The organism is Phenylobacterium sp. (assembly GCF_030693405.1).
In the GTDB taxonomy this organism is placed as follows: Bacteria; Pseudomonadota; Alphaproteobacteria; order Caulobacterales; family Caulobacteraceae; genus Phenylobacterium.
Genome location: NZ_JAUYAW010000064.1, coordinates 56103 through 109394 on the forward strand (window position 1 = coordinate 56103; position 53292 = coordinate 109394).

63 protein-coding genes and 1 pseudogene are annotated in these 53292 nt (G+C 68.5%); 37 read left to right on the forward strand and 27 right to left on the reverse strand.

All coding sequences use genetic code 11. The annotated features are described in order from the left end of the window. The first annotated feature begins 2 nt into the window (after positions 1-2). Genes phnE through Q8N19_RS13555 form a run of 3 tightly spaced genes read left to right on the forward strand, consistent with a single transcriptional unit; the run spans position 3 to position 1586 of the window. Positions 3-839 (forward strand): phosphonate ABC transporter, permease protein PhnE, encoded by an 837-nt coding sequence (gene phnE / locus Q8N19_RS13545; RefSeq protein ID WP_371133856.1) that lies wholly within the window; start codon positions 3-5, stop codon positions 837-839. 51 nt (positions 840-890) lie between these two features. Continuing rightward, the gene (locus Q8N19_RS13550) at positions 891-1190 is read left to right on the forward strand and encodes a hypothetical protein (RefSeq protein WP_305591502.1); all 300 of its coding nucleotides are present in this window, start codon (positions 891-893) and stop codon (positions 1188-1190) included. Positions 1191-1247: 57 nt separating this feature from the next. Beyond that, the gene (locus tag Q8N19_RS13555) at positions 1248-1586 is read left to right on the forward strand and encodes a hypothetical protein (RefSeq protein ID WP_305591504.1); all 339 of its coding nucleotides are present in this window, start codon (positions 1248-1250) and stop codon (positions 1584-1586) included. A gap of 245 nt (positions 1587-1831) precedes the next feature. Here the strand turns inward: Q8N19_RS13555 and Q8N19_RS13560 are convergent, their stop codons facing one another. From Q8N19_RS13560 to Q8N19_RS13575, 4 genes and pseudogenes are all read right to left on the reverse strand, one after another. Beyond that, positions 1832-3616, reverse strand: a complete 1785-nt coding sequence (locus Q8N19_RS13560) for a DUF885 domain-containing protein (protein ID WP_305591506.1) — start codon at positions 3614-3616, stop codon at positions 1832-1834. Between the two features lie 197 nt (positions 3617-3813). Next, complete coding sequence (locus Q8N19_RS13565; protein ID WP_305591682.1) at positions 3814-4908, reverse strand: glycosyltransferase family 1 protein; 1095 nt, start codon at positions 4906-4908, stop codon at positions 3814-3816. Positions 4909-5082: 174 nt separating this feature from the next. Further along, positions 5083-5274, reverse strand: a pseudogene (locus Q8N19_RS13570) (TetR/AcrR family transcriptional regulator); the annotation flags it as partial. Between the two features lie 50 nt (positions 5275-5324). After that, positions 5325-6173 carry a UDP-2,3-diacylglucosamine diphosphatase gene (locus Q8N19_RS13575; protein ID WP_305591507.1) on the reverse strand — a complete coding sequence of 283 codons (849 nt, stop codon included), beginning with the start codon at positions 6171-6173 and terminating at the stop codon, positions 5325-5327. Positions 6174-6313: 140 nt separating this feature from the next. Between Q8N19_RS13575 and Q8N19_RS13580 the strand changes: the two genes are divergently transcribed. Continuing rightward, on the forward strand, positions 6314-6949 hold the full coding sequence (locus Q8N19_RS13580; RefSeq protein WP_305591509.1) for a TetR/AcrR family transcriptional regulator: 636 nt from the start codon (positions 6314-6316) through the stop codon (positions 6947-6949). A gap of 9 nt (positions 6950-6958) precedes the next feature. Here the strand turns inward: Q8N19_RS13580 and rfbA are convergent, their stop codons facing one another. The 3 genes from rfbA to rfbB are packed head-to-tail and all read right to left on the reverse strand — an operon-like array spanning position 6959 to position 9794. Beyond that, positions 6959-7855 (reverse strand): glucose-1-phosphate thymidylyltransferase RfbA, encoded by an 897-nt coding sequence (gene rfbA, locus Q8N19_RS13585; protein ID WP_305591511.1) that lies wholly within the window; start codon positions 7853-7855, stop codon positions 6959-6961. After that, positions 7852-8748, reverse strand: a complete 897-nt coding sequence (gene rfbD / locus Q8N19_RS13590) for a dTDP-4-dehydrorhamnose reductase (protein WP_305591513.1) — start codon at positions 8746-8748, stop codon at positions 7852-7854. Before rfbD ends, rfbA begins: the two co-directional genes overlap by 4 nt. After that, positions 8745-9794 (reverse strand): dTDP-glucose 4,6-dehydratase, encoded by a 1050-nt coding sequence (rfbB, locus tag Q8N19_RS13595; RefSeq protein WP_305591515.1) that lies wholly within the window; start codon positions 9792-9794, stop codon positions 8745-8747. The genes rfbD and rfbB overlap by 4 nt, the downstream gene beginning before the upstream one ends. A 177-nt stretch (positions 9795-9971) precedes the next feature. Between rfbB and Q8N19_RS13600 the strand changes: the two genes are divergently transcribed. The 4 genes from Q8N19_RS13600 (at position 9972) to ribB (ending at position 16441) form a co-directional block, all read left to right on the forward strand. Further along, positions 9972-11462 carry an MATE family efflux transporter gene (locus Q8N19_RS13600; RefSeq protein ID WP_305591517.1) on the forward strand — a complete coding sequence of 497 codons (1491 nt, stop codon included), beginning with the start codon at positions 9972-9974 and terminating at the stop codon, positions 11460-11462. A 416-nt stretch (positions 11463-11878) separates the two neighbouring features. Next, entirely contained in the window at positions 11879-13213 is a 1335-nt protein-coding gene (locus Q8N19_RS13605; protein ID WP_305591519.1) for an acyl-CoA dehydrogenase family protein, read from the forward strand. A gap of 272 nt (positions 13214-13485) precedes the next feature. After that, complete coding sequence (locus tag Q8N19_RS13610) at positions 13486-15237, forward strand: class I adenylate-forming enzyme family protein (RefSeq protein ID WP_305591521.1); 1752 nt, start codon at positions 13486-13488, stop codon at positions 15235-15237. Between the two features lie 76 nt (positions 15238-15313). After that, positions 15314-16441 (forward strand): 3,4-dihydroxy-2-butanone-4-phosphate synthase, encoded by a 1128-nt coding sequence (gene ribB / locus Q8N19_RS13615; protein WP_305591523.1) that lies wholly within the window; start codon positions 15314-15316, stop codon positions 16439-16441. On the opposite strand, the gene Q8N19_RS13620 is transcribed toward ribB, so the two are convergent. Further along, entirely contained in the window at positions 16438-16974 is a 537-nt protein-coding gene (locus Q8N19_RS13620) for a hemerythrin domain-containing protein (RefSeq protein ID WP_305591525.1), read from the reverse strand. The two genes, ribB and Q8N19_RS13620, sit on opposite strands and share 4 nt — an antisense overlap. A gap of 220 nt (positions 16975-17194) precedes the next feature. On the opposite strand from Q8N19_RS13620, the gene Q8N19_RS13625 reads away from it, so the two are divergent. Together Q8N19_RS13625 and Q8N19_RS13630 are read left to right on the forward strand one after the other, a co-directional pair. Continuing rightward, a complete protein-coding gene (locus Q8N19_RS13625; RefSeq protein WP_305591527.1) occupies positions 17195-17956 on the forward strand; it encodes a hypothetical protein in 762 nt (253 codons plus the stop codon). A gap of 152 nt (positions 17957-18108) precedes the next feature. Next, on the forward strand, positions 18109-18744 hold the full coding sequence (locus Q8N19_RS13630; RefSeq protein ID WP_305591529.1) for a DUF1013 domain-containing protein: 636 nt from the start codon (positions 18109-18111) through the stop codon (positions 18742-18744). Between the two features lie 72 nt (positions 18745-18816). Here Q8N19_RS13630 and Q8N19_RS13635 read toward each other — a convergent pair whose 3' ends face one another. Beyond that, positions 18817-18990, reverse strand: a complete 174-nt coding sequence (locus Q8N19_RS13635; protein WP_305591531.1) for a YdcH family protein — start codon at positions 18988-18990, stop codon at positions 18817-18819. A gap of 129 nt (positions 18991-19119) precedes the next feature. On the opposite strand from Q8N19_RS13635, the gene Q8N19_RS13640 reads away from it, so the two are divergent. The 3 genes from Q8N19_RS13640 to Q8N19_RS13650 are packed head-to-tail and all read left to right on the forward strand — an operon-like array spanning position 19120 to position 20471. Beyond that, positions 19120-19743: a UbiX family flavin prenyltransferase gene (locus Q8N19_RS13640; RefSeq protein ID WP_305591533.1), complete on the forward strand. Its 624-nt coding sequence runs from the start codon at positions 19120-19122 to the stop codon at positions 19741-19743. A 4-nt stretch (positions 19744-19747) separates the two neighbouring features. After that, positions 19748-20218: a TIGR02444 family protein gene (locus tag Q8N19_RS13645; protein ID WP_305591535.1), complete on the forward strand. Its 471-nt coding sequence runs from the start codon at positions 19748-19750 to the stop codon at positions 20216-20218. A 37-nt stretch (positions 20219-20255) separates the two neighbouring features. Continuing rightward, positions 20256-20471 carry a YdcH family protein gene (locus tag Q8N19_RS13650; protein WP_305591537.1) on the forward strand — a complete coding sequence of 72 codons (216 nt, stop codon included), beginning with the start codon at positions 20256-20258 and terminating at the stop codon, positions 20469-20471. Positions 20472-20500: 29 nt separating this feature from the next. Here the strand turns inward: Q8N19_RS13650 and Q8N19_RS13655 are convergent, their stop codons facing one another. The 3 genes from Q8N19_RS13655 to acnA all read right to left on the reverse strand — a co-directional run bounded on the left by Q8N19_RS13655 (position 20501) and on the right by acnA (position 24744). Continuing rightward, positions 20501-20851 (reverse strand): DUF2794 domain-containing protein, encoded by a 351-nt coding sequence (locus Q8N19_RS13655; RefSeq protein ID WP_305591539.1) that lies wholly within the window; start codon positions 20849-20851, stop codon positions 20501-20503. Between the two features lie 302 nt (positions 20852-21153). After that, entirely contained in the window at positions 21154-21891 is a 738-nt protein-coding gene (locus Q8N19_RS13660; protein ID WP_305591541.1) for a DUF1223 domain-containing protein, read from the reverse strand. A gap of 162 nt (positions 21892-22053) precedes the next feature. Then, positions 22054-24744, reverse strand: coding sequence for an aconitate hydratase AcnA (acnA, locus tag Q8N19_RS13665; protein ID WP_305591542.1), 2691 nt, complete (start codon positions 24742-24744; stop codon positions 22054-22056). Positions 24745-24955: 211 nt separating this feature from the next. On the opposite strand from acnA, the gene ccmA reads away from it, so the two are divergent. From ccmA to Q8N19_RS13715, 10 genes are all read left to right on the forward strand, one after another. Continuing rightward, positions 24956-25555, forward strand: a complete 600-nt coding sequence (gene ccmA / locus Q8N19_RS13670; RefSeq protein ID WP_305591543.1) for a heme ABC exporter ATP-binding protein CcmA — start codon at positions 24956-24958, stop codon at positions 25553-25555. Beyond that, entirely contained in the window at positions 25552-26217 is a 666-nt protein-coding gene (gene ccmB, locus Q8N19_RS13675; protein ID WP_305591544.1) for a heme exporter protein CcmB, read from the forward strand. Before ccmA ends, ccmB begins: the two co-directional genes overlap by 4 nt. Before the next feature lie 90 nt (positions 26218-26307). Then, the gene (locus tag Q8N19_RS13680; RefSeq protein WP_305591546.1) at positions 26308-26811 is read left to right on the forward strand and encodes a Spy/CpxP family protein refolding chaperone; all 504 of its coding nucleotides are present in this window, start codon (positions 26308-26310) and stop codon (positions 26809-26811) included. 217 nt (positions 26812-27028) lie between these two features. Then, complete coding sequence (gene ccmC, locus Q8N19_RS13685) at positions 27029-27757, forward strand: heme ABC transporter permease CcmC (protein WP_305591548.1); 729 nt, start codon at positions 27029-27031, stop codon at positions 27755-27757. An 11-nt stretch (positions 27758-27768) separates the two neighbouring features. Continuing rightward, a complete protein-coding gene (ccmD, locus tag Q8N19_RS13690) occupies positions 27769-27969 on the forward strand; it encodes a heme exporter protein CcmD (protein ID WP_305591550.1) in 201 nt (66 codons plus the stop codon). After that, entirely contained in the window at positions 27966-28481 is a 516-nt protein-coding gene (locus tag Q8N19_RS13695; protein WP_305591552.1) for a DsbE family thiol:disulfide interchange protein, read from the forward strand. The genes ccmD and Q8N19_RS13695 overlap by 4 nt, the downstream gene beginning before the upstream one ends. Before the next feature lie 235 nt (positions 28482-28716). Continuing rightward, complete coding sequence (locus Q8N19_RS13700) at positions 28717-29106, forward strand: hypothetical protein (protein ID WP_305591554.1); 390 nt, start codon at positions 28717-28719, stop codon at positions 29104-29106. Beyond that, entirely contained in the window at positions 29103-29303 is a 201-nt protein-coding gene (locus tag Q8N19_RS13705) for a helix-turn-helix transcriptional regulator (protein ID WP_305591556.1), read from the forward strand. The genes Q8N19_RS13700 and Q8N19_RS13705 overlap by 4 nt, the downstream gene beginning before the upstream one ends. Positions 29304-29390: 87 nt before the next feature. Next, positions 29391-30134 carry a hypothetical protein gene (locus Q8N19_RS13710; RefSeq protein WP_305591557.1) on the forward strand — a complete coding sequence of 248 codons (744 nt, stop codon included), beginning with the start codon at positions 29391-29393 and terminating at the stop codon, positions 30132-30134. A 129-nt stretch (positions 30135-30263) separates the two neighbouring features. Next, positions 30264-30557 carry a hypothetical protein gene (locus Q8N19_RS13715; protein ID WP_305591559.1) on the forward strand — a complete coding sequence of 98 codons (294 nt, stop codon included), beginning with the start codon at positions 30264-30266 and terminating at the stop codon, positions 30555-30557. A 13-nt stretch (positions 30558-30570) separates the two neighbouring features. Here Q8N19_RS13715 and Q8N19_RS13720 read toward each other — a convergent pair whose 3' ends face one another. After that, on the reverse strand, positions 30571-31044 hold the full coding sequence (locus Q8N19_RS13720; RefSeq protein WP_305591561.1) for a DUF2244 domain-containing protein: 474 nt from the start codon (positions 31042-31044) through the stop codon (positions 30571-30573). Positions 31045-31109: 65 nt separating this feature from the next. Here Q8N19_RS13720 and nth point away from each other — a divergent pair, with 65 nt between their 5' ends. Beyond that, on the forward strand, positions 31110-31814 hold the full coding sequence (gene nth / locus Q8N19_RS13725; RefSeq protein ID WP_305591563.1) for an endonuclease III: 705 nt from the start codon (positions 31110-31112) through the stop codon (positions 31812-31814). 104 nt (positions 31815-31918) lie between these two features. Here the strand turns inward: nth and Q8N19_RS13730 are convergent, their stop codons facing one another. Beyond that, positions 31919-32755, reverse strand: a complete 837-nt coding sequence (locus Q8N19_RS13730; RefSeq protein ID WP_305591565.1) for a peptidylprolyl isomerase — start codon at positions 32753-32755, stop codon at positions 31919-31921. Then, positions 32752-33285: a DUF6886 family protein gene (locus Q8N19_RS13735; RefSeq protein WP_305591567.1), complete on the reverse strand. Its 534-nt coding sequence runs from the start codon at positions 33283-33285 to the stop codon at positions 32752-32754. The genes Q8N19_RS13730 and Q8N19_RS13735 overlap by 4 nt, the downstream gene beginning before the upstream one ends. Positions 33286-33458: 173 nt before the next feature. Between Q8N19_RS13735 and Q8N19_RS13740 the strand changes: the two genes are divergently transcribed. From Q8N19_RS13740 to Q8N19_RS13765, 6 genes are read left to right on the forward strand one after another with little or no spacing between them, the layout of a single operon-like run. Beyond that, positions 33459-34448, forward strand: coding sequence for an adenosine kinase (locus tag Q8N19_RS13740; RefSeq protein ID WP_305591569.1), 990 nt, complete (start codon positions 33459-33461; stop codon positions 34446-34448). A gap of 5 nt (positions 34449-34453) precedes the next feature. Then, positions 34454-35044, forward strand: coding sequence for an imidazoleglycerol-phosphate dehydratase HisB (gene hisB, locus Q8N19_RS13745; protein ID WP_305591571.1), 591 nt, complete (start codon positions 34454-34456; stop codon positions 35042-35044). Positions 35045-35071: 27 nt separating this feature from the next. Then, complete coding sequence (gene hisH, locus Q8N19_RS13750; protein ID WP_305591573.1) at positions 35072-35716, forward strand: imidazole glycerol phosphate synthase subunit HisH; 645 nt, start codon at positions 35072-35074, stop codon at positions 35714-35716. Then, complete coding sequence (gene hisA / locus Q8N19_RS13755) at positions 35713-36435, forward strand: 1-(5-phosphoribosyl)-5-[(5-phosphoribosylamino)methylideneamino]imidazole-4-carboxamide isomerase (RefSeq protein WP_305591575.1); 723 nt, start codon at positions 35713-35715, stop codon at positions 36433-36435. The genes hisH and hisA overlap by 4 nt, the downstream gene beginning before the upstream one ends. Then, positions 36435-37235, forward strand: a complete 801-nt coding sequence (gene hisF / locus Q8N19_RS13760; protein WP_305591577.1) for an imidazole glycerol phosphate synthase subunit HisF — start codon at positions 36435-36437, stop codon at positions 37233-37235. Before hisA ends, hisF begins: the two co-directional genes overlap by 1 nt. Continuing rightward, positions 37232-37555 carry a phosphoribosyl-ATP diphosphatase gene (locus Q8N19_RS13765; RefSeq protein ID WP_305591579.1) on the forward strand — a complete coding sequence of 108 codons (324 nt, stop codon included), beginning with the start codon at positions 37232-37234 and terminating at the stop codon, positions 37553-37555. Before hisF ends, Q8N19_RS13765 begins: the two co-directional genes overlap by 4 nt. A gap of 4 nt (positions 37556-37559) precedes the next feature. On the opposite strand, the gene Q8N19_RS13770 is transcribed toward Q8N19_RS13765, so the two are convergent. The 4 genes from Q8N19_RS13770 to timA are packed head-to-tail and all read right to left on the reverse strand — an operon-like array spanning position 37560 to position 40220. Next, on the reverse strand, positions 37560-37883 hold the full coding sequence (locus Q8N19_RS13770) for a polyhydroxyalkanoic acid system family protein (protein ID WP_305591581.1): 324 nt from the start codon (positions 37881-37883) through the stop codon (positions 37560-37562). A gap of 51 nt (positions 37884-37934) precedes the next feature. Beyond that, positions 37935-38501 (reverse strand): Smr/MutS family protein, encoded by a 567-nt coding sequence (locus Q8N19_RS13775; RefSeq protein WP_305591583.1) that lies wholly within the window; start codon positions 38499-38501, stop codon positions 37935-37937. After that, positions 38498-39595, reverse strand: a complete 1098-nt coding sequence (locus Q8N19_RS13780) for an MltA domain-containing protein (protein WP_305591585.1) — start codon at positions 39593-39595, stop codon at positions 38498-38500. Before Q8N19_RS13780 ends, Q8N19_RS13775 begins: the two co-directional genes overlap by 4 nt. A 4-nt stretch (positions 39596-39599) precedes the next feature. Further along, positions 39600-40220 carry a TIM44-related membrane protein TimA gene (timA, locus tag Q8N19_RS13785; RefSeq protein ID WP_305591587.1) on the reverse strand — a complete coding sequence of 207 codons (621 nt, stop codon included), beginning with the start codon at positions 40218-40220 and terminating at the stop codon, positions 39600-39602. A 207-nt stretch (positions 40221-40427) separates the two neighbouring features. Here timA and secB point away from each other — a divergent pair, with 207 nt between their 5' ends. Further along, positions 40428-40934, forward strand: coding sequence for a protein-export chaperone SecB (gene secB, locus Q8N19_RS13790; RefSeq protein ID WP_305591589.1), 507 nt, complete (start codon positions 40428-40430; stop codon positions 40932-40934). A 61-nt stretch (positions 40935-40995) separates the two neighbouring features. On the opposite strand, the gene dnaQ is transcribed toward secB, so the two are convergent. Genes dnaQ through Q8N19_RS13815 form a run of 5 tightly spaced genes read right to left on the reverse strand, consistent with a single transcriptional unit; the run spans position 40996 to position 44652 of the window. Continuing rightward, positions 40996-41700 carry a DNA polymerase III subunit epsilon gene (dnaQ, locus tag Q8N19_RS13795; RefSeq protein ID WP_293318111.1) on the reverse strand — a complete coding sequence of 235 codons (705 nt, stop codon included), beginning with the start codon at positions 41698-41700 and terminating at the stop codon, positions 40996-40998. A gap of 6 nt (positions 41701-41706) precedes the next feature. Then, on the reverse strand, positions 41707-42351 hold the full coding sequence (gene coaE / locus Q8N19_RS13800; RefSeq protein WP_305591592.1) for a dephospho-CoA kinase: 645 nt from the start codon (positions 42349-42351) through the stop codon (positions 41707-41709). 5 nt (positions 42352-42356) lie between these two features. Beyond that, positions 42357-43223 carry a shikimate dehydrogenase gene (aroE, locus tag Q8N19_RS13805; RefSeq protein WP_305591594.1) on the reverse strand — a complete coding sequence of 289 codons (867 nt, stop codon included), beginning with the start codon at positions 43221-43223 and terminating at the stop codon, positions 42357-42359. Continuing rightward, positions 43220-43813 carry a nucleoside triphosphate pyrophosphatase gene (locus Q8N19_RS13810; protein WP_305591596.1) on the reverse strand — a complete coding sequence of 198 codons (594 nt, stop codon included), beginning with the start codon at positions 43811-43813 and terminating at the stop codon, positions 43220-43222. The genes aroE and Q8N19_RS13810 overlap by 4 nt, the downstream gene beginning before the upstream one ends. Further along, a complete protein-coding gene (locus tag Q8N19_RS13815; RefSeq protein WP_305591598.1) occupies positions 43810-44652 on the reverse strand; it encodes a pyruvate, water dikinase regulatory protein in 843 nt (280 codons plus the stop codon). Before Q8N19_RS13815 ends, Q8N19_RS13810 begins: the two co-directional genes overlap by 4 nt. Before the next feature lie 531 nt (positions 44653-45183). Here Q8N19_RS13815 and hemE point away from each other — a divergent pair. The 4 genes from hemE (at position 45184) to rho (ending at position 49339) form a co-directional block, all read left to right on the forward strand. Further along, on the forward strand, positions 45184-46215 hold the full coding sequence (gene hemE, locus Q8N19_RS13820; protein WP_305591600.1) for a uroporphyrinogen decarboxylase: 1032 nt from the start codon (positions 45184-45186) through the stop codon (positions 46213-46215). Next, complete coding sequence (gene hemH, locus Q8N19_RS13825; protein ID WP_305591601.1) at positions 46216-47256, forward strand: ferrochelatase; 1041 nt, start codon at positions 46216-46218, stop codon at positions 47254-47256. After that, positions 47253-47714, forward strand: a complete 462-nt coding sequence (locus Q8N19_RS13830) for a CopD family protein (RefSeq protein ID WP_305591603.1) — start codon at positions 47253-47255, stop codon at positions 47712-47714. The genes hemH and Q8N19_RS13830 overlap by 4 nt, the downstream gene beginning before the upstream one ends. 245 nt (positions 47715-47959) lie before the next feature. After that, complete coding sequence (rho, locus tag Q8N19_RS13835) at positions 47960-49339, forward strand: transcription termination factor Rho (protein ID WP_371133857.1); 1380 nt, start codon at positions 47960-47962, stop codon at positions 49337-49339. Positions 49340-49562: 223 nt separating this feature from the next. On the opposite strand, the gene Q8N19_RS13840 is transcribed toward rho, so the two are convergent. From Q8N19_RS13840 to Q8N19_RS13850, 3 genes are read right to left on the reverse strand one after another with little or no spacing between them, the layout of a single operon-like run. After that, the gene (locus Q8N19_RS13840) at positions 49563-49766 is read right to left on the reverse strand and encodes a hypothetical protein (protein WP_305591605.1); all 204 of its coding nucleotides are present in this window, start codon (positions 49764-49766) and stop codon (positions 49563-49565) included. A gap of 24 nt (positions 49767-49790) precedes the next feature. Next, the gene (locus tag Q8N19_RS13845) at positions 49791-50762 is read right to left on the reverse strand and encodes a quinone oxidoreductase (RefSeq protein ID WP_305591607.1); all 972 of its coding nucleotides are present in this window, start codon (positions 50760-50762) and stop codon (positions 49791-49793) included. Next, positions 50762-51460: a dienelactone hydrolase family protein gene (locus Q8N19_RS13850; protein ID WP_305591609.1), complete on the reverse strand. Its 699-nt coding sequence runs from the start codon at positions 51458-51460 to the stop codon at positions 50762-50764. Before Q8N19_RS13850 ends, Q8N19_RS13845 begins: the two co-directional genes overlap by 1 nt. A gap of 127 nt (positions 51461-51587) precedes the next feature. Here Q8N19_RS13850 and Q8N19_RS13855 point away from each other — a divergent pair, with 127 nt between their 5' ends. Together Q8N19_RS13855 and mnmE are read left to right on the forward strand one after the other, a co-directional pair. Continuing rightward, positions 51588-51839, forward strand: coding sequence for a DUF6489 family protein (locus Q8N19_RS13855; RefSeq protein ID WP_305591610.1), 252 nt, complete (start codon positions 51588-51590; stop codon positions 51837-51839). Then, complete coding sequence (gene mnmE, locus Q8N19_RS13860; RefSeq protein WP_305591612.1) at positions 51836-53140, forward strand: tRNA uridine-5-carboxymethylaminomethyl(34) synthesis GTPase MnmE; 1305 nt, start codon at positions 51836-51838, stop codon at positions 53138-53140. Before Q8N19_RS13855 ends, mnmE begins: the two co-directional genes overlap by 4 nt. Positions 53141-53292: the final 152 nt, after the last annotated feature.

Genomic DNA, 53292 nt, shown 5'->3' on the forward strand with positions numbered 1-53292 from the left:
CTGTGAACGCCACCGCGCCCCGCGCCGCCCACACGCCGGCCGCCCCGCCTTCGGCCGCCCTGACGCCGCCGGCGCGGCCGCTCGGCCAATGGATCTTCGACGTCCTACTGTGGGGCGGCATCGCCATCGTCCTGGCGCTGAGCTTCGGCCCCGCCGAGATCGAGAAGTTCCCGCTGCTCTTCTCCGGCTCGGACAATATGCGCGAGTTCGGCCGGGCCTTCGTGAACCCGGACTTCGAGCTCCTGCCCTTCTTCATCAGCCAGATGTGGCTGACCATCCAGATGGCCATGTGGGGCACGGCCCTGGCGGTCTTCCTGGCCGTACCGCTCGGCCTCTTGGGCGCCCGCAACATCGCCCCGCCCGCCATCCAGTGGCCGGTGCGCCGGGTGATGGACATCCTGCGCTCGGTGCCTGACCTGGTCATCGGCATGGTGTTTGTGGTCGCCGTGGGCCTCGGCCCCTTCGCCGGCGTCATGGCGCTGGCGCTCAACACCGGCGGGGTGCTGGGCAAGCTGTTCTCCGAAGCCGTGGAATCGATCGACAAGGGCCCGGTCGAGGGGGTGCGCGCCACCGGCGCCCACAAGCTGCAGGAGATCGCCTGGGGCGTGGTCCCGCAGGTCGCCCCGCTCTGGACCTCGTATGCCCTCTACCGCTTCGAATCCAACAGCCGGGCGGCCACCATCCTCGGCCTCATCGGCGCCGGCGGCATCGGCCAGATCCTGTTCGATAGCCTGAACAGCTTCAACTATTCCCGCGTCGCCGCCATCGCCATCGTGATCGTCGTCGCCGTGACCCTCATCGACCTCCTGTCCCAGGCCATCCGCTCGCGGCTGATCTAGGATGGCCGCCAAGCAGCTCGACCTAGCGTATTGGCCGGGGGCGCTGCTGGGATGCCTTCTCCTGCCGTTTGCCTGCCGGTCGCCTTTGTCGTTCAGCTGCTACCCATCAAGAAGACACGCGATCGCACGCCTGAGGGGGTGGCTGCTCAACTGAGCGCATTCCTCAATGGGACCGAAGGACCCTACGACTGGGACGACTTCGAGTGTGGCGGCCCCTTTACTGATCCGGCGCTTGAATCCATTCGAGAAAGGGCGATGGTCGCTGCACCGCCCAACGGTGATCTTGCGGCGCTCCGCCACCTGATCGCGGAATGCGACGCCCTGGCGGCGGCCCGGGCCTCGGCGGCATAGGTGAACCTCGACGCGCAGGTTTGAGTCGGGGTCCAAACCTGCCAAGCTGGCGGGATGTTGAGCGCGCCTTTTGTTTCGAGCATCACGGTCCTGGCCCTGGCCGCCATGTCGCTGGCCCTGGCGCGACGCGTGCCGGCGGGAACGCGGCTGCCCATGCAGTGGGGGATCAAGGGGCTGCCGACCTGGTCGGCGCCGCGGGACATCGCCCTGTCGATCACCCCGCTGCTGGCGGCCTTCACCCTCACCCCCTTCACCCTGGCGAGCCTCTGGGTGGAGCCGGACGAGCGGCTGACCTTCCGGATCGTTCTGGCCCTGGTCTGCCTGGTCTATGTCGCCGTCCACGGCCTGCACCTGTATCTGCTGAGCCGGTGGCTGAGGTCGCAGGACGGGGGCTAGGCCGGACCCTCACCTCACCGTCGTCACCCTCGGGCTTGTCCCGAGGGTCCCCGGGAGATCGAGGTGTTGATGGATGGTCGGGTCAAGCCCGACCATGACGGGTGACAAGGGACTTGCGGCCGCCCTCGTCCTTCGAGGCCCTGCTCGCGCAGGGCGCCTCAGGATGAGGACGGAGTGAGACACCGCACCCACGGCCCTCATCCTGAGATGCGGGCGACTGCGAGCCTCGAAGGACGCAAGGCCCCTCACCCCACCGGAAGGTCGAACATCAGCTGGCGCGACACCCGCACCGGCGGGGAGCCATGGCTGAGCAGCTCGTCGTGATAGGCCTTCATGTCGAAGGCAGCGCCAGCCTTGGCCTGCGCTTCCCGCCGCAGGGACCAGTGTTCCCGCCAGCCGACGAAATAGGTGGGCAGCTGGGCGGACGAGACTCTGGCCCGCGTCCACTTGCCGGCCGCTTCGCGCTCCTGCTGGAAGGCGTCGTGGGTCATCAGGTGCATGGCCCGGGCCTCGTCCCAGCCCTCGACGTGGACGCCGATGTCGAGGATGGCGTTGGTGATCACCCGCAGCAGGAACTTCAGATTGGCCAGGCGGTAAAGGGGATGGCCGTCCCGGTGACCGGCCTCGACCATCACGTCCTGGGCGTAGCAGGCCCAGCCCTCCACAAAGCTCCCTGACCACAACACCGAGCGCAGCACCGACGGGTGACGGTTGGAGATGGCCAGCTGCAGGTAGTGGCCCGGCGTGCCCTCGTGAACGGTCAGGCCCTCAAGCGTCCAGTTGTTGTATTCCCGCAGGAAGGAGTCGGCCTGTTCCGGCGTCCAGTCCTCAGGGATCGGCGAGAGCTTGTAGAAGGTGGGCAGCTCCCGATCCAGCGGGCCGGGCGGATCGCAATAGGCCACGGCCACGCCCCGCTGGAACTCCGGCGTCAGGACCAGCTCCACCGGCTCGGTGGGTGGCGTGACGATGGGGTTGGCCGCGACAAAGGCGATGGCGGCGTCCAGCTTGGCCTGGGCGGTCGCGATCAACGTGTCCGGGGTCGCCCGGTCGGCATAGACCAGCTCCATGGCCGCGGCGATGGCCGCCTGCTCCTGGTCCGGAGTCGGCCTGGCCGGGGTCGGCGGGGCGTCCCTGGCCACCAGCACCTGACGGGCGATGTCGTACATCTCGGCGCGCACCTGGGCGAGCGCCTGTTCGGCCGCGGCCTTGATCTCGGCGCGGCTCAGGGGGCTGTCGAGGGCGAACGCCAGCTTGGCGTCATAGAGGTCGGCGCCGAGACGCCATTCGCCGGCCGCCTGCGGGACCAGGGTCTGATCGATCCAGGCCTGCTGCTCGGCGATGGCCGCCTTGGCGAGGTCGGCCGCGGCGCGGAGCTTGGCCTGCCCCTCGGTGTCGAGGGCGCCGGCCTCGGCCAGCAGCAGGTCGACGAGGCTCACCAGGCCCGCATTCTGACCCGATACGGTCTGCGCATGGATTTTCGGCGTCCGGGCGGGATCCAGGCTTTCCCGCACCTGGGCCATCAGCCCCGGGAAACCGGTCATCCGGGCGGTGGCCGAGGCCAGGCGCTGGGGTAGGGGGGCGAAGTCCCGGGCGATGAGGCCATAGAGGGCCGAGCCCACCGAGGACTGGTAGATCAGCGGGTCCCAGCGGTGGGCCTGCAGGGTGTCGTGGGTCCAGACCTCGCCGGCCAGGCTGTTGCGCAGGATGGCGGCGTCCACCTGTCGCTCGCGGCTGAGTTCAGCGGGCGCGATGGCGGACAACTGAGCGAGGAAGGCCGCGGAACTGTCGCGCCGGGCGGTCCATCCCGCAAGGCTCAGATCATCCAGCCGGTCGTCATAGCGATGATCCCCCCACAGGGTCGCGGTGATCGGGCTGAGCCGCAGACAGGCCTCCAGCCAGGCCGCCGCCAGGGCGTCGAAGGCCTGATCGGCTGGGCTCTGCGCCGGGGTCTGGGCGCGGGCGGCCGAGAGCGGCAGGGCCGCGGCGGCCCCGAATACCATCAACATGCGGCGGTCGAGCAGGAGAGGCATGGCGGTGATCCCAAGACGCGCCGAACCGGGCGCGGGCGCACTGTCGGTCAGGGGGGCCTTACGGGCAAGCTCGCGCCCCGAAGAGGGGGACACGAAGGGCGCAAAGGGGCGTGAAGGACACCAAGACGAAGGCCGCCGACAACTTCGTGTCCTTGGCTATCTTCGTGGTCTTTGTGTCCCCTCTTTTCTAAGACCCCTCAGGCCGTTTTCGGCCGCCGTCGCACCCTCGCCAGCCGGCGGAGCCTGCGCCAGAAGCGGGTCTTTTCCGGCTCCGGATAGGGCTGCAGGTTGCGCACAAAGTCCTCGGCGCAGGCGGTCCAGGAGAAGGTCTCGGCGAAGGCTCGCACGGCCTTCCGGTCCAGGGCCAGGGCCTCCATGCAGGCCTCTTTCAGCCCCTCAGTAGCCGAGGCGGCCAGGGCGCCGGCCCCGGAGTCCGGGATGATGTCGATGGGGCCTGGCGCCGGATAGGCCGCCACAGGCGTGCCCGAGGCCATGGCCTCCAGGATCACCAGGCCGAAGGTGTCGGTGAGCGAGGGGAAGACGAAGACGTCGGCGCAGGCGAAGTGGGCCGACAACTCCTCACCGAACTTCGAGCCGGTGAAGACGGCCGTACGGTAGCGCTCGGTCAGCTCGTCCTTCTGCGGGCCATCGCCCACCACCACCTTGGTTCCAGGCAGGTCGAGCCCCAGGAAGGCCTCGATATTCTTCTCCACCGCCACCCGGCCCACATAGAGGAAGATCGGCTTGGGCAGGTGGGCGAAGATGTCCGGCTCGCCCTCGGCGCGGGGGCGGAACATCTCGGTGTCCACGCCACGGGACCAGGAGGAGATGTTGCGGAAGCCGTGCCGGGTCAGCTCGTCGCGCATGGTCGGCGTGGCCACCATCAGCCGACCCGAGGGCCGGTGGAACCAGCGCATATAGGTGTAGCCCACCGACAGGGGCAGCGGCAGACGGGCCGAGACATATTCCGGGAAGCGCGTGTGGTAGCTGGTGGTGAAGGGCAGCTTCCATTCCACGCAGATGCGCCGCGCGGCCAGGCCGATGGGGCCTTCGGTGGCGATGTGGATGGCCTCGGGCTCGAAGGCCTTGAACCGCTCCTGCACCGGCTCATAGGCGCCGATGGCCACCTTGATCTCGGGATAGGTGGGCAGGGGCAGGGTCTTGAACTGGTCGGGGCTGATCACCTCGACCTCGTGGCCCAGGTCGCGCAGCTCGCGCACCACCCGGGTCAGGGTCCGCACCACCCCATTGACCTGCGGCTCCCAGGCGTCGGTGGCCAGCAGGATACGCATGGGCCGCTGCACATCCTCGCTCGGCGCCGCCGGCTGCCACATGCGCTGGGCGGGCGAACGGGCGGGCGGCGGGGCGGCGGCGGGTTGCGGGGGCGCCGGGCTTTGCGCCTGGGGCTGCTGGACCAGAGGCAGGGTGGCCTGGGCCTGGGCCCAGGCGAAATAGGCGCCCAGCAAGGCCTCGCGGGTGGGGAAGTGGCGATAGACGGTGCGCTCGCCGACCCCGGCGTCCTTGGCGATGTCGGCGAAGGACAGCTCGTCCAGGGGACCGCTCTCCAGGCGTGCGCCCACCACACGCAGGATCTGGTCGCGGGTGGCGGCCTTCTGGCGGTCGCGGGCGTCGCCGGCGGTCTGGGAATCGTCACTCATGACAGTCTCACTGTCATGAGGCTCGGCGGGTGTCAACGCAAGGTGGCAGGTCAGGCCGCCACGGGCGCAGGCCGGGGCTCAACGGCCGGCGCGGCCGCGTGTTCCGGCCGCTCCGGCAGGGCGCGGGTCTCGCGCACCGCCGACCAGCTGCGCAGCTTGGCCCATTCGAGGATCTCCATCCGGCCGTCCATGTGTTCGACCAGCGCCGTGCAGCTCTCCACCCAGTCCCCGTCATTGATGTAGAGGATGTCCTCGATCTGGCGCATCTCGGCCTTGTGGATGTGGCCGCAGATCACCCCGTCGACCCCGCGCCGCCGGGCCTCCTCGGCCACCGCGCCCTCGAAGTCCTCAATGAAGTGCAGGGCGTTCTTCACCTTGGTTTTCAGATAGGCCGACAGGCTCCAATAGCCGAAGCCCATACGGCGCCGCACGCGGTTGAACAGGGTGTTGGCCGACAACAGCGCCCGGTAGGAATAGTCCCCCAGGAAGGCCAGCCACTTGGCGTGCTGCACCACCCCGTCGAATTCGTCCCCGTGGGTGACCAGGAAACGGCGGCCGTCGGCGCCTTCGTGGATGGCGTCACGGGCGACCACGACCCCACCGAAGTGAATGCCGCAGAAGTCGCGGATGCGGTCGTCATGGTTACCGGGAATATAGACGACGTTCACGCCCCTTCGGGCCAGGCGCAGGATCTTCTGCACCACGTCATTGTGCGCCTGGGGCCAGTACCAGCCGCTTTTCATCTTCCAGCCGTCGACGATGTCCCCGACCAGATACAGGGTGTCGCACTCGATATGCCGGATGAAGTCCAGCAGCATCTCGGCCTGGCAGCCGCGGGTGCCCAGATGAACGTCGGAAACGAAGACAGTCCGATAACGTCGGATTCCCAGATCGGTCACGAACGCCTCCGAAGCGCCTCTATTTGACCGTCCGGTAGGCTGATTGCGTGTCGCTTTGATGAAACCGCACTGCAACACTGGCGCCGCAGCATAGCTCGCCATATGTCGGCCGCACTTTCATTGAAGCCTTGCCTGTGCAGATGGACGCCCGAACCTATCCCGCCAAGGAGACCCCGAAGTCTCGCCGGACCCGCGCCAGGATTCTGGACGCGGCCATGCGCCTGTTCGCCGAGGTCGGCTATCACGCGGCCACCAACGCCCTGATCGCCGAGGCGGCCAATCTGACCCGCGGGGCGATGCTCTATCACTTCTCCAGCCGCGAAGAGCTGGTGGAGGCCGCCGTCAGCCATATCGAGGTCGAGCGCGCCCGCCTGTTCGAACAGGCCGCCTCCGCGCCCGCCGGCCCTGGGGTGGACGCCGCCGAACACGCCATCGACGCCTACTGGTCCCTGCTGCACGAGACGCCCTTCGTGGCCTTCGCCGAGCTGGAGGCCGCCGCCCGCACCGACCCCATGCTGCGCGCCCGCCTGGCCAACGCCCAGAGCGCCTTTGACCGCAATCAGGTGGGCGAACGTTTCCTGGCGCTCACTCAGGCCGGCAGCGACCCGCGCTTCCAGACCAGCCGCGACCTCGGCCGCTTCCTGCTAGAGGGCCTGGCGAGGGGCTCGCTCACCTATGACGAGATGGCCCGGCGCGAACGGCTCATCGCCGTGGTCAAACGCGCCGTCCGCGCCCTCAACCGCAAGGGCGAGGCCCAGGACCTCTGGGTGGACTAAGCGTCCCGCCTATTCCGCCGGTTCGGCGCCAGGCGCCATACGTTCGGCGAGGCGGATCAGGTACTGGCCATATTCGCCCTTGGCCTGGGCGCGACCCAGATCGGCCAGCTGCGCCCGGTCGATGAAGCCCTTGGAATAGGCCACCTCTTCGATACAGCCGATGCGCAGGCCCTGCCGCAGCTCGAGCGTGCGGATCAGCTCGCCGGCCTGGATAAGGCTGTCATGGGTGCCGGTGTCCAGCCAGGCGAACCCCCGGCCCAGCAGCTCCACATTCAGTTCGCCGGCGTCCAGATAGACCTGGTTCAGCGCGGTGATCTCCAGCTCGCCCCGGTGGGAGGGCTTCAACGTCTTGGCGTACTCGCTGGCCTTGCCGTCGTAGAAATAGAGGCCGGTCACCGCATAGTTGGACTTGGGCTGGGCGGGCTTTTCCTCGATGCCCAGCACCTTGCCGCCTTCGCCCAGCTCGACGACGCCATAGCGTTCGGGGTCGTTGACCGGATAGCCGAAGACGGTGGCGCCCTCGGTCCGCTCATCGGCGGCCCGCAGCATCTGGCCGAAGTTCTGGCCAAAGAAGATGTTGTCGCCGAGCACCATGATGCTGGGCTCGCCGCCGACGAACTCTTCCCCCAGCAGATAGGCCTGGGCCAGGCCCTCGGGCTTGGGCTGGACGATGAATTCAAAGCGCACGCCCAGCTGCGAGCCGTCGCCCAGCAGGCGCTTGAAGCCGGCCTGGTCCTCAGGCGTGGTGATGATCAGGATCTCCCGGACCCCGGCCAGCAGCAACACCGACAGGGGGTAGTAGATCATCGGCTTGTCGTAGATCGGCAAGAGCTGCTTGGAGACCGCCAGGGTCAGCGGGTGCAGCCGGGTGCCCGAGCCCCCCGCCAGGATGATTCCGCGTCTCACGCCGTCTCCTTCTGGGCCATCAACTCCGCCACCACATCCTCCAGCGCCTCCTGCCAGGGACGCAGTTGCAGGGAGAAGACCTCCTGCATGCGGCTCGTGTCCAGCACGGCGTTCAGGGCCCGGCGGGCGGGCGTCGGAAAGGCGCTGGTGGGCACGGGCTCCATGGCGGGCGGACCATCGGGCTGGGTCTGGGCGAAGATCGCCTGGGCCATCTCATAGCGACTGGCGACGCCCGAATTGACCACATGCAGCAGGCCCCATTCCCGGGCGCCGGCCGGCGACTTGGCCAGGCGGTCCCCCTGGCTGAGGATGAAGGCCGCCAGGTCGCCGCTGGCCGTGGGACAGGCCCGCTGGTCAGCCACCACCTTCAGCACCGGCTGGGTCTTGGCCAGCCGCAGCATCATCTGCAGGAAGTTCTGGCCATAGGCCGAAAACAGCCAGGAGACCCGCATCACCAGGGCCCGGTCGCAGGCGCCCAGCACCGCCTGCTCACCCACGAGCTTGGACGCGCCATAGACGTGCAAGGGCGCAGGCGCGTCGGTCTCCAGATAGGGGCCGGCCTTGTCGCCGGAAAACACCATGTCGGTGGAGATGTGCAGCAGGGGCAGGCCCCGCGCCTGACATGCCCTGGCCATGGCGGCTGGGGCCCAGGCGTTGACGGCATAGGCCAGGTCCGGCTCAGCCTCGGCCTTGTCGACGGCGGTATAGGCTGCCGCATTCAGCACCAGATCGGTCTCGCCGGCCTCGCCGATGGCGCGTGCAATGGCGTCGGGGTTGGTCAGGTCGACCTCGACCCGGGACAGGGCGGTGATCGCCACGCCGGGACCGGCGCGGCCCAGCATCTCCCGGGCGAGCTGGCCGGTGGCGCCGAACTGCAGAATCTTCAGGCTCATCCCTTGGCCAGGCCCAGGCGCTCGGAGTGGAAGCCCTTGTCGCGGATGGCCTGCCACCAGTCGCGGTTCTCCACATACCAGGCCACGGTCTGGGCCAGGCCCTCGCCGAGCGGCGTGGCCGGCTCCCAGCCGAGCTCCGCCTTCAGCTTGGCCGCGTCGATGGAATAGCGGAAATCATGACCCGGCCGGTCGGCGACGAAGGTGATCTTGTCGGCGTGCGGCGTATTGGCCGGCGCCAGGCGGTCAAGCTCGGCGCAGAGCATCTGGATGACCTCCAGATTGCGGTGGGTGGAGTCCCCGCCGATGCAATAGGTCTCCCCCAGCCGCCCCTTCTGCAGCACCAGCAACAGGGCCTGGGCGTGATCGTCCACATGCAGCCAGTCGCGGACCTGGCGGCCATCCCCATAGACGGGGATGGTCTTGCCCTCCATGGCCCGGACCACGACGGTGGGGATCAGCTTTTCGGGAAACTGGAAGGGGCCGTAATTGTTGGCGCAGTTGGTGATGACCACCGGCAGGCCATAGGTCCGCCCCCAGGCCCGCACCAGATGGTCGGCGCCGGCCTTGCTGGCCGAATAGGGAGAGTTGGGATCGTAGGGCGTCTCTTCGGTGAAGGCGCCGTCTTCGCCCAGCGCCCCGAAAACCTCGTCGGTGGAGACATGGTGGAAGCGGAAATCCGCCTTGGCGGGCGCCTCCAGGGTGTTCCAATAGGCCCGGGCGGCTTCCAGCAACACGGCGGTCCCGGTGACATTGGTCCGGACGAAGTCCAGCGGGCCGTCGATGGCCCGGTCATTGTGGCTTTCGGCCGCCAGGTGCATGACCGCGTCAGGACGGTGGCGGGCGAAGATCTCCGCCATCCTGCCGGCGTCGCAGATGTCGGCCGCCTCGAAGGCGTAGCCGGGGGAGTCGGCGACCGAGGCCACATTGGCCAGGTTGGCCGAATAGGCCAGCACGTCCAGATTGACGACCTCGTGGCCCTGGGCGATCGCCCTGCGGACCACGGCCGAACCGATGAAGCCGGCGCCGCCGGTGATCAGAATTTTCATGCCGAACTTTGTCTGCGGGCGCCCCAGGCGCGCGTCCGTTCAAATGGTTAGCCCTGCTCATACAGCGAAATGCGGCGGGCTCAAGACGGAGGGGTCTGCGCGGCCGGGTTGTGAGCGCTCGCACCGCCGCCTAGACTTGGAACTCAGTTTGCGCATGGACGCGGGCGGGAGCGTCGTTTGGAACCCTCTGAGACTGCGCCGCACGCCGCCGCCCCCAGTCCCGGCAAGGCCCAAAGGCGACCGGCGGACCTGACCACCGGCCCTGTCGCCAAAGGCCTGCTGGTCTTCACCCTGCCCATGCTGGGGGCCAATCTCCTCCAGTCCCTGAACGGCACCGCCAACGCCGCCTGGGTCAGCCACATCCTGGGGCCGGCGGCGCTTACGGCCACAGCCAACGCCAACAACATTCTCTTCCTGCTGCTCGGCGCGGTATTCGGCCTGGCCATGGCCGCCAACCTGCTGATCGCCCAGGCCGTCGGCGCCGGCGCGCCGCAGGAGATCAAGCGCGTGGCCGGGACCAGCACGCTGTTCTTCGCCCTCCTGTCGCTGGCTGTGGGCCTGGCGGGTCTGGCCCTGGCGCCGGCCATCCTGGCGGCCATGGGGACGCCCCCCGACGCCCGGGCCGATGCGATCATCTATCTGCGGGTGATCTTCGCGGCCCTGCCCTTCATGTACTTCTTCTCGTTCGTGATGATGGCCATGCGCGGGACCGGCGACTCCCGCACCCCCTTCTACTTCTCCCTCACCGCGGTGGCTCTCGACATCATCCTCAACCCGGTGCTGATCCTGGGCCTGGGCCCGGTTCCGACCCTGGGCATCGCGGGCTCGGCCGCCGCCACCCTGCTCAGCCAGACGATCGCGCTCACCGGCATGATCGTCTTCCTCTACCGCACCGGCAGCCCGCTGGTTCTGCGCAAGGGGGAGTGGGGGATGCTCAGGCCCGACCCCGCCATCCTCAAGACCCTGGTGTTCAAGGGCCTGCCCATGGCCATGCACATGCTGGTGGTGTCGGGCGCCGCCGTGGTGATGCTGGCCTTCGTCAACGCCTATGGCTCCCAGACCGCAGCCGCCTACGCCGCGACCATGCAGGTCTGGACCTATGTGCAGATGCCGGCCATGGCGCTCGGCGCCGCGGTCTCCTCCATGGCCGCCCAGAATGTCGGGGCCGGGCGCATGGACCGGGTGGAGGCCGTGGCCCGCACCGGCGTCATCTTCGCCATTGTCATGACCGCCCTGCCCATTGGCCTGATCTATCTGGCCGAGCCGCTGATCCTGCGCATCTTCCTGACTGAAGACAGCGGGACCATCCCCATAGCCCGGCACATCAACGCCATCGCGCTCTGGGGCTTCATCCCCTTCGGCGTGGCCTTCATCTTCGCCGGCGTCGTGCGGGCCACAGGCGCGGTCATCGCCCCCCTGCTGGCCATGGTGATCTCGCTCTGGGTGGTGCGCATCCCATTCGCCCAGCTGCTGACGCCGGCGCTTGGCGCCGACGCCATCTGGTGGAGCTTCCCGCTCGGCAGTGTCACCACCGTGATCCTGGCCGGCGGCTACTATGTCTGGGGCGGCTGGCGCACCGCCAAGCTCACGCCGGCCCCGCCCCGGGGCGGCGGCGGCGACGCCAGCCCGGCGACCCCGGCCATGGCGCCGGCGGGCAGCGCCGACTGACGGGCTTGCGCCATTCCGTCGCGCGCAGCGCAATAAAACCGGGGACACAAAGGACACAAAGGCGCCGCAGCCCTCTGTGTTCTTCGCGCCCTTATGGTTCGTCCCGCTCCAACCGCGTCATGGTCGGGCTTGACCCGACCATCCATGAACACCCCGCTCTCCAGTGTGCATGGGCCCTCGGGTCAAGCGCGAGGGCGACGGAGGGATGGTGGCGAGTCGGACTGGGTAATCTTAGCTTTTTCAATGGGTTATTCAATCGCCGCGCCCCCGGTTGCGTCTTGGGTCGCGCCGCCTGATAATGACGGAAGGGGGCCGGACGTCGGTCCCACAATTTGAATATTCGGTATGGTCGGCGCCCCGAAACATACCGCTTCTGCGAAAAATGCCCGGCCTGCCCGGGCGCCAAGGAGGACGACATGGCCTGGGACTTTGAAACCGACCCCGAATTCCAGAAGAAGCTCGACTGGATCGAAGACTTCATGCGCGAGGAGGTCGAACCCCTCAGCCATCTGGGCATGGCCGCGCACGGCCCCCTGGGCCGCGAGAAGTTCATCAAGCCCCTGCAGCAGAAGGTAAAGGACCAGGGCCTGTGGGCCTGTCACCTGGGCCCCGAGCTCGGCGGCCAGGGCTATGGCCAGCTGAAGCTTGGCCTGATGAACGAGAAGCTGGGCCGCAACTCCATCGCCCCGACCATCTTCGGCTGTCAGGCGCCCGACACCGGCAACGCCGAGATCATCGCCCACTACGGCACCGAGGCCCAGAAGGAGCGCTGGCTCTGGCCGCTGCTCAACGGCGAGATCCGCTCGGCCTTCTCCATGTCCGAGCCCACCGGCGGGTCCGACCCGCTGACCTTCACCACCCGGGCGGTGCAGGACGGCCAGGATTGGATCATCAATGGCGAGAAGTGGTACTCCACCAACGCCCGCTATTCGAAGCTGCTGGTGGTCTATGCGATCACCGATCCGGACGCCAAGGACCCCTATCGGCGCACCTCGATCTTCCTGGTGCCCACCGACACCCCCGGCGTGGAGATCATCCGCAACGTGGCCGTCGGCGCCGGCGGCGAGATCGGCAGCGGGACCGAGGGCTATATGCGCTACACCAATGTCCGGGTGGGGCCTGAGGCCCTGCTGGGCGACCGGGGCGCGGCCTTCGTCATCGCCCAGGTCCGCCTGGGCGGCGGCCGGGTCCACCACGCCATGCGCACGGTCGGCGCCTGCCGCCATGCGCTGGACCTGATGTGCCAGCGGGCCGTCTCGCGCACCACCCGCGACGGGCGCCTGTCGGACCTGCAGATGGTGCAGGAGCAGATCGCCGACTCCTGGATCGCGGTCGAGCAGTTCCGCCTGCTGGTTCTGCGCACCGCCTGGCTGATCGACAAGCACAAGGACTACAACAAGGTCCGCAAGGACATCGCCGCCATCAAGGTGGCCATGCCCAAGGTCTATAACGACGTGGCCACCAAGGCCGCCCACCTGCACGGGGCGCTGGGCGTCTCCAACGAAATGCCCTTCATGCGGATGGTGACGAGCTCGCTGGTCATGGGCATCGCCGATGGCCCCACCGAGGTGCACAAGGTCACGCTCGCCAAGCAGATCCTGAAGGACTACCGGCCCGAGAACGACCTTTTCCCCAGCTACCACATCCCGCGCCTGCAGGAGGAGGCCAAGGAGAAGTACGCCAAGGAGCTGGCCGAGCTGAAGGAAGGCTACGCCAAGCTGAAGGCCGAACGGGAAAACGCCCCGGCCTGATGGTCGTCGCCTGACCCTCGGGCGCGTCCCGAGGGTCCTTGCGCGCCGCAGGCGCTTTTGAGGCGGGACACGAAGGACACAAAGGGGCGCGAAGGACACGAAGACGAGGCCGCCGCCCTTTGTGCCCTTCGCGAATCTTCGTGTCCTTTGTGTCCCCTCTTTTCTGGCGCTGCGCGCCGAACCTGGACTTGCCTCTCGTCCAAGGCTCGGCTTTCTGAGCGCACAGGTCGCGACAAGACGGCCAAACCTCCGAGGACACCAGGACCCCCCCCATGACCGAAACCGCCGCCAAGCCCTGGCCCGTCATGTCCATCGAAGAGGCCCATGCGCGGCTGACGGCGCCGGGCGAGCGCTTCGAGCTGGATGAGGCGGTCATCGACGGGATCCCCACCAAGGTCTGGAAGAACGCCCCGCCCACCCTGCGCGACGTGCTGCTCAACGGCCGGGCCTTCGGCGGGCGCGAGTTCCTGGTCCATGAGGACGAGCGGGCCAGCTTCGAGGCCTTCACCCGGGCGGTGATCACGCTGGCCCACCAGCTGCAGGCCGATGGGGTGAAGCCCGGCGACCGGGTGGCGCTCATCATGCGCAACCTGCCTGAATGGCCGGTGGCCTTCTTCGCCGGGGCCATTGTCGGCGCTGTGGTCACCCCGCTGAACGCCTGGTGGACCGGACCTGAGCTGGAATTCGGCCTGGCCGATTCCGGCGCCAAGGTGGCCCTGGTGGACGATGAGCGGCTGGAGCGCATCCTCGAACATCTGGACGCCTGCCCGGCTCTGGCGCGCGTCTATGTCACCCGCGCGGGTGACCTGCCCGCCGACCCCCGCCTCGCCCGCCTGGAGGACGTCATCGGGCCGGTGAACCGCTGGAGCGACTTGGCCAACAAGCCCCTGCCCGATGCGGCGCTCGCGCCCGACGACGTGGCGACGATCTTCTACACCTCTGGCACCACGGGGAAGCCCAAGGGGGCGCTGGGGACCCACCGCAACCTGACGGCCAACATCATGGCCAGCGCGTGTGCAGGCGCCCGCGGCTTCCTGCGCCGGGGCGAGCCGATCCCCGAGCAGGACCCGCACAAGCTGCCCCAGCGGGCCTATCTGCTGGTGGTGCCCATGTTCCACGTGACCGGCTGCAACGCGACCCTGTCGCCGGCCATCAATTCGGGCTCCAAGCTCGTCCTGATGCGCAAGTGGGAGCCGGTGGAGGCCATGGGCCTGATCGAGCGCGAGAAGGTGACCAATACCGGCGGAGTGCCCACCATCGCCTGGCAGCTGATCGAGCACCCGGCCCGCAAGGACTTCGACCTGTCGTCCCTGACCACCGTGGCCTATGGCGGCGCGCCGTCCGCGCCCGACCTGGTGCGCAAGATCGTCGAGACCTTCCCGGGCTCAGCCCCCTCTAACGGCTGGGGCATGACCGAAACCTCGGCCACCTGCACCACCAATATCGGCCGCGACTATGAGCACCGCCCCGACAGCTGTGGCGTCGCCCCGCCGCCCTGTGAGCTGAAGATCGTCGATCCCGCCGACGGGGTCACCGAGCTGCCGGTGGGCCGGGTGGGCGAGCTGTGGGCCAAGGGGCCCAACATCGTCAAAGGCTACTGGAACCGGCCCGAAGCCACGGCCGAGACCTTTGTGGACGGATGGGTGCGCACCGGCGATCTCGCCCGCCTGGACGAAGAAGGCTTCTGCTTCATCGTCGACCGGGCCAAGGACATGCTGATCCGCGGGGGCGAGAACATCTACTGCGTGGAGGTGGAGAACGTCCTTTACGACCATCCCGATGTGATGGACGCCGCCCTGATCGGCCTCCCCCACCGGACGCTGGGCGAGGAGCCCGCCGCCGTCGTCCATCTGAAGCCTGGCGGCAGCGCCACCGAAGATGAGCTGCGCGCCTTCGTCCGGGCGCGTCTGGCGGTCTTCAAGGTCCCGGTAAAGGTGGCCTTCTGGCCCGAAACCCTGCCGCGCAACGCCAATGGCAAGATCATGAAACCTGAGCTGAAAGCCGCCTTCACGGTCGAGGCCTGAGGGGCGCCGACTTGGAGCCGGGCTCCCGGGCGCCTAAATGGCGAGCAGAGGTCCCCATGGGCCGAAGAGAACGCAGATGACCACGACCCCGGACACCCACGCCGCCGCCACTGAGCGGGCGGTGAGCCCCATCGAAGACATCATCGAGGAAGCCCGCCAGGGCCGGCCCTACATCCTGGTGGACGCCGAGGACCGGGAGAATGAGGGGGATGTGATCATCCCGGCCCAGTTCGCCACCCCGGCCCAGATCAACTTCATGGCCCGGCACGCCCGGGGCCTGATCTGCCTGTCGATCACCGCCGAGCGGGCGCGGGCCCTGCGCCTGCCGCCGATGACCGCCGACAACGGTTCGGGTCACGGCACAGCCTTTACGGTGTCCATCGAGGCCCGCGAGGGGGTGACCACCGGCATCTCGGCTCACGACCGGGCCCACACCATCGCCGTGGCCGTGGACCCCACCAAGGGGCCTGACGACATCGTCTCGCCGGGTCACGTCTTCCCCCTGGTGGCCAAGCCTGGCGGCGTGCTGGTCCGCGCCGGCCACACCGAGGCGGCCGTCGACATTTCCCGCCTGGCGGGCCTCAACCCGGCCGGGGTGATCTGTGAGATCATGCGCGATGACGGGACCATGGCCCGCCTGCCCGACCTGATCGACTTCGCCCGCCTGCATGGACTGAAGATCGGGACAATCGCCGATCTTATCGCCTATCGCCGCCGCACCGAGCGGCAGGTGGAGCGGGTGCTGGAGACCCCGTTCGAGAGCGCCCATGGCGCGTTCCGCATGGTGATCTACCGCAACATTCTCGACCACACCGAGCATGTGGTGCTGACCAAGGGGCGGATCGCCGCCGAGCGGCCGACCCTGGTGCGGATGCACCGGGTGGACTTCGCCGCCGACCTGCTGGGCGCCATCGGCCCCCGCCGCGACCACGTTCCCCAGGCGCTGAAGGCCCTGGCCGAGCATGACGGCGCAGGCGTGGCGGTGTTCATCCGCGACTCCAACCCCGCCGGTCTGTCGGAGCGCTACGGACAGGACGGCGCGGCCGCCGCCCCGGCCAATATCCTGCGCGACTACGGGGTAGGCGCCCAGATCCTGCTGGACCTGGGCGTGCGCGACCTGATTCTGCTCAGCAACGCCGATACGGTTCTGCCGGGCTCAGCGGGCTACGGCCTGAAGATCGTCGGCCGCCAGCCCCTGGGTTAGGCCGTCGGCGCGGCCGGCGGCTCGCTATAGACCACCTGGGCGCCCTTGAAGGTGCGGGTCTCCGGCGGCGGCAGCCCATTGGCCTTGATCATCGCCATCAGCTCGTCCTTGCGGGCCTGCATCCGCTCGGCCAGCTCCACCAGGTCCACATCGGTGCGGCGGCACTGGGCGAACATGCCCTCGGACGGGCGCTCCTCCTCCTTGACGTGGTGCTCGATCTCTTCGGACAGCACCGAGACCTTGGCGTCATAGAAGGGATCATCGGGGTCGCCGGCCATCAGCTCGGCGATCAGCATCTTGGCGCCGTCGTGCTCCACATAGCCCTCGTCGAGGAGATCGTCTTCGATCTTGCCCCGGAAGGTGGGGTAGAAAATCTCTTCCTCGATCAGGCTGTGCACGGTGAGCTCGGTGCAGATCTTCTGCACGATCTTGGCCTTGCGGTCCTTGGCGGTGGCTTTTTCGAACTGTTCGAACAGGTCCTCCACCTCCCGGTGGTCGTCTTTCAGCAGTTTGATCGCGTCGATCCTGGCCATGGGTCTCTCCCGTTGTCTGGCGTCTTCGCCGTCAACGCGGCGATCGGGTTTTTGGATGCGCCGACGCGCGCGGCTTGCGCAGACGAATTGCCAAGCCCACCCCTTTTCCGCCAATCTGATCCCTGGCGCGGATTTTCACGCCGGAACACCCGACCTCACACCGACGGCCAGGCCGTCCGATATTCATTTCAAGCCGCCTCATTTTTCCGAGCTTCATCCCATGACCCAGATCCTCGTGCCGCGGCAGTTCCGCGGCCCCCCCGTCACCGCCAATGGCGGCTATATCTGCGGCCTGTTGACCAAGGCGGTCGGCGGCAAGGGCAGCGCCATGCTGCGGGCCGGCGTGCCCCTGGATACCGCCGTGGAGCTGGTCACGGCTGAGGACGGCGCGGTTTCGGCCATTGGCGCCGAGGGCCAGGTGCTGGGCGTGGCGCGGCCGGGCGGCGAAGACCAGATCCCCACCCCGCCGCCCTCCCCCGGGATCGAGGTCGCCCGGGCTGCGGCGGCCGCCTCCCCCTTCGCCACCCGCTCCCTGCACCGGGGCTGCTTCTCCTGCTGCATCGAGCGCGAGCAGGGCGAGGGCCTCGGCGTCCATGTGGGTCAGGTCCCCGGCGCCGAGCCTGGCGTCTGCGCGGGCCTCTGGGTTCCCCACGCCAATTTCGCCGACCCCGACGGGACCATGCCTGACGAGATCACCTGGGGCGCCCTGGACTGCTCGGGCTCCATGGCCTGGTGGATCAAGACCGACTCGCCGGTGGGCCTGCTGGGCACCATGGCCGGCGAGGTGCTGAAGGCGCCCAAGGCCGGCGAGACCTATGTGGTGGTCGCCTGGGCCCGGGAATCCGAGGGCCGCAAGTTCTTCGCCGGCGTCGCCCTCTATGACGCGGCCGGCGAGGTCGTCGCCAGGAGCGGCCAGATCTGGATCGGCCGCCCGGCCGGCGCCCCGGCGCCCGCCCCGTTGGCCCCTGCGGCCAGCGCCTAGGACGGGTCTTCCAGGACTTTCCCGGCGCACGACCTTCACGCTGTCGGGAAAGGCCCAGGGCGGGCATTTCCTTTCCCGCGGAACGGGCCTATACGGAATATTGACAACCGCCCGGCCGAAAGGCCGGGCGCCGTCGTTTCTGGAGTACGGCCATGACCGACATTCTGATGCCCAAGGCGACCGCCGTCTGGCTGGTCGACAACACCTCGCTGACCTTCGACCAGATCGCCGACTTCTGCGGCCTGCACCCCCTTGAGGTGCGCGGCATCGCCGACGGCGAAGTGGCGCGCGACATCCGCGGCGCTGACCCGATCGGCAACGGCCAGCTGACCCGCGAAGAGCTGGACGCGGCCCAGGCCAATTCCGCCTATCGGATGAAGGCCCAGAAGAGCCGCCACGCCGAGCTGCTCAAGCCGACCAAGAAGGCGCCGCGCTATACGCCGGTGTCCCGCCGTCAGGACCGCCCCGACGCCATCGCCTGGTTCCTGCGCAACCACCCCGAAGTGCCGGATGCGCAGATCGCCCGCCTGCTGGGCACCACCAAGGCGACCATCGACCAGATCCGCAACCGCACTCACTGGAACTCGGCCAATATCAAGCCGGTGGACCCGGTGACGCTCGGCCTGTCGACCCAGATGGAGCTGGACGCCGTGGTGCGCAAAGCCGCCGACAAGAAGGCCAAGGACGACGCCAAGGCCGGGATCACCGATCCCGATGGCCCCTCCCTGCGTCCGGCCTCTGAGACCGGCGCGGTCGAGGACGCCCCGCTGGCGACCGAGGAAGACTGAAGCCAGGTCTTGGCCAGGCGCTGAAATGCAAGAGGCCCGCGCCATGCGCGGGCCTCTTTTCGTTCTAAAGGGTCAGTGGGCCTTGCGCTGCAAGGTCTCCATCTCTTCCTTCAGCTTGAGCTTTCGTCGCTTGAGTTCCTGAAGGCGGAGGTCGTCTCCCGCGGGGCTTCGCACTTCGTCCTGGATCGCCTTGTCCAGGGTTTGATGACGAGATCCAAGCTCACGGATGCGGGCTTCAACGGCCATAGGTACGCCTCCTTCAAGGTTTTTCGACACGACACCTGATCACCCCTTCGCCGGGGTGTCAGATCAAATATGATTGCGCAGGGTTGAGTTCGCATTAGGGCCGGTTTTTTCGGCGCGGGGTGAGACGGTATGTCGCGAGAAGGTCCAGCCGGCGCCAATCAGGGGCGCCCGCGCCTGGTGGTGGGAATCGCCGGGGCCAGCGGCGTGGCCTATGGCCTGCGCGCCCTGGCCGCCTGCCAGGACCTCGGGGTGGAGAGCCACCTGGTGATGAGCCGGGCCGCGGCTCTGACGCTCGCCCAGGAAACCGAACTGTCGCTGGCCGAAGTCCAGGCCATGGCCGATGTGGCCTATCGTCCCGGCGATGTGGGGGCGGCGATCGCCTCCGGCTCCTTCCCGACGCTCGGCATGCTGATCGCGCCGTGTTCGGTGCGGACCATGAGCGAGGTGGCCACCGGCGTGACCTCCTCCCTGATGACCCGGGCCGCCGACGTCACCCTGAAAGAGCGCCGGCCCCTGGTGCTGATGGTCCGCGAGACCCCTCTGCACCTGGGGCATCTGCGCACCATGGTGAAGCTGGCCGAGATGGGGGCGGTGATCGCCCCGCCCCTGCCGGCCTTCTACACCAAGCCTCTGAGCCTTGAGGAAATGGTCGACCAGTCGGTGGGCCGGACGCTGGACCTGTTTGGCCTGTCCTGGTCGAAGGTCAAGCGGTGGGGCCAGGATATGGCCATGCCGCCGGCCGCGGACGACTGAACCCATGGACCTCTGGTCCTGGGCCGTGTCCGCCTATGGGCGGGAGGGCGTCGCGCAGGCGGCCCTGGCCCTGCAGGATGATTATGGCCAGTGCGTCCCCCTGCTGCTGTGGGCCGCTTTCGCCCGCCCCGCCGAACCTGAGATGATCGCCCGCGCCGTCAGCCTGGCCCAGGCCTGGGAGGCCGCGGTCATCCTGCCCCTGCGCGCGGCCCGGCGGGGCCTGAAGGCCGAGCTGGCCGGGGTCGAGGCCCCGGCGCGGGAAGCCCTGCGGTCCAGGGTCAAGGCCGCCGAACTGGAGTCCGAACGCCTACTGCTGTCGGCCCTGGCCGATCTGGGCGAACCCGGCGAATCGCCCCTTGGGACCGCCCTGGCCGCCGTGGCCGCCGCCTGGGGCGGGACGGCGGACCCGGTGGCCCTCGACAGACTGTCGCGCGCCCTAAGCGGGCCTTTACCCGATCCTGGCAAAACGGGATGATGCAGAGGCGCGGACACAAGGCCATGGCGGGGGCGGCATGAACGATCTGGGGCCTGATCCCGAGGCGCAGCTGCGCGAGCGCCTGGCCGCCGCCCGGCAGGAGCACGCCGATCTGGACGTGGCGGTTCAGGCGATCAGCGCCATGCCCACCCCGAGCCTGGGGGTCCTGGGGCGCTTCAAGCGCCGCAAGCTCGTCCTCAAGGACGAGATCGCCGCCCTGGAAGACCAGCTGACCCCCGACATCATCGCCTGAAAGGCGCGCGGCGGCGGTGGCGGCGGGTCCTAGTCGATGACCTTGAACCGGCCCTTGTCGAAGAATCTGAGCACCTGCTCGAGCTCATGGCCCCGGCGCAGGATCATGCCCCCCTGGCCGATCACCGCCCAGGCGCCCTGGCGCCTGGCCAGGGCCGGGCGCTTCTCGATCCGGTAAAGGGGCGCCTCGGCCGCCCGTCGGAAGACGGAAAAGGCGCAGGCCTCAGGCCCTGGCTCGATGGAATAGTCCCGCCACTCCCCGGCCGCCACCATGCGACCATAGAGGTTCAGCAGCCGCTGGAATTCCTGACGCTGAAAGAACACAGGGCCGGCCCTGCGGGCGCCGGAGGGGGGATCGTTGGCGGACGGATCAGTAGCCATTGCGGCTGAGCCTGACTCAATATCGCGCCGAAATCGAGCCGGCATCTTGCGACTCCTGGCGCGGCGCACGCCGTGAAAAGACCTTATTTCGGTCCCGACCCCGCCTGTTTAGGCCCCGATAAATGCAGTGTCGGTTGATCGGGACGCCTCGCGGTTCCGGACCCTGAACAGCCCCCCCAGCCCCCCTGGGACCCGGGTTCCTGATCAGCCGGCGTCTACCCTTCCCCTGAAGAAGGCTCGTGCGGAGCAGCCCCCCTCCCCCGCACGGGCCTTTTTCTTTGCCCGAACGCCGACCGCCCGGATCAGCGCGCCGCGGTCTGGGCGCTCTGGGGCTTGGCCGGCGCCGCCGCCTGCGGCTTGGCCGCCAGGATCCGCCCGCCCTCAGGGGCCTGGACGATCAAGAGGGTCTGCAGCCCATCCTCCTTGGCCTCCGGCGCCGCATAGGCGGTGGGCCGGCCGCGCCAGCGGCCCAGGCGGACGATTTCGCGAACCACATTGCGCTGCTCCAGGGTCTGGCCCCGGTTCTCACCCCTGCGCACCACCACTTCCTGCGGTTTGGGATCATAGCGAACAAGCCAGACCTCCGCGCCGCCCCGCGGGACCGGGCCTGAGCCCACATCCACTCGCCGGGGGCCTATGAACTGGATGTCCGGCGCCGGGCGCTGGGCGCGGACGGCGGCCTCCAGCAAGGCCTCGACCTTGTCGGGCTCCACCGCCGAGGCCTCGCTCGCCCCATCGATCACCAGCTGCGGCGTATAGGGTTCGCGCAGGGAAAGCGGCGTCAGATAGGCCTTCTGCCGCTCGGCGAACTCCGGCAGGGCGAAGGTGTCCTCCCAGCCCAGATAATCCCAATAATCGACGGCGAAGGTGAGCGCGACCACGCCTGGCCTGTCGGCCAGCTCATTGACGAAGGCGTTGGCCTGGGCGCAGGCCGCGCAGCCCTGGGCGGTATAGAACTCCACCACCACCGGCGGCTTGGCCGCGGCGGCGACGGCGGGAACCGCCAGGAGACAAAGGCTTGCGAGCAGGGCTCTGATCATGGGCGGGCAATAAAGCCGAGTTGCTGCGCCAGCGCGTTTCAACAAGGTGTGAGCGGGAGCCGACATGGGGTTCGACGTCTCTGAAATAGCAGTCCCTCATAAAACGGCGAAGGGGGCCGCAGTGACCCGCGACCCCCCCAGGCTTCAGCCGTGTTGCGCGCTTCAGGCGTCTTGCGAGGCCAGATTGCGCAGCACGTAGTTCAGGACGCCGCCGTTCTTGAAATACTCAAGCTCGGTGGGGGTGTCGATCCGGCAGCGGACCGGGAAGCGGGCCACGCGGCCGTCGCCGGCGCGGTAGAGCTCGACGGTCAGCTGCTTGCGGGGCGACAGGTCCTGCAGGCCGCGGATCGAGACGATCTCCTCGCCGGTCAGGCCGAGCTTCTGCCAGCCTTCCTGGGTGAACTGCAGGGGCAGAACGCCCATGCCCACCAGGTTGGACCGGTGAATCCGCTCGAAGCTCTCGGCGATCACCGCGCGCACGCCCAGGAGCTTGGTGCCCTTGGCCGCCCAGTCGCGGGAGGAGCCGGTGCCGTATTCCTTGCCGGCGAAGACCACCAGCGGACGGCCCTCGGCCTGGTAGCGCATGGCCGCGTCATAGATCGACATCACGTCCCCGGTGGGGAAGTGCTTGGTCACGCCGCCTTCGATCTCCGGGGTCAGCTTGTTGCGGATCCGGATGTTGGCGAAGGTGCCGCGCATCATGACCTCATGGTTCCCGCGGCGGGCGCCGTAGGAGTTGAAGTCGGTCCGCGGCACCTGACGTTCACGCAGGTATTCGCCGGCCGGCGAGGTCAGCTTGATGGAGCCGGCGGGGCTGATGTGGTCGGTGGTGATCGAGTCGCCGAACACGCCGAGGACGCGGGCCTCGATGATGTCGGTGATCGCCTCGGGCTCCATGCTCATGCCCTCGAAATAGGGCGGGTTCTGAACATAGGTGGAGCTGACGTCCCAGGCGTAGGTCTGGCCGCCGGCCACCTTGATGCCCTGCCAGGCCTTGTCGCCCTTGAAGACGTCGGCGTAGCGGGTGGCGAACATCTTGTCCGTCACGTGCTTGCGCTGCAGCGTGGCGATCTCTTCGTTGGTCGGCCAGATGTCCTTCAGATAGACAGGCTGGCCGTCCTTGCCTTCGCCGAGCGGCTCGGTGGTCAGGTCGATCTGCATCGAACCGGCCAGCGCATAGGCGACCACGAGCGGCGGCGAGGCCAGATAGTTGGCCCGCACGTCGGGGTTCACCCGGCCTTCGAAGTTACGGTTGCCCGACAGGACCGAGCAGGCCACCAGGTCGCCCTGCTGGACGGCCTCGGAGATGGCTTCCGGCAGCGGGCCGGAATTGCCGATGCAGGTGGTGCAGCCATAGCCCACCAGGTTGAAGCCGAGCGCGTCGAGCGACTTGGTCAGGCCCGCGCTCTTCAGATAGTCGGTGACCACCTGCGAGCCCGGGGCCAGCGAGGTCTTCACCCACGGCTTGACCTTCAGGCCCTTCTCGACGGCCTTCTTGGCCACCAGGCCCGCGGCGATCAGCACGCTGGGGTTGGAGGTGTTGGTGCAGGACGTGATGGCGGCGATGACCACGTCGCCATGGCCCACATCGAACTTCTCGCCGGCCACGGGGACCCGCTGGGAAATCGAATCCGCCTTGCCGAAGTCCTTGGCCAGCGCGTCCTTGAACTCGGTCGCCGCGGTGGTCAGCAACACCCGGTCCTGGGGTCGCTTGGGGCCGGCCAGGGACGGGACGACGCTGGAGAGGTCGAGCTCGAGGGTGTCGGTGAACACCGGATCGGGCTCGTCGCCCTCGCGCCACATGCCCTGGACCTTGGCATAGGCTTCCACCAGGGCGACGCGGTCGGCGTCGCGGCCGGTGGCGGCCAGATAGTCGATGGTCGCCCGGGTGATCGGGAAGAAGCCGCAGGTGGCGCCGTATTCCGGGGCCATGTTGGCGATGGTGGCCTGGTCTTCCAGGGTCATCTTGGCCAGGCCCGGGCCGTAGAATTCGACGAACTTGCCGACGACGCCCTTCTTGCGGAGCATCTGGGTGACGGTCAGCACCAGGTCGGTGGCCGTCGCGCCCTCCGGCATGGCGCCGGTCAGCTTGAAGCCGATGACCTCGGGGATCAGCATGGGGATCGGCTGGCCGAGCATGGCGGCCTCGGCCTCGATGCCGCCGACGCCCCAGCCCAGGACCGACAGGCCGTTGATCATGGTGGTGTGGGAGTCGGTGCCGACCACGGTGTCGGGATAGGCCAGCGTCGCGCCGTCCACATCGTTGGTCCAGACGGTCTGGGCCAGATATTCCAGGTTCACCTGGTGGCAGATGCCGGTGCCGGGGGGCACCACGCGGAAGTTGTTGAAGGCCGAAGAGCCCCAGCGAAGGAAGCGGTAGCGCTCGATATTGCGCTCATATTCCCGCTCGACATTCTCGCCGAAGGCCTTGGCGTTGCCGAAATAGTCCACCATCACCGAGTGGTCGATGACCAGGTCGACGGGGTTTAGCGGATTGATCTTTTCCGGATTGGCGCCGAGCTTGGTCATGGCGTCGCGCATGGCGGCCAGGTCGACCACGGCGGGCACGCCGGTGAAGTCCTGCATCAGGACCCGGGCCGGGCGGAAGCTGATCTCGTGCTCCTTGGCGCCCTTGTTGTCGAGCCAGGCGGCGACGGCCTTCAGGTCGTCCTCGCCCACCGACACCCCGTCCTCGTTGCGCAGCAGGTTCTCCAGCAGAACCTTCATCGAAACGGGCAGGTTGGAAATTCCGCTCAGGCCGGCGCCTTCCGCAGCGGCCAGGCTGTAGTAGACGTAAGTCTTGTCGCCCACCGTCAATTCGCGGCGGGTCTTCAGGGTGTCGATAGACGCCATCCTAAAGGATCCTCTCTCTGTTCACGGCCGTTCATCAACCGCCCCCGGGATCGCGCGCTCAAAGGGAAGGACACACAGCGTCCGACCCCGCGCCGCGTACGCCCCCTCGGGTGGCGACGGCCGCGGCTGTCATAGACCCGGCCGCGAGACTCGTCCATGCGAGGCGTGAGGACATTTTGGGTCCTGATCTCGTGTTTTTGGCGGCCCGCCCGTGATCCCAGAGGTTTCAATCCAGTCCCTGGCCCTCTCCCGCGGGGGACGACAGTTGTTTTCGCGACTTATTCTCAAGTTGGGGGCCGGGGAGGCCGTGGCCCTGACCGGCCGCAACGGGGCGGGAAAGACCAGTCTTTTGAGGGCCATAGCCGGCCTGATCGCGCCCGATGAGGGGGTCATCGCCTTTGGCGGCGTCGAGCCGGCCGAAGCGCGGGAAGCCATGCATCTGCTCGGTCATCTGGACGGGCTGAAGTCTTCGCGCACCGCCCGCGACGAACTGTCCTTCTGGACCGGTTTCGCCGGTGGCGCGGCCGATGCGCCGGAAGCCGCCGCCGCGCGGCTCGATCTGCTGCCCCTGCTGGATCTCGAGGTGCGCCGGCTCTCGGCGGGTCAAAGGCGGCGCCTGGCGTTGGCCCGCCTGCTGGCCGCGCCGCGGCCGCTCTGGCTGCTGGACGAACCACTCAGCCCCCTGGACTCCGAGTGGCGCGGCCGGTTCGGGCAGATCATGGGCGAGCATCTTTCCTCAGGCGGCATGATCCTGGCGGCGGTGCACGACCCCCTGCCGCTGGCCGCCCGCACGGTGGAGATCGGTCGATGAGCCGGGTGAGGGCGCTGCTGGCCCGGGAGACGGCGCTGGCCTGGGGCAAGGGCGGCGGGCCGATGGTGGCGGTCGGCTTCTATGCCGGGGTGGCCACACTCCTGCCGCTGGCGGTGGGGTCGGAGCCCGAGCGGCTGGCGGCCATCGCGCCCGGCGCAGCCTGGGTGGCCCTGGCGCTGGCGGCCCTGCTCTCCCTCGATCGCCTGTTCGAGCGGGACTATGAGGATGGATCCCTGGACCTGCTCACCCTCTCGCCCGTCCCGCTGGAAATCATCTGCGCGGTCAAGTGCCTGGCCCAGTGGCTGGCCACCGGGCTGCCTTTGGCGCTGGCGGCGCCTGTGGCGGCCATTGCGCTGGGCGCCTCCCCCCAGCTCAGCGGCCTGGTGATCGCCTGCGCCCTGCTGGGCGGCCTGGCCTTTTCCTTCATGGGCGGGATCGGCGCGGCGCTCAGCCTGGGCGCCCGGCGCGGCGGCCTGCTGACCGCCGTGATCGTCCTGCCGCTGTTCGTGCCGCCGGTGATCTTCGGCGGCGGGGCCTTGGCGAGCCTCGATTCAGGCCTGCCCTGGAAGGCCGGGTTCGCCCTGCTGGGCGCCTATACGGCTGCGGCCGTGGCCCTGGGACCGCTGGCCATGGCCGCGGCCTGCCGCAACGCCCTGTCTTGAGGCGCGGAGCCTGAGGCGAAAAAGAAACTGCGACGGAACGGGGGTCGGCCGACGTGGAAGTCTTCAGAGGGGCGCAACTGGAGACCACAGATGAAGACGATCAAGACCCTGGCCCTGAGCGGCGCCCTGGCGAGCCTGACCTTCGCCACCGCCAGCTTCGCCCAGCAGCCGCCGGCCCCCGGCCAGGGGCCGCGTCCGGGCATGGAGGCCCGCGAGCGCCCGAGCCCTGGACAGATGCGCAGCCACATGGCCGAGCGCCTGCGCACCACCCTGCAGCTCACCAGCCAGCAGGAGGCTGCGCTCAACACCTATGTCGGCGCCATCACCCCCAAGGCCGGCGAACGACGCGACCGCGGGGACCGCCAGGCCATGCGCGACATGACCACGCCGCAGCGCCTGGACGCCATGGCCGCCCATATGGCGGAGCGCCAGCAGGCCTTCGCCGTCCGGGCTGAGGCCACCAAGCGCTTCTACGCCCAGCTGACCCCGTCCCAGCAGAAGGCCTTCGACGCCCTGCGCCCGGCCGGCCGCGGCATGGGCGGCGGCAAGGGCGGCCCCATGGGCCATGGCGGCATGGGCCACGGCCCCCGTTAAGCGTCCGAAATGTGAGGGACACGAAGGACACGAAGCCAGCCAAGAACACGAAGATGCCTGCGGCGTGGTCTTCGTGTTCTTCGCGCCCCTTTGTGTCCTTTGTGTCGCCCCTTGATGTCGCCTGCGGCGGACGAGACCTCGCCGCACTCAGGCGCTGACCCCCCGCGACCGAGCGGCGCCTTGCAGGGCTGGGGCGCAAAGGGCTAATTGCGCGGCCATGATCCCCGCCCCGGCCTTCCTGTCCAATCCCGAACGGTTCATGGCCTTTTCCCGCTGGGCCGCGCCCATGTTCGGCGCCATCGCCGTGGTCCTGGCGCTGGCCGGCCTGTGGCTCGGCTTCGCCGCGCCCGAGGACTACCAGCAGGGCGATACGGTGCGGATCATGTTCATCCATGTGCCCGCGGCCTGGATGAGCATGTTCGTCTATGCCTGCTTAGGGATCGCCAGCTTCCTGTCGCTCGTTTTCCGCCACGCCCTGGCCGACGCCGCGGCCCAGGCGGCCGCCCCGCTCGGCGCGGCCTTCACCGCGCTGGCCCTGATCACCGGCTCCCTGTGGGGCCGGCCCATGTGGGGCGCCTGGTGGGTATGGGACGCGCGGATGACCTCGGTGCTGGTGCTGTTTCTGTTCTACGTCGCCTATATGGCGCTCCGCGCCGCCCTGGATGACGAGGCTAAGGCCGCCCGGGCCGGCGCAATCCTGGCGCTTGTCGGCGTCTTCAACCTGCCCATCGTCAAGTTCTCGGTGGACTGGTGGAACAGCCTGCACCAGGGCGCCTCGGTGTTCCGCGCCGATGGCCCCACCGTGGCCGACGTCTTCCTCTATCCCCTGCTGCTGATGGCGCTGGCCTATATGTCGGCCTTCGGGTCGCTGTGGCTGGTGCGGATTCGCGGCGAGGTGTGGCGCCGCCGGGCCGAGGCCCTGGCGCTCCGCGCAGCGAGGGCCTGAGGATGTTCGGCATGCTTGATCTCGACGCCAGCCCCTATGGCGCCTTTGTGTGGCCGGCCTTCGCCATCACAGCCCTGGTCTTCGCCGGCATGATCGCCGGCGCGCTCGCCCACGCCCGCCACTGGCGGGCCCGCACCGAGACCCTGCGCAAGACCGCCGAGGCCGCTGAAGCCGCCCGTCGCGCCGCGCCTGTCCAGGATACCGCCCCATGAGCCGCTGGCTGGCGCTCATCCCTCTGGTGGTGCTCATCGCGCTCGGCCTGCTGTTTGGCCTCTATTCCCTGAACCGCGACCCCCAGGTCCAGCCCCAGGCCATGGTCGGCAAACCGGTCCCGGCGCTCAGCCTGCCCAATCTGGAGGACGGCCGCCCCGTGGCCCTGGCCCAGGCGCTGAACGGTCAGCCGGCCCTGGTCAACTTCTTCGCCTCCTGGTGCCCGCCCTGCGAGGTGGAGCATCCAGTGCTGGTGGGCCTGGCCGCCCAGGGCGTGCCGATCATCGGCGTGGCCTATAAGGACGCCCCGCCCAACACCGAGGCCTTCCTCGCCCGCCTCGGCGACCCCTTCACCATCCACCTGGTGGACCGCGACGGCCGCGCCGGCGTGGAGTTCGGCGTCACCGGCGTGCCGGAAACCTACCTCGTCGGCGCCGACGGGACGATCCTCGCCAAGCATGCCGGCCCGCTGAGCGCGGAGGATGCGGCGGCGTTGTGGGGACAGCGGGAGTAGATCGCCTCTCCCGCCTCCTCCGCCTCCCCACTTTCCTCCGTCACCCTCGGGCTTGACCCGAGGGTCCATGAACACCTGGGTCGATCGGTGTTCATGGATGGTCGGGTCAAGCCCGACCATGACGCCGTTGGGATTGGGCGCTCACAGCCGATTGGCGAACCGAACTCTTGAAGTCAGGTTGACCTTACATCGCCTCCGTGTCAGGTTGACCTGACACCCACGGAGGCCCTCACCCATGTCCGCCACCCCTGCCGACCGACGCTATATCCTGCGCACCACCGCCTTCATGGGCGGCTATGTGGCGGTCAATCTGGCCGCCATCACCGGGGCCTTTGACGATATCGGGGCCGTGGCCGCCTGGGTCCTGGCACTGGCTGTGGCGGCGCCCGTGGCGGGGCAGATCTGGGCGGTGCTGGCCTGGATGAAGGCCAGCGACGAGTTCGTCCGGGGCCTGGCGGCCAAGCGGTTCATCATTGCGGCCGGCGCGGCCATCGCGGTCTTTTCGGCCTGGGGCTTTTCGGAGTCCTATGCCGGCGCCCCGCACGCCCCGGGCTGGCTGATCTATCCCCTGTTCTGGGCGGCCTATGGCCTGGTCAGCCCGCTCGTGCGGACCAGCCGGATTTGAGCGGGCGGCTGCGCGAGCTGCGCCAGCAGCAGGGCTGGACGCAAGCTGAGCTGGGCCAGCGGCTCGGGGTCTCCCGCCAGGCGGTCAACGCCCTGGAGAGCGGCAAGCACGACCCCTCCCTCGATCTCGCCTTCCGCATCGCCGCCCTGTTCGACCAAGCGGTGGAGGCGGTGTTCGAAAACCCCCATCGGCGGTGAGGGGGAGGCCCTCCCCGGCCAAACCTTAACTTGACGGGCGAACGTCGTTATTTCAACCTCCCGCTCTACCATAGGGGGTGGGGAAGCATGACTAAATTCCAGGTGGGGCTGGCCGTGGTCGCCGCCCTTGGACTGGGCGCCACGGGGACCCAGGCCGCCGAGGGTCAATACCCCATTCATGAGCGCGGCGAGCGCCTGAACGGGCCGCCCTTGAAACCTGATCAGGCGCTGGCGGGCCGGGTCGACGCCGGCGCCGCTTCAACGGCGCAGGCCCGCCGCGAACTCGCCTACACCCTGATCGCCCAGTCGGACGCGTCCTGCGAGAACTATCTGGTGGGGGTGAGCGAGCAGCGGAACAAGGTGGTGGGCGGCCTCTCCATCGCCTCCCTCTTTTTCAATGCGCTTTCGGTTCTGTCGAAACCTGCGCAGACGAAGAACGCCCTGGCTCAGGCCGCCGGGCTCAGCACCGGGGCGAGCTCCGAGCTGCAGAACACGATCATGAACGGCAACGAGTACCGGCTGATCTACACGGCGGTGAAGAACGGCCGCCAGGAGCGCCGGCGCCAGCTCTATGCCGACATCCATGAAGGCAAGTTCGACACCTGGTCATCCACCTCCATCACCAGCATCCTGACCCCCTACCACCACGACTGTGGGATCAACTATGCGCTGGAGCGCCTAGAAGCTGCCGCCCGTGAGCTGGGCAAAACCCCAGCCGACGAGAGGCCCGAGCCTGTGCCCGAGGCGCCTGCCGAAGCGGCCGCGCCTAGGCAAGACGGCAACTCTGGCGTGGCGCCGCCGCCTACGGGACCCCGCGCCCCACGCAGCTGAGTCGGGACCTTCACGGGCGCTTGGCGGGCTAGCGCGCAACGCTCTGGCCTTCAGATCCCGTTAACCATAAATTCAGCGGAGACGGGCCATTTTGGCCCTGATTTCCCGCTCCAGACCCCGGTTTTCGCCGTGACCGTAATTCGCCCCCCCTTCCCGCCCCCCGCTTCGGCGGCTCCGCAAGGGGTCCAGGGGCAGGCGCGCAATGCGGCCCAGAAGGCGTTTTTCGAAGCCGCGCTCGGCCGGGCCGCGCCGGCCCAGGCGCCGGCCCAGGCGACCCGCACGGCCCAGGTGGCCGAGACCAAGGCCGCCGAGGTTCAGGTCCGGGCGACGCCGGTGCGCGAGATTCCGCAACCGATACGCGGAACCGACGAGGCGCCGCAGAAGATCCTGCGGCCGGGCTCCCTGCTGGATATCCGGGTCTAGGGGGAGCCTGATCCTAGAAGCGCCCCGTGCGGGCCTTCCAGATGGCGGTTTCCAGGGCCTTGGCGAATTCGGCGCGCTCGCCCGGCGACAGGGCCGCGGCGACCTGGGCGAACTTGCCCGACAGCCGGACCCGCACGCCGACGGTCTGATCGTCCTCCACCTCCACATCGACCCGGGTGAAGGCCGTGGGCGAGGTCCAGACCAGGGCCTGGGCCTGGGGGGTCTGACGCAGGACCCGGACCTCATGGGCGGTGACCTGCACCCGCTCCACCTGTTTGGCGGCATGGAAGCTGACCAGGAAGGCCAGGGCGATGGCGCCGACATCCAGGGCCAGGAAGATGGGCACCAGGGTCGCCCCCATGGACATGAAGACGAGGCCCGAGACGCAGTTCAGCGCCGTGATGCAGGAAATAAGGATGACGAACCCTCGCTGGGACAGCGAGCGGTTGGGGGTGATGACCGCGTCCATGTAATAGGGGCTGTCCATCGCGTCCGCGATATTAGCCGGACGGGCGGACTTGGCGAGAGGCTTTGCGCAGGGCATCAAGCGCCATGGCCAAGCCCGCCGCCTCGTCGCCGAAGAAAGCCCCCGGCAAGACCGCCGCGCGACGCCTGTCGCCGGCCGAACGGGCGCGCATCGCCACCCTGTTCGAGCGGTTCGAGGACGCCGAGTCCGACCCCCGCACCGAGCTCAACTATGACAGCCCCTATACGTTGGTGACCGCCGTCGCCCTATCGGCCCAGGCCACCGACGTCTCGGTCAACAAGGCCACGACCCGGCTATTTGCGGTCGCCGACACCCCGGAGAAGATGCTGGCGCTCGGCGAAGAGGGGCTGATCCCGTTCATCGCCTCCATCGGCCTGTTCCGCACCAAGGCCAAGAACGTCATCGCCGCGGCCCGCATCCTGATCGAACAGCACGGGGGCGAGGTGCCCCTGGAGCGCGAGGCCCTGCAGGCCCTGCCCGGGGTGGGCCGCAAGACCGCCAGCGTGGTGCTCAACGAGCTGCGGGTCGAGCCGGCCATCGCCGTGGACACCCACGTCTTCCGCGTCGCCCACCGGCTGAAGCTCGCCTTCGGCAAGACGCCCGACCAGGTGGAGGCCGAGCTGATGGCGGTGATCCCGCAGCCCTATCTGGTGCGCGCCCACCACTGGCTGATCCTGCACGGCCGCTATGTGTGCGTGGCCCGCAAGCCCAAGTGCGAAGAGTGCCCGGTATCCGACCTCTGCCCCTCCAGGGCGCTGTTCACGGGCTAGGCAGGTCCTATCCTCCGTCACCCTGGGCCTTGTGCCCAGGGTCCCTCGTGACGCTTGCGCCTGCCCTCGACAGGGACCCTCGGGACGAGCCCGAGGGTGACGCCCTACGGGGTTGGATGACCCCGCACCGGGATTTCCACATCGCAGAGGGTGAAGTCGGCGCCTTTTTCGGTGCGCAGGGCGGCGACCTTGGCCTGGAAGAGCGCGCCCCTTGCGTCGGCCACCTCAAGGCTAGGGCGCTCGGCGGCCGGCAGGTTGGCGGCCAGCGCCACGCGGATCATCTGGTCGGGGGTCTCCGGCGGCTCGCCCACGGCCAGGGCCTGGGCCACATCGAAGCCCGCGATCACCCGGCCGAACGGCGTGTAGTCGCGGTCGAGCCTGCGCGCTGAGTCCAGCATGACGAAGATCTCGCTATTGGCGGTGCCGGGATCGGCCTGACGGCCCATGCCGAACACGCCCGCGCAATAGGCGCCCCAGGCCAGAACCCGGCCGTTGCGGGCCCGGGCCTCTTCTCCGCCTGAGACCGCGCTGATCGGCAGGGAGCCCAGGAAGCCGGTGCGTGCGTCGCTGGCCGCGGTGACGAAGGCGACCCCACGCGCGATCTCCGGGGTCAGGCGGAAGGTGAATTCCGGGGGCAGGTCGGGATGATCGGAAGCTCCGCCATCCTGGTTGCCCGGATTTCCGGTCTGGGCGACGAAGCCCGCGATCACCCGGTGGAACTGCAGCCCGTCATAGACGCCCTCCTTGGCCAGCAGCTTGACCCGGGCCACGGCCTGCGGCGCGACCTGCGGGGCCATCTCCACCACGATCCGTCCCTTGGTGGTGTCGATCACCAGGGTTTCGGCGGGGTCTAGCGGGCGCCAGTCGGGGGCTGGGGTAGCGGCGGCGGCGGCGAGGGGGAGGAGCGCGGCCATCAAGCCCGCGGCGAGGGAGGTCTTCATGTCCAGTCCTTGGCGTGGCGCAGGCGGATGCCGCTGGCGTGCAGGGTGGTGTCCCAGACCGGCCGCAGATGGGTCAGGGTCTCGGTGAGGCGCAGCTCGACGCCGGCCTCACGCAGGGCGGCGGGCAGGTTATTCAACGTCTCGCAGGCGAGCGGCGTCACAGCTTCGCGGGCCACCCACATGCCCGCATCGTCCAGATCCTCGAACGGAGCGCTGGGCAGGGCGTAGCGACAGAGGGTCGCCGCCCGCAGGGGCTCCAGCCAGTCCCACTCCACATAGGCGAGGGCCCGGGCGGGGCTTGCGCCAAACCAGGCGGTGCGGTCGGCCGCGGTGGTGTCGGCCCGGGGAAACAGCAGGATGCGAGGACAGTCCCGGGGAAACAGGTACATCGCCTGCCAGTCAGCCTCGATGGCCCAGACCAGCGGCCCGTTCAGCCACTCGCGCCCCGGCGGCCGCGCCGAGGGGACGCGGACGGGGCGGGGCTCGAAAACCGCGATGCCCGGATCGTCGCTGAAGTGGTAGAGCTGCATGAGGCGCGATAGCGCCCGATCGGGGAGAGCGGCGCAAGGCCCGCCACGCCGGGCGGGCGCCGTTGTCTTTGGCCAGGCTGTGGGCCTGCTTCACATTGCCCCGACTGTGCTTTCCCTGTAATCGGCGCCCGTTCCCGATCACCTTCGCGCCTCGGAAGAGAAACCCGCCCGCCATGACCGAGCTTTACGACGTCGCCGCCATCGGCAACGCCATCGTCGATGTGATCGCCCCGGCGGACGAGGCCTTCCTGACGTCTGAGGGTCTGTCCAAGGGCGCGATGATGCTGATCGACGAGGCTCGCGGCGTGGATCTCTACAGCCGCATGGCGCCCGGCGTGGAGACCTCCGGCGGCTCGGCCGGCAACACTGTGGCCGGCGTCGCCAGCTTCGGCGGCCGGGCGGCCTATATGGGCAAGGTGGCCAAGGACCAGCTGGGCGACGTCTTCGCCCACGACCTGCGCGCCCAGGGCGTGCGGTTCGATGTCGCCCCCCTGGGCGCCGGTCCGGCCACGGCCCGCTGCCTGATCAATGTGACGCCCGATGGTCAGCGCACCATGTGCACCTATCTGGGCGCGTCCACCGAGCTGACCGCCGACGATGTGGACCCGGCCATCATCGAGGCGGCCAGGATCGTCTATCTGGAAGGCTATCTGTTCGACCCCTTCGAGGCCCGCCGCGCCTTCGCCAAGGCCGCTGGGTTAGCCCGGGCCAATGGCCGCCAGATCGCCATCACCCTGTCGGACGCCTTTGTGGTCGAGCGCCATCGCGGCGCCCTGATGGAGTTCATCGAGACCCAGGTGGACATCGTCTTCGCCAATGAGGCCGAGGTCTGCGCCCTGTTCGAGACCACGGATTTCGACGCCGCGGTAAACGCCCTGGCCAGCCGCACGGCCATCGCCGCGGTGACCCGCAGCGACAAGGGCTCTGTGATCGCCGCCGGTGAGGCCCGCCACGAAATCTGGGCCGCAGCCGTGGATCAGGTGATCGACACCACCGGGGCCGGCGACCAGTACGCCGCGGGCTTCCTATATGGACTGGCGAACGATCGCTCGCTTCCGGTCTGCGGCCAGCTCGGCTCGCTGGCGGCCGCAGAGGTGATTTCGCACTACGGGCCGCGGCCGCAGGTCTCTCTGAAGGCCCTGGCCGCTTCGAGAGGACTTTGAAGACCATGGCGCGCACGGCCGAGGTGGTTCGCAACACGAAGGAAACCCAGATCACGATCAGCGTCGATCTGGACGGGACCGGCGTGTCCGATGTCGAGACCGGCGTCGGCTTCTTTGACCACATGCTCGACGCCTTCGCCCGCCATGGCGGCATCGACCTGAAGGTCCGCACCAAGGGCGACCTTCACATCGACGCCCACCACACGGTGGAGGACACCGGCATCGTGCTGGGCCAGGCGATCCACAAGGCGCTGGATGGGTTCAAGGGCATTCGCCGGTTCGGCCATGCCTATATCCCCATGGACGAGACCCTGACGCGCTGCGCCATCGACCTGTCCAACCGGCCCTATCTGATCTGGAAGACCACCTTCCGGACGCCGAAGATCGGCGAGATGGACACCGAGCTGTTCAAGGAGTTCCACCACGCCTTCGCCATGAATTGCGGCGCCTGCGTGCATCTGGAGACCCTGTACGGGGACAACAGCCACCATATCGCCGAGAGCGGGTTCAAGGCCTTGGCCCGGGCCCTGCGCACCGCCATTGAGATCGACCCCAAGACGGGCGGCCAGGCCCCCTCCACAAAGGGCGTGCTCTAGGCGCGCCCAAGGGTCTAAGGAACCGCTATGCAGACCGTCGCCCTGATCGACTACGGGTCGGGCAATCTCCGTTCGGCGCAGAACGCCCTCGAAAAAGCCGCCGGCTCCGCGCCTGGGGCTACGGAGATTCGCGTCACCTCTGATCCCGAGACGGTGGCCGCCGCCGATCGCATCGTCCTGCCGGGCGTCGGCGCCTTCGCCGCCTGCCGCGGGGCGCTGATGGCCAGGCCTGGCCTGGTCGAAGCGATCACCGAAGCGGTGCAGACCCGCGGCGTCCCCTTCCTGGGGGTCTGCGTCGGCATGCAGCTTCTGGCCAGCCGCGGCCTGGAGTTCGGCGAAACCCCGGGCCTCGATTGGATCCCCGGCGAGGTCCGCCGCCTGACGCCGGCCAGCCCCTCCTGCAAGGTGCCGCACATGGGCTGGAACAGCCTGGACGACATCAGCCCAGCCGGTCACGCCCTCGGCCTCGTCGCCGACGGGGCCATGTATTTCACCCACTCCTTCGCCTTCCACGCGGCCGATCCCGCCGACGTGGCCGCCTTCACCGATCACGGGGGCCGGTTCGCCGCCGCCGTGGCGCGGGGCAATGTGGCGGGGGTTCAATTCCACCCGGAGAAGTCGCAGTCTGCCGGGCTTTCTCTCCTCGCGCGCTTTCTGGAGTGGCGACCTTGATCCTCTATCCGGCCATCGACCTTAAGGACGGCCAGTGCGTGCGCGTGCTGCACGGCGTCCTCGACACCGCCACGGTGTTCAACACCTCGCCCGCCGACCAGGCCAAGCAGTGGGCCAATGCCGGCTTCCCCTGGATCCATGTGGTGGACCTGAACGGGGCGGTGGAAGGCAAGGCCGTCAACGCCTCGGCCGTGGAGGCCATTCTCTCGGCCGTATCGGTCCCCGTGCAGCTGGGCGGCGGCATCCGCAGCCTGGCCGATATCGAGGGCTGGATCGAGGCCGGTGTCAGCCGGGTGATCCTCGGCACGCTGGCCGTGCGCGAACCGCAGGTGGTGGTGGAGGCCGCCCGCCTGTGGCCCGAACAGATCGCCGTCAGCGTCGACGTCCGCGGCGGCAAGGTGGCTGTCCAGGGCTGGACCGAGGATTCCGATCTCGACGCCGTCACCGTGGCCAAGCGGTTTGAGGACGCCGGCGTCAGCGCGCTGATCATCACCGACATCGACCGCGACGGCGCCCTGACCGGCTTCAATGTGGACGTGTTCGGGGCCATGGCCGACGCGGTGGACATTCCGGTGATCGCGGCCGGCGGTCTGGCTAGCGTCGAGGACATTCATCGTCTGCGCGCCCGCAAGGGCCGCCCCATCGCCGGCGCGGTCCTGGGCCGAGCCCTCTATACCGGCGCCATCAAGGCGCCCGAAGCCATCAAGGCCGCGGCCTGATGCTGAACCTGCGCGTCATCCCCTGCCTGGACGTCAAGGACGGCCGCGTGGTCAAGGGCGTGCAGTTCCTGTCCCTGCGCGACGCCGGCGATCCGGTGGAGCAGGCCAGCGCCTATGACGCGGCCGGCGCCGACGAGCTGATGTTCCTGGACATCACCGCGAGCCACGAGGGCCGCGGGGCCATCCTCGACGTGATCGCCCGCACCGCCGATGTCTGCTTCATGCCGCTCAGCGTCGGGGGCGGTATCCGCGCGGTGGACGATGCGCGGCGGCTTTTGCTGGCCGGCGCCGACAAGATTTCGGTGAACACCGCCGCTGTTGAGAACCCCGACCTGATTAGCGCCTGCGCCGACGCCTTCGGCTCCCAGGCCGTGGTCTGCGCCATCGACGCCAAGCGGACCGAGGACGGGGACTGGCGGGTCTTCATCTATGGGGGCCGCAAGGACACCGGCCTGGACGTGGTCGACTATGCCCGCCTGGCGGTGGAGAAGGGGGCCGGCGAGATCCTGCTGACCTCCATGGATCGGGACGGGGCCAAGACCGGCTATGATATCGCGCTGCTGCGCGCCGTGACCGGCGCCGTCAGCGTGCCGGTGATCGCCTCGGGCGGCGCCGGTTCGGCCGCCCACATGGTCGAGGCCGCCACCCAGGGGGGCGCCGATGCGGTGCTCGCCGCCTCCATCTTCCATTTCGGCGAGGTGTCCATCGGCGAGGTCAAGCAGGCCATGATCGCCGCCGGCCTGCCCGCCCGCCTGACCGGGGCGGAGATGCGCCGCGACGCCGCCGAGGCCTTCTCATGAGCCGGCTGGCCGAGGTGCTCACCCGTCTTTCGGCCGTGATCGAAAGCCGCAAGGGCGGCGATCCGGCCGCCTCCTACACCGCCCGCCTGCTGGCTGAGCCCGCACTGGCCGCCAAGAAGCTAGGCGAAGAGGCGATCGAGACGGTGATCGCCGCCGTGCAGGCCGATAAGGACGCCTTGGCCGCCGAGAGCGCGGACCTGCTCTATCACTGGCTGGTGGTCATGGCCGCGTCAGGGGTGTCCCTCGACGAGGTCGCCGCCAGGCTCGAAGCCCGCGAGGGCGTGTCCGGCCATGCCGAGAAGGCCGGCCGCAAGGGCTAGAGCGCTATGGTTTGGGCGGGGGAGGCTTGTTCTCCAGCAGCAGCTGGCCCTGGGTCTGCACCCGGCCCTTGATCTTGCCCGCCAGCATGGCCAGCACATTGGGCAGCTTGATCTCCATGCGGACGGCGTCGGCCAGGACGTCCAGGTGTCCGCTGATGGTCTGGCCCAGCACCGTGGCGGAAAACGCCATGCGATCGCCGGTCCACTGGCGGGTGACCTTGGCGCCCTCACCCACCTGACTGAGAATCTTGTCGAACCCGTCTTCCAGCCGTCGCCGCGCCTCGGCGGCGCCCAGGGTGTGGGGAATGTCGATGGTGACGGGCTTCATCGGCGACCTCGCTGTGTTCGGGTCAGTCTAACGCGAAATCTGCGCACAGGCTCATCCCCGCGGCTTGCGTTTCAGCGCCACATAGAGGGCGCCGCCGCCTCCATGCCGACGATGGGCCTCTGAAACGCCGGCCACGATGGAGCGCAGATGCGGGGCGGCCAACCACTCGGGAGCCGCCCGGCGCAGGGTTCCGTCGCCGCTTCCACGGGAGCCCTTGCCGGTGATCACCAGCACGGCCCGATGGCCCTCATGCCAGGCCTGCAGCAGGAAGCCGTCCAGCCGCGCCCGGGCCGCGTCATAGGTCAGGCCATGCAGGTCGAGCCGCGCGGCGATGGGATCGCGCTCACGCACGATCCGGTGATGGCGGTTGGGCTCAATCAGTTCAGGGCCTGGCCACGGGGCCGGGGGCGAGGTTTTCGGCGCCGGCGCAGGTCCCGGGGCCGGACGCTTAGGGGGCTGCTTGCCCGGCGGGGCCTTGCCCGCCGGCGCTGCGGCCTGCGGCGGCGGGTCGGCTGGCTCAGCTGGCGCCGTTGGCGTGTGCCGTCCGGGCAGAGGGTGAAGCGTGGCCGCCACGACCGACCAGAGCCTGTGCTCCTCAGGTCGAAGCGGGCGTTTCATCGGCCGGGGTCGGGTCCCACCCGGGGCGCCAGGCGCACCATTCTCAGGGTGTGGCGGACGCGGCCCGCCTCCACGCCTGCCTCTGGCCCGGAGCCCAGATAGAGGTCGGCCCGGACCTGGCCCTTGATGGCGCCGCCCGTGTCCAGGGCGACGGCCAGGCGGCGATAGGTGGGGAAGGCGCCGCTGAGGATGGGTGCGGTGGCGTCGATCCAGAACAGTTCGCCGACCCGGTGCTGGCTCAGGTCCACAGCGATGGCGTGGTCGGGGGGCAGGGGAACCCCGGCCGCACCGACGGGATGCAGGCCGTCATCGGCTTCCAGGCGGAACCAGACATAGCGGCGGTTCAGCCGCATGATGGCGTCGGCCTCAGGTCCCCGGCGGGCCGCCAGCCAGGCGCGGATCGCCTCGCCAGACGTATTGTTCGCCTCCAGCAGGCCGCGGTCGCGCATGTGATTGGCGATGCCGGAAAACGGCAAGTCATTGTGGGCGGCGAACAGCACCTTGACCCGCAGCCCGTCGGGGAAGGTCAGGACGCCGGAGCCCTGGATCTGCAGGAAGAACAGCTCCTCAGGCCGCATCCAGGCCAGGACGACGTCCGGCGGCGTGGCCTCGATGGCCGCCCGATCAGCCCGCCCCGACAGGGCGGCGTGGTTGGCGGGCTTGGGGCGCACGGGCGCGCTGTATTCGGCGTCCGGCGTTGTCCGGGCGGTGTATTCCGGGGCGTAATAGGCGGTCAGCACCCCTTCGCCCGGGACCGGCTCGAGACGGAAGTTGGCCTCGAAGAAGGCCCGGGCCGCGTCGGTCTCCAGGCGCGGCTGCGCCCGGGCCCGGCGGCAGACCTCCACCTCGGCCGGCGCCTTGGCCACCCCGCAGGTGGCCTGATAGGCGGCGAAAGCCTCGGCGTGGTCGGCGCTGGCCCAGCCGGTCAGGCTGCTGAAGGCGATCGGCGCCGGCGGGGGCCCATCCCGGGGGGGCGCCCCCGGCGAGGGCGCAGGCGGAGTGGGGGGAGTCGAAGCCTCATCAGGCGCCCGCGCGGTGGCGCAGGCGCTCAGGAGGAGGGCGCCGCCGATGACGCCGACCAGACGCAAACGCACAGACCTAGGCCTCCGCGGCGTCGACGTGAACCAGGGTCCAGTTGGGGTCTTTGCTCTTGAGGTTGCGCTCGAAGGTCCAGAGCTCGGCGGTGCGGCGGTCGTCCACCGCCTCGCCGCGTTCGTCCTTGGTGCGGCTGCGCAGCTCGGCCAGGAAGCGCACGGTGACGCGAGCGGCATCGGCCTCGACCTCGGCCTTTTCCATATCCGCCCGGGGCGGATGCAGGAATTCCACCGTCTCGGTGCGGCCCTCGGCCTCCCGGGCGGATATGGCCGATTCAAAGGCCGAATAGACTTCGTCCGACAGAAGGTTGCGCAGGGTGTCGCGGTCACCGCTGGCGAAGGCGTTGACGATCATCTGATAGGCCGACTTGGCGCCATGCAGGAAGTGGCTGAGGTCGAAGGACGGGTCCCGGGCGCGGACCGCGGCCAGGCCCGACAGGGCGACGCCTTCGGCCTCCTCAGACGCCTCCAGCACCCGCTCCACAGGACGCACGGGGCTCGGCTGGGCCTCGCCCGCAGGCTTGTCCTCCGGTTGCCGTCCGACACGCCGTCCCAGCACCGAATAGAGCTGGTACAGGACAATGGCCGCCAGGGCGGCGAAGATGATCAGCTCCAGTAGGGGCAAACGGGTCTCTCGTGGGCTTCTGTGGACGAGCGGGCCAGAAACGCGGCCCTTGTGATCTATATAGTCGCTCAAAACGCCGGCGTCAGGACCGACGTTGCATCACGCAGGGTCGCATGTTAGCAGCCCGCGCCAGGAATGGGCGGGTTTTCCCGCCGAAAGACGGTCGGCCCTGGCGCCGGCCTGGCCTCCCATAACGGACAGACGTGCATGACCGACACCGACGCCGCCGCCCCCGGCGGCCTGCCGAACGGCGCTGAGGCCTTTGTTCCGGGTGTCCGCATCCTGGCCCAGTTCATCCGCGACCTCTCCTTCGAGAACCCCCGCGCGCCTGACGCCCTGCGCGGGACCGGCGTCCAGCCGCAGATCGATCTGGGCGTGGAGATGAACGCCCGCGGCCGCGAGGACGGGCTGTTCGAGGTGGACCTGAAGCTGTCGGCGCGGGCCTCGCGCGAAGACGGCCCGGTCTTCCATGTGGAGCTGCTCTATGGCGGCGTGTTCGGGATCAATGGCGTGGCGCCAGAGGACCTGGAGCAGGTGCTGCTCGTGGACTGCCCCCGCTTCCTGTTCCCCTTCGCCCGCCGGGTGATCGCCGACGTGACCTCGGACGGGGGCTTCCCCCCCTTCCTGCTCGATCCGATTGATTTTGCGGGGGTCTATGCGGCCCGCAAGGCCCAGGGCGACCTGTCACAGATGGACGAGATCGGCCACGCCTGATCCTACGGCGCGGCCCATCGGGCCGTGTTCAACGGCGCCCTTCGGGGCGCCGTTTTCGTATCTAGAGGCCGTGCTTCTTCCAGAGCAGGTCGGACTTGACCACGTCGCGGACGAAGGCCGCGTGGCGTTCTCGCTCCAGATCGCTGGCCACCACGGTCAGGGGCCGGGGCCTGGCCCCATAGCTCGCCTGGCGCGCTGCGCCCACCGCCTGGGCGACCATGGCCGGGGCCAGCTCCAGGCGCCGTTCGCGGCCGCCCTTCAGCTCCAGATAGACATCGGCCAGCAGCCGCGCGTCGATCAGCGCCCCGTGCTTTTCCCGGTCGGTGAGCGAGATCTTGAAACGCCGGCAGAGCGCGTCCAGGGAATTGGCCATGCCCGGGAACCGGGCGCGGGCCAGGACCAAGGTGTCCACCCAGCGGTGTTCGATGATCTCGATCCGGCCGCAGAGGCCGAGCTCGAAATTGATGAAGGTCCGGTCGAACGCGGCGTTGTGAGCGACGATCGGCGCGTCGCCGACGAAGTCGAGAAAGGCGTCCACCACCTCGGGCGCCTCGAACCTGGGCTTGCCCCGCAAGAAATCCGCCGACAGGCCATGCACCTTCTCAGCCTCGGGCGGCATGTCCCGCAGGGGGTCGATATAGCAGTGGAAGGTGCGGCCGGTGGGGATGAAGTCCTCGATCTCGAGGCAGGCCAGCTCCACCAGGCGGTGGCCCTCGCGGGGCTCAAAGCCGGTGGTTTCGGTGTCGAGAACGATTTCGCGGGCCATCGGGTCTCAATGGCCCGGTTTGGTTTCAGCTTCAACCGCGCCAGGCGCCGCGGCCGCGGCGGCCCGGGCGCGCAGGGCGTTCACAATTTCCGTGACCTGGGCGCGAGCGTGCTCAAGCCCATGACCGGTCTCCACCACATAGTGGGCGCGGGCGCGCTTTTCGGCGTCGGCCATCTGCTGGGCGAGGATGGCGTCGAGCCGCTCCGGCGTCATCCCGGGTCTGGCCAGCACCCGTTCGCGCTGCATGTCGGCCGGGGCGCTCACCACCACTACGGCGTCCATGCGCGCATCGCCGCCGGTCTCGTAGAGCAGGGGGATGTCGAGGACGACCATGTCGGCGCCCTTGGCTTGGGCCTCAGCGAAGAAGCTCTGGCGGTCGATCCCCACCAGGGGATGGACGATGGCGTTCAGCCGCTTCAGGGCCTCGGGATCGCCGAGCACCCGCTGGCGCAGCAGCTCCCGGTCCACGGCCCCGCCCTGGACGACGCCCGGAAAGGCCTCGCCCACCGGAACCACGGCCGCGCCGCCCACATCATAGAGATCGTGCACGGCGGCGTCGGCGTCATAGACGGGCGTCCCATGCTCGCGGAACATGGCCGCGGTGGTGGACTTGCCCATGCCGATGGAGCCGGTCAGGCCGATGATCAGCATTGTCTCTAGATCCTCTCGTTCAGGCTCAGACTGTTCAGCGCCAGGGCGCGGACATCCACATGCGCCGGCGGCGCGACCCCGAAAAAGGCGGTGAAGGACGGGACGGCCTGGCCGATCAGCATGGCCAGGCCATCGACCGTGCGGCGGCTCTCCGCCTGCGCCCTGGCCAGGAAGGGCGTGATCAGCGGCTTGTAGACCATGTCCATGACCACGCAGCCAGCCGGCGTAGCGCCCAGCGGCACGTCGAGCTCGCCCTGGCCCGACAGGCCCGCCGAGGTGGCGTTGATCACTGCGCCGGCGCCGTCAAAGGCGTGAGTGGCTTCATCAAGGCCCAGGGCGCGCACGCCAGAGCCCAGACGCTCGGCGATGGCCTCAGCCCGGGAAAGCGTGCGGTTCAGGATCAGCACCTCCGGCGCGCCGGCCGCGATGAAGGCGGCGGCTGCGCCCCGCGCCGCGCCCCCGGCCCCCAGGATCACGACGGGTGCGGCGGCGGGATCAAAGCCCGGCGCCTGGCTGGCGAAGGCGGCCAGCAGACCCGTCCCATCAGTGTTGTCGGCGAGGATCTGTCCGTCGGATTTGAACAGCAGAAGATTGGCCGCCCCCGCCGCCTGGGCCGCCGGGCTCGGGGCGTCGGCCAGGGCCAGGGCTTGTTCCTTGAAGGGCAGGGTCACGTTCAGGCCGGCGATAGCCCCGCCGCGCAGACCCTGGACGAAGGCTTCAAACCCCGTCTCTGGCGGACTGAAGGGCGCATAGACGGCGTCGAGGCCGAGGCTATCGATCCAGGCGTTGTGGATCAGGGGGCTCAGGGAATGACGGACCGGCGATCCGACCACGCCGGCGACCTTGGCCCCCCCGGTGAGGACCGCGCTCATGGGATCAGAGCGCCGCGCTGGCGCAGCTGGTCCAGGAGGCCCAGCATGGGCAGGCCAAGTATGGCGAAGTAGTCCCCCTCGATCTGGGCGAACAGCTGGGCGCCTGGACCTTCCAGCCGGTAACAGCCCACCGAGCCCAGCATCGCCTCGCCCTCCTGTTCGAGATAGGCGTCGAGGAAGGGTTCGGAGAAGTCGCGCATGGTCAGGGTGGCGCTGGCCGTCTCCGACCACAGGACCTGGCCATCCTGAGCCAGGGTGACCGCCGAATGCAGATGGTGCGGCTGACCGCGCAGAGAGAGCAGTCGCGCGCGGGCCTCGTCCAGGCCCCTGGCCTTGTCATAGAGGACGCCGTCGAATTCCAGGGTCTGATCTGCGCCGATCACGAGACCGGGCTGCAGGTCCGAGACGGTCACCGCCTTGATGTCGGCCAAGGCCTGGGCGACCGCGCGGGGGCTGCCGCCCTCGGCCTGGATTCGGGCCTTGACCAGGTCCTCGTCGACGCCGGAGACGATCTTGTCGAACACGACGCCCGCGCCCGTCAGCAGCTGGCTGCGGGCCGCACTCTGGGAAGCGAGAATGATGCGGGTCATCCCAGTATGTCCACCTGGCGGCCGGAGGTCAGCAGGTTCATGACCGCGGCGGCGGTTTCCTCCACCGAGCGGCGGGTGACGTCGATCACCGGCCAGCCCTGTCGCTCATAGAGCCTGCGGGCCTGGACAATCTCCTCCCGGACATTGTCCACGTCGATATAGGCCGAGGTGCGGTTCTCTTTGAGGCTGAGCAGGCGGTTGCGCCGGATCTGGATCAGCCGGTCGGGCGAGATGGTCAGGCCCACCACCAGGGTGTTCTTCAGCTGCAGCAGTTTGTCAGGGATCGGCCGCGACGGGACTAGGGGCACATTGGCCGCCCGCACGCCGCGATGGGCCAGATAGATGCAGGTTGGTGTCTTCGAGGTGCGCGACACGCCGACCAGGACCACATCAGCCTGTTCCAGATCCTGGCCCCCCTGACCATCATCGTGGCCGATAGCGTAGTTCAGGGCGTCCATACGGTTGAAGTACTCGTGGTCCAGCGCGTGCTGAGCGCCGACCCGGGTGGAGGTAGCCAGGCCCAGATAGCGGGACACCGCCGAGACCAGAGGATCGAGGGCGGCGATACAGGCGATCTCCAGCCGCCGGCACCCATCCTCCAGAGCCGCTCTGAGTTCAGCGTCGACAATGGTGTGAATGACCAGGCCCGGGGCGGACTCGATATCGGCCAGGGCGCGGTCCAGCTGCCGGCGGGACCGCACCAGGGCGTAGATGTGCTCGATGGGCAGGACGTCGTCGAACCGGGCGCATACGGCGCGGGCCATAGCGTTCAGCGTCTCGCCGGTGGAGTCCGAGACCAGATGCAGATGGAAATAGGTGGCGATGCGCGGGTTGGTCATACCGGGGCGGCGGCCTGCGACAAAATGCTCTTGGGGACGAGGGAGTCGATAAGTCTCTTAACCGAGGCGGACAGGCTTGGGGATAGGTGACGACTTATCCCGGCCTGGCAGGCGCTTCCGCCGGGGGCCGGGACAGACCCGCCGCTGGACCGGTTTTCGCACACAAGATCACCCGCCGGGGAAAACCTTAACGAAAGGTAAACACAGGGGCGCAGGCGAGGGGCCAGTCATCCTCAGTCCGCGAGCGGACGTCTCTTAAGGTTTTGTTAAGGTTTGAGCCACGACCTTGACCTTATGCCCGGGACTCACAGAGGCCCTCAACGCCTTGGGACAGATCAGGGGCGAGCTGTGAGTTCCCTTGGTATGGCTGTGCCGGGGCAGGCTTATCCCCGGGTCTGACCGGCCCTACCACCTCCTCTGTCCAAACAATCTCTTTCTTTCAGGAAGAAGGGCGGGCGAGGGGGACAAGCGGTCCTGACCCTCTCACCAGGAGACTTGAGCCTGGCCCCCAGAGCCGCTTTAAGGCTTGGCATGAGCGAACCTGCAAAACCCCGCCTCCTCCGCGCCCTGGCCGGCGAAACCCTTGAGCGTCCCCCGGTCTGGTTCATGCGCCAAGCCGGCCGGTCCCTGCCGGAGTACCGTGAGCTGCGGACCCGTGCGCCGGACTTCATCGCCTTCTGTCACAATCCGCAGATGGCGGCCGAGGCGACCCTGCAGCCCATGCGCCGGTTCCCCCTGGATGCGGCCATCGTCTTCGCCGACATCCTGCTGCTGCCCAAGGCGCTGGGCCAGAAGGTGTGGTTTGAGGCCGGCGAGGGGCCAAGGCTCGGCGAACTGCCTGAGCTTTCGGCGATGGAGGCTGAGATCGAGGCCTCGACCGGCAGGCTTTCCGAGATCGGGGAAACCCTGACCCGGGTTCGGGCTGAACTGGAGCAGGACCGGGCCCTGATCGGCTTCGCCGGCGCGCCCTGGACCGTGGCCACCTATATGATCGAAGGCCGCGGGTCCGATCGTTCCGGCGCCCGGACCTATGCCTATCAGAACCCCGAGGCCCTGGACCGGCTGCTGGACATTCTGGTGGAATCCACCGCCCGCTACCTGGTGATGCAGGCCAAGGCTGGCGCCCAGGCGCTGAAGCTGTTCGAGAGCTGGGCCGAGGGCCTGGCCGAGGACGTCTTCGAACGGATCGTCATCCGTCCCCATGCCGCGATCATCGAAAAGGTCCGCGCCGCCGGGATCGACACTCCCTTCATCGGCTTCCCCCGCGGGGCCGGCGCCCTGGTGGACAATTATGCGGCCAAGGTTCCGGTCCAGGCCGTGGCCCTGGACACCCAGGCCAGCGCCGCCCAGGGTCAGAGGATCCAGGCCGGCGGCAAGGCCATCCAAGGCGCGCTGGACAATCTGCTGCTGCGGGCCGGGGGACCGGCCATGGACGCCCGCATCGACGCCCTGATCGAACAATGGGGCAAGGGCCCCTATATCTTCAATCTGGGCCACGGGGTTCTGCCGGACACCCCGGTGGAGCATATCGAACGCGCCGTGCGCCGGGTTACGGGGACCTAGATGAAGAAGAAGCTTGCGGTCGTCCTGTTCAATCTGGGCGGCCCCGATGGTCCGGACTCCGTCCAGCCCTTCCTCTTCAACCTGTTCCGCGACCCGGCCATCATCGGCCTGCCAGCGCCGGCCCGCTACGCCCTGGCCGCCCTAATCTCCACGACCCGCAAGAAGAGCGCCCAGGCCAATTACGCCATCATGGGGGGCGGCTCGCCCCTGCTGCCCGAGACGCAAGCCCAGGCCAGGGCCCTGGAGGCGGCGTTGGCGACCGCCGCGCCGGAGCTTGAGACCCGCATCTTCATCGCCATGCGCTACTGGAACCCCAGGGCCAAGGCGACAGCGGCGGAGGTGGCGGCCTTCGCCCCGGACGAGATCGTGCTGCTGCCGCTCTATCCGCAGTTTTCCACCACCACCTCGGCCTCCTCCCTGAAGGACTGGGCCAAGGTCTATCGCGGTCCCGGCGTCTCGCGGGCGGTGTGCTGCTATCCCACGGAGGCGAAGCTGGTGGCGGCCCACGCGGCCAAGATCGCCGAGACCTGGGAGGCCGCCGGTCGGCCGGATAATGTACGCCTTTTGTTCTCAGCGCACGGCCTGCCGGAGAAGGTGATCAAGGACGGCGATCCCTACCAGGCCCAGGTGGAGGCCGCCGCAGCAGCTGTCGCCGCCCTGTTGCCGGACCTGCCCGACTGGCAGGTCTGCTATCAGAGCAAGGTCGGGCCGCTGGCCTGGATCGGGCCATCCACCGAGGACGCCATCCGCCAGGCCAAGGCCGACAATCGTGGCGTGCTGCTGACCCCCATCGCCTTTGTCTCCGAACATGTGGAGACCCTGGTGGAGCTGGATCACGAATATGCCGAGATCGCCCATGAGATCGGCTGCGCGCCCTATCTGCGGGTTCCGGCGCTCGGCGTGACGCCTGGCTTCATCGATGGGCTGAAGGCCATGGTGCTCGACGCCCTGGACAGCGGGGCCGCCGTGGCGCCGGCCGGCGGCTGGACCTGTCCCGCCGCCTATGGGAAATGCGCCTGCAATACGGGGAGGGCGGCATGAACTGGTATGATCTGCTTCGGGGCCTGCACATTATCGCGGTCATCGCCTGGATGGCCGGCATGATGTACCTGCCGAGGCTCTACGCCTACCACACCGAGACCGCGCCGCCCGGCAGCGAGTTCGACGCCCATTTCAAGGTGTGGGAGGCCAAGCTCCTGCGGATCATCATTAACCCCTCGATGGTGATCACCTGGATCTTTGGCCTCAGCCTGATCATGTATCACGTGCACGCCATGGGTCAGGGCTGGGCCTTCCTGCTGCAGCCCTGGATGATGCTGAAGCTCGCCCTGGTGATCTTCCTGTCCGGCTGGCACGGCATGCTGGCGGGCGCGCGGAAGAAGATTGCGGCCGGCGAACGGCCGAGGTCGGCCAAGTTCTGGCGGGCCACCAACGAGATCCCCTTCCTGATCACCATCGTCGCCGTCCTGGCCGTGACCCTGGAATTCGGCGGCCGTTAGACCCATCTGATCTGGAGACGGCTATTGACCACAGGCCCCCGCCTGTGGTTTTGGCTAGGGACGCGGGAGCCATCCCGCGCCCCGCCTTTTCCCGGCGCCGCGCGTTTACCGCCGACGGCCCGGTCCTCGAGACAACATAGCCGGCGCCGCCCAAGACAGCGCCCCACCTCTCGTCCCCGCCCGCCCGGACTCCGTCTGGCCGGCCGGAGGACCGATAATTTCCATTAGAGCCTTTAAAGACCATCATGAGCGAAGACACCGAAACCCAGGTCCTCGAAAATCAGACCGACGAGGACGGGGGCGCCGACAACGACCTGGACGAGCCGTCCCTGGCCTCCCAGGCGATCGCGGCCATGGGCCTGACCAAGATGTCGCTCCAGGAGCTGAAGGAGAAATCCTCCTCCGACCTGCTGGCCTTCGCCGAGCAGATGGACATCGAGAACGCCAACTCGATGCGCAAGCAGGACATGATGTTCGGCATCCTGAAGACCCTCGCCGAAGAAGGCGTGGAGATTTCAGGCTCCGGCACCATGGAGGTCCTGCCCGACGGGTTCGGCTTCCTGCGCAGCCCCGAGGCCAACTATCTGCCCGGCCCGGACGACATCTATGTGAGCCCCTCACAGATCCGGAAGTTCGGCCTGCGCACCGGCGATTCCGTAGTCGGCGCCATCCGCGCGCCGCGGGAAGGCGAGCGCTACTTCGCCCTGGTCAAGGTCGACCAGATCAACTTCGAAGACCCCGAGAACGTTCGCCACAAGGTCCACTTCGACAACCTGACGCCGCTCTATCCTGAAGAGCGCCTGCGGATGGAGATCGATGATCCAACCTTGAAGGACCGTTCGGGCCGGGTGATCGACATCGTCGCCCCCCTGGGCAAGGGCCAGCGCTGCCTGATCGTCGCCCCGCCGCGGGTGGGTAAGACGGTGATGCTGCAAAACATCGCCAAGTCCATCGAGGCTAACCACCCCGAGGTCTATCTGATCGTCCTGCTGATCGATGAGCGGCCGGAAGAAGTGACCGACATGCAGCGCACCGTGCGCGGCGAGGTCATCGCGTCCACCTTCGACGAGCCGGCCACCCGCCACGTGCAGGTCGCCGAGATGGTCATCGAAAAGGCCAAGCGCCTGGTGGAACACAAGCGCGACGTGGTCATCCTGCTGGACTCCGTCACCCGTCTCGGCCGCGCCTACAACACCGTGGTCCCGTCCTCGGGCAAGGTGCTGACCGGCGGCGTGGACGCCAACGCCCTGCAGCGGCCGAAGCGCTTCTTCGGCGCGGCGCGGAATGTGGAGGAGGGCGGTTCGCTCTCGATCATCGCCACCGCCCTGATCGACACCGGCAGCCGCATGGACGAGGTCATCTTCGAAGAGTTCAAGGGCACCGGTAACTCGGAAATCGTCCTCGACCGCAAGGTCGCCGACAAGCGCATCTTCCCGGCCATCGACGTGCTGAAGTCCGGCACCCGGAAGGAAGAGCTGATCACGCCCAAGGATCAGCTGCAGAAGACCTATGTGCTGCGCCGGATCCTCAACCCCATGGGGGCGCAGGACGCCATCGAGTTCCTGCTCGACAAGCTCCGCAACGCCAAGAACAACGACGACTTCTTCCAGTCGATGAACACCTGAGGCGGCGGGGCCCGCAGCTCAGGTTGCGCGCCCTGTCCGGCCGGTTCAGGCCGCCGCAGGCGCTTTCAAGGCGGGACACAAAGCGCACAAAGGTTCGCAAAGGACACAAAGATGTGGCCGCGGATCCCTTTGTGTCTTTGGCTTCCTTTGTGTCCTTCGTGTCCTCTCTTCGCTGATCGGCCTTCGGCCGGGGTGCTCAGCAAGGCCTGTTTCACGTGAAACGTCAGCTGGTCGGGGGAACGTGATCCCTCGGCCATTTGATGAAGGCCACCACCCACAGCATCACCAGGTTCACCACGGGCACGACCGTCAGGAAGGCCACGGCCCAGGGGATGCCCATGCGGGACAGGATCTTCCCGATCGGGAAGATGATGAGGAAGAGCCACACCGCCACGATCAGCCAGTGCCACAGGGAGAAGCTGTCCACGTCTTGGGTCCTTTGAAGCAGGGCTTAAGGGATGAGCAGGGAGGCGCCGATGGTCTCGCGACCTTCCATCGCCTCATGCGCCGCGCGGGCCTCCGCCAGGGGGAAGGTCTGGCCGATGTCGATGCGAACCTGGCCCTTGGCGATGACCTCGAACAGGGCCGCGGCGCTGGCGTCCAGTTCCTGTGTGGTGGCCACATAATCGAACAGGGTCGGCCGGGTGAGGAAGATCGAGCCCAGCTGCGACAGGCGGGCCGGCAGGATGGCCGGCGCAGGCCCCGAGGCGTTGCCATAGGAAACCAGCAGGCCGCGGCGGGCGAGGCTCTTCAGGCTGGCCTCGAAGGTGGCCGCGCCGACGGAATCATAAACCACGGGCACGCCGGCTCCACCGGTGATCTGCCGCACCTCTTCGGCCACGTCTTGATCGCGATAGAGGATGGTGTGGTCGGCCCCGAGGCTGCGGGCCCGGGCGGCCTTGTCCTCAGAGCCTACGGTGGCGATGACCTCAGCCCCCAGGGCCTTGGCCCACTGGACGAGGATCGAGCCGACGCCGCCAGCGGCCGCATGGACCAGGATGGTCTGGGCCGGCTGCACCGGAAAACACCGTCTCAGCAGGAATTCCGCCGTCATGCCCTTGAGCAGGGCGGCCGCGCCGACCTCAGCCGTGATTCCGGCCGGGGGCTTCACAGCCCGGTCGGCCTTGACCACATGCTGTTCGGCATAGGCCCCGATCGGACCAGAGGCATAGACAGCCAGGTCTCCGGGGCTAAAGCGGGTGACCCCGTCACCGACCTCAAGGACCTCGCCCGCGCCCTCCATGCCCAGGCCAGACGGCAGCTTCACCGGATAGAGGCCGGTGCGGTGATAGGTGTCGATGAAGTTGAGACCGATGGCCTGGTTGCGGATCAGAACTTCGCCGGGACCCGGACGAGGGATCTCGATCTCGACGGTCTCCAGAACCTCAGGGCCGCCCGTGCGGCTGATGCGGATAGCGCGCATCAGGCGAGGTTCGCTTTGAAGAAGGCCATCGTCCGCTCATTGGCCGTCTGCGCATCGGCGGCGTCATAGTGCTCGCCCCCCTTGCGGGCGAAGGCGTGATCGCGGCCGGCGTAGGTGTGGATCTGCACCTGCGGGTGGTTCTTCAGGGCGCCGAGGATCAGCTCCTGGGCGGTCTTGGGGACAAACTGGTCTTCCTCGGCGATGTGCATCATCAGGGGGTTGGCCAGCCGCTCGGCCTCGCCGGTGCGCTGCTCGATGCCCACGCCATAGTAGGAGACACTGGCGTCAGCGTCGGTGCGGGTCGCGGTGAGGAAGGCCAGGAGACCCCCCAGGCAGAAGCCCACGGCGCCAACCTTGCCGCTGCAGTCGGCGTGGCTGCGGATGGTGTCGATCACCGCGCGGATGTCGCGGACCCCCTGGTCGGGATCAAAGGCGTTCATCAGCTCAAAGGCCTTCTTCCACTCGGCCTCCGACTGGTCGGTGATGTCGACGCCCGGCTCAATCCGCCAGAACAGGTCGGGGCTGATGGCGAGATAGCCCTGGGCGGCGTAGTCGTCGCAGATGTCGCGCATCACCTGGTTGACGCCGAAGATCTCCTGGATCACCACGACGGCGGGCGCAGGCATTTGGGCTGGCCTGGCCACATAGGCCGAGAAGGCGCCGTCCGGTGTCTGAATCTCTAGGGTTTGCCCGGCCATGATCTGCTCCCGTTGGTTTCATCGGCATATAGGGTCAGGATGCGGCGAGCCGAACCCTGGGCGCCGAACCTAACAAGCCCAGGCAACAATGTCGCCACAACGCCCGGCAGCGGGCAGGGAGACTCCCATGAAGATGACCGTCGAAGTCGACTGCACGCCGGCCGAAGCCCGGGCCTTTCTCGGCCTGCCCGATGTCACCGATCTCAACGACCGGCTGGTGAAGGAGATGCAGTCGAGGCTCGAGGCCAATATGGCCATGGCCTCGCCGGACGAGCTGGTGAAGGCCTGGACCGCTTTCGGGGTCGGGGCGCAGGAGCAGTTTCGCAAGCTGATGACGGCGGCCGCTGAGGGCGCCATGGGCGGCTCCCGGCCCAAATGACCGACACGATTTTTGCCCCGGCCACGGCGCCGGGGCGAGCGGCGGTGGCTGTGGTGCGGCTTTCGGGACCGGCGGCGGGCGATGCGCTCCGGCGGCTTTCTGGCCGCCTGCCCAAGCCGCGCCGGGCCTCGCTGCGCCGGCTGCGAGACGGCGCCGGGGCCTTGCTGGACGAGGCGCTGGTGCTCTGGCTGCCTGGCCCCGCCAGCTATACCGGCGAAGACAGTGTCGAGCTTCACCTGCATGGGGGACCGGCCGTGGTGGCGGGGGTGCTGGACGCCCTCAGCGCCCTTGGCCTGCGGCTGGCTGAGCCGGGGGAGTTCACCCGCCGGGCCTTCGAGAACGGCCGGCTGGACCTGGCCCAGGCCGAGGGGGTCGCCGACCTGATCGAGGCGGAAACCGAGGCTCAGCGCCGCCAGGCCCTGGACCAGGTGGGCGGACGGCTGAGCGGCGCCCAGGCCCGGTGGCGAGACGCCCTGATCGAGGCCCTGGCGGTGTTCGAGGCCGCCGTGGACTTTCCCGACGAAGAGATTCCGGCCGACGTGGCCCGGCGGGCGGCGCCCATTCTCTCGTCCCTGATCGCCGAGCTGCGCGCGGCCGCCGCGGAGACCGAGCGGGGCGAGCGGGTCCGCTCAGGCTACCGGATCGCCCTGATGGGGACGCCCAACGCCGGCAAGAGCACCCTGCTAAACGCCCTGGCCCGCCGGGAGGCGGCCATTGTCACCGCCACGGCCGGGACCACCCGGGACATCATCGAGGTCCCTCTCGTGCTCGCCGGCTACAAGGTGATCCTCGCCGACACCGCCGGGCTACGGGAGACCGCCGATGAAATCGAGGCCGAAGGCGTGCGCCGGGCGCAGGCGTGGGGCGCTGAGGCTGATCTGCGCATCTGGCTGAGGGACGGGACGGTGGAGGTCAACGACCCGCTGCCCGGGATCGCCGCTGGGGAGGATCTGGTGCTGGTCACCAAGCGAGATCTGGTCAATCTGACGGCGTCAGGGCAGGGGCGGTCGTTCAGCGCCCGTCTGCCGGAAGACCTGGCTTGGCTCGAAGAGGCCCTGGCCGCCCGGGTCAGCGCCGCGCTTGGGGGCGCGGAGCCTCCAGCGGCGACCCGTCTTCGACATCGGGAGCTGCTGACCGAGGCCGTCGCACGGCTGGAGCGGGCCGCTGGTGCGGAGATCGAGCCGGAACTGGCCGCGGAGGATGTTCGGCTGGCCGCTCGCGCCCTGGACCGGATCACAGGACGTATCGGCTCTGAGGACGTGCTCGATCGAGTCTTCGCCAGCTTCTGCATCGGCAAGTGATGTTTCACGTGAAACGGTCATGCTGAAGCTTGACCACGTGTTCCACGTGAAACAGGCCCGCACGGGCGGCGGCACGACCCGGTGTGGCCGCGCTTCTTGTCGCGCGTGAGGGGAATGCGACGGCGACGGCCCGTCGACCTTTGCCCCGCCAT

Bases quoted from the DNA above. Each gene is read 5' to 3' on its own strand.
- ccmC (WP_305591548.1), top strand. From the start codon at position 27,029: ATGATCCCCGCCCCGGCCTTCCTGTCCAATCCCGAACGGTTCATGGCC.
- Q8N19_RS13775 (WP_305591583.1), bottom strand. From the start codon at position 38,501: ATGAAACGCCCGCTTCGACCTGAGGAGCACAGGCTCTGGTCGGTCGTG.
- Q8N19_RS13620 (WP_305591525.1), bottom strand. From the start codon at position 16,974: ATGGCCAGGATCGACGCGATCAAACTGCTGAAAGACGACCACCGGGAG.
- Q8N19_RS13650 (WP_305591537.1), top strand. From the start codon at position 20,256: ATGAACGATCTGGGGCCTGATCCCGAGGCGCAGCTGCGCGAGCGCCTG.
- hisH (WP_305591573.1), top strand. From the start codon at position 35,072: ATGCAGACCGTCGCCCTGATCGACTACGGGTCGGGCAATCTCCGTTCG.
- hemH (WP_305591601.1), top strand. From the start codon at position 46,216: ATGAAGAAGAAGCTTGCGGTCGTCCTGTTCAATCTGGGCGGCCCCGAT.
- Q8N19_RS13740 (WP_305591569.1), top strand. From the start codon at position 33,459: ATGACCGAGCTTTACGACGTCGCCGCCATCGGCAACGCCATCGTCGAT.
- Q8N19_RS13710 (WP_305591557.1), top strand. From the start codon at position 29,391: ATGACTAAATTCCAGGTGGGGCTGGCCGTGGTCGCCGCCCTTGGACTG.
- rfbD (WP_305591513.1), bottom strand. From the start codon at position 8,748: ATGAGCCTGAAGATTCTGCAGTTCGGCGCCACCGGCCAGCTCGCCCGG.
- mnmE (WP_305591612.1), top strand. From the start codon at position 51,836: ATGACCGACACGATTTTTGCCCCGGCCACGGCGCCGGGGCGAGCGGCG.
- Q8N19_RS13850 (WP_305591609.1), bottom strand. From the start codon at position 51,460: ATGGCCGGGCAAACCCTAGAGATTCAGACACCGGACGGCGCCTTCTCG.
- Q8N19_RS13700 (WP_305591554.1), top strand. From the start codon at position 28,717: ATGTCCGCCACCCCTGCCGACCGACGCTATATCCTGCGCACCACCGCC.
- Q8N19_RS13610 (WP_305591521.1), top strand. From the start codon at position 13,486: ATGACCGAAACCGCCGCCAAGCCCTGGCCCGTCATGTCCATCGAAGAG.
- hemE (WP_305591600.1), top strand. From the start codon at position 45,184: ATGAGCGAACCTGCAAAACCCCGCCTCCTCCGCGCCCTGGCCGGCGAA.
- rho (WP_371133857.1), top strand. From the start codon at position 47,960: ATGAGCGAAGACACCGAAACCCAGGTCCTCGAAAATCAGACCGACGAG.
- coaE (WP_305591592.1), bottom strand. From the start codon at position 42,351: ATGCTGATCATCGGCCTGACCGGCTCCATCGGCATGGGCAAGTCCACC.
- Q8N19_RS13635 (WP_305591531.1), bottom strand. From the start codon at position 18,990: ATGGCCGTTGAAGCCCGCATCCGTGAGCTTGGATCTCGTCATCAAACC.
- Q8N19_RS13550 (WP_305591502.1), top strand. From the start codon at position 891: ATGCCTTCTCCTGCCGTTTGCCTGCCGGTCGCCTTTGTCGTTCAGCTG.
- Q8N19_RS13735 (WP_305591567.1), bottom strand. From the start codon at position 33,285: ATGCAGCTCTACCACTTCAGCGACGATCCGGGCATCGCGGTTTTCGAG.
- acnA (WP_305591542.1), bottom strand. From the start codon at position 24,744: ATGGCGTCTATCGACACCCTGAAGACCCGCCGCGAATTGACGGTGGGC.
- Q8N19_RS13655 (WP_305591539.1), bottom strand. From the start codon at position 20,851: ATGGCTACTGATCCGTCCGCCAACGATCCCCCCTCCGGCGCCCGCAGG.
- ccmB (WP_305591544.1), top strand. From the start codon at position 25,552: ATGAGCCGGGTGAGGGCGCTGCTGGCCCGGGAGACGGCGCTGGCCTGG.
- Q8N19_RS13815 (WP_305591598.1), bottom strand. From the start codon at position 44,652: ATGACCAACCCGCGCATCGCCACCTATTTCCATCTGCATCTGGTCTCG.
- Q8N19_RS13605 (WP_305591519.1), top strand. From the start codon at position 11,879: ATGGCCTGGGACTTTGAAACCGACCCCGAATTCCAGAAGAAGCTCGAC.
- Q8N19_RS13645 (WP_305591535.1), top strand. From the start codon at position 19,748: ATGGACCTCTGGTCCTGGGCCGTGTCCGCCTATGGGCGGGAGGGCGTC.
- Q8N19_RS13580 (WP_305591509.1), top strand. From the start codon at position 6,314: ATGGACGCCCGAACCTATCCCGCCAAGGAGACCCCGAAGTCTCGCCGG.
- ccmD (WP_305591550.1), top strand. From the start codon at position 27,769: ATGCTTGATCTCGACGCCAGCCCCTATGGCGCCTTTGTGTGGCCGGCC.
- aroE (WP_305591594.1), bottom strand. From the start codon at position 43,223: ATGAGCGCGGTCCTCACCGGGGGGGCCAAGGTCGCCGGCGTGGTCGGA.
- Q8N19_RS13770 (WP_305591581.1), bottom strand. From the start codon at position 37,883: ATGAAGCCCGTCACCATCGACATTCCCCACACCCTGGGCGCCGCCGAG.
- Q8N19_RS13680 (WP_305591546.1), top strand. From the start codon at position 26,308: ATGAAGACGATCAAGACCCTGGCCCTGAGCGGCGCCCTGGCGAGCCTG.
- Q8N19_RS13640 (WP_305591533.1), top strand. From the start codon at position 19,120: ATGTCGCGAGAAGGTCCAGCCGGCGCCAATCAGGGGCGCCCGCGCCTG.
- Q8N19_RS13695 (WP_305591552.1), top strand. From the start codon at position 27,966: ATGAGCCGCTGGCTGGCGCTCATCCCTCTGGTGGTGCTCATCGCGCTC.
- nth (WP_305591563.1), top strand. From the start codon at position 31,110: ATGGCCAAGCCCGCCGCCTCGTCGCCGAAGAAAGCCCCCGGCAAGACC.
- ribB (WP_305591523.1), top strand. From the start codon at position 15,314: ATGACCACGACCCCGGACACCCACGCCGCCGCCACTGAGCGGGCGGTG.
- Q8N19_RS13660 (WP_305591541.1), bottom strand. From the start codon at position 21,891: ATGATCAGAGCCCTGCTCGCAAGCCTTTGTCTCCTGGCGGTTCCCGCC.
- Q8N19_RS13855 (WP_305591610.1), top strand. From the start codon at position 51,588: ATGAAGATGACCGTCGAAGTCGACTGCACGCCGGCCGAAGCCCGGGCC.
- Q8N19_RS13730 (WP_305591565.1), bottom strand. From the start codon at position 32,755: ATGAAGACCTCCCTCGCCGCGGGCTTGATGGCCGCGCTCCTCCCCCTC.
- Q8N19_RS13845 (WP_305591607.1), bottom strand. From the start codon at position 50,762: ATGCGCGCTATCCGCATCAGCCGCACGGGCGGCCCTGAGGTTCTGGAG.
- rfbB (WP_305591515.1), bottom strand. From the start codon at position 9,794: ATGAAAATTCTGATCACCGGCGGCGCCGGCTTCATCGGTTCGGCCGTG.
- secB (WP_305591589.1), top strand. From the start codon at position 40,428: ATGACCGACACCGACGCCGCCGCCCCCGGCGGCCTGCCGAACGGCGCT.
- dnaQ (WP_293318111.1), bottom strand. From the start codon at position 41,700: ATGGCCCGCGAAATCGTTCTCGACACCGAAACCACCGGCTTTGAGCCC.
- Q8N19_RS13810 (WP_305591596.1), bottom strand. From the start codon at position 43,813: ATGACCCGCATCATTCTCGCTTCCCAGAGTGCGGCCCGCAGCCAGCTG.
- hisB (WP_305591571.1), top strand. From the start codon at position 34,454: ATGGCGCGCACGGCCGAGGTGGTTCGCAACACGAAGGAAACCCAGATC.
- hisF (WP_305591577.1), top strand. From the start codon at position 36,435: ATGCTGAACCTGCGCGTCATCCCCTGCCTGGACGTCAAGGACGGCCGC.
- Q8N19_RS13625 (WP_305591527.1), top strand. From the start codon at position 17,195: ATGACCCAGATCCTCGTGCCGCGGCAGTTCCGCGGCCCCCCCGTCACC.
- Q8N19_RS13630 (WP_305591529.1), top strand. From the start codon at position 18,109: ATGACCGACATTCTGATGCCCAAGGCGACCGCCGTCTGGCTGGTCGAC.
- Q8N19_RS13765 (WP_305591579.1), top strand. From the start codon at position 37,232: ATGAGCCGGCTGGCCGAGGTGCTCACCCGTCTTTCGGCCGTGATCGAA.
- Q8N19_RS13560 (WP_305591506.1), bottom strand. From the start codon at position 3,616: ATGCCTCTCCTGCTCGACCGCCGCATGTTGATGGTATTCGGGGCCGCC.
- Q8N19_RS13565 (WP_305591682.1), bottom strand. From the start codon at position 4,908: ATGCGTATCCTGCTGGCCACCGACGCCTGGGAGCCGCAGGTCAATGGG.
- Q8N19_RS13720 (WP_305591561.1), bottom strand. From the start codon at position 31,044: ATGGACAGCCCCTATTACATGGACGCGGTCATCACCCCCAACCGCTCG.
- Q8N19_RS13830 (WP_305591603.1), top strand. From the start codon at position 47,253: ATGAACTGGTATGATCTGCTTCGGGGCCTGCACATTATCGCGGTCATC.